The sequence below is a fragment of the Clostridium brassicae genome, from assembly GCF_026738875.1.
Classification (GTDB): Bacteria; Bacillota; Clostridia; order Clostridiales; family Clostridiaceae; genus Clostridium_H; species Clostridium_H brassicae.
This window is the reverse complement of record NZ_JAPQFJ010000001.1, coordinates 173,015-230,685: the sequence shown is the minus strand read 5'-3', so window position 1 is coordinate 230,685 and position 57,671 is coordinate 173,015. Positions and strand designations below refer to the sequence as shown.

General features: G+C 27.8%; 48 protein-coding genes and 3 pseudogenes (1 of these 51 cut by a window edge). 11 read left to right on the top strand and 40 right to left on the bottom strand.

Going from position 1 to position 57,671, the window contains the following annotated elements:
• Positions 1–177: 177 nt before the first annotated feature.
• The 4 genes from OW729_RS01070 to OW729_RS01055 all read right to left on the bottom strand — a co-directional run bounded on the left by OW729_RS01070 (position 178) and on the right by OW729_RS01055 (position 5,184).
• Positions 178–1,266, bottom strand: coding sequence for a CdaR family transcriptional regulator (locus OW729_RS01070; RefSeq protein ID WP_268059545.1), 1,089 nt, complete (start codon positions 1,264–1,266; stop codon positions 178–180).
• Between the two features lie 33 nt (positions 1,267–1,299).
• Positions 1,300–2,202, bottom strand: a complete 903-nt coding sequence (locus tag OW729_RS01065; protein ID WP_268059544.1) for a 5'-nucleotidase — start codon at positions 2,200–2,202, stop codon at positions 1,300–1,302.
• Between the two features lie 149 nt (positions 2,203–2,351).
• The gene (locus tag OW729_RS01060) at positions 2,352–4,277 is read right to left on the bottom strand and encodes a DEAD/DEAH box helicase (protein ID WP_268059543.1); all 1,926 of its coding nucleotides are present in this window, start codon (positions 4,275–4,277) and stop codon (positions 2,352–2,354) included.
• A 589-nt stretch (positions 4,278–4,866) separates the two neighbouring features.
• A complete protein-coding gene (locus tag OW729_RS01055; protein ID WP_268059542.1) occupies positions 4,867–5,184 on the bottom strand; it encodes a hypothetical protein in 318 nt (105 codons plus the stop codon).
• A 219-nt stretch (positions 5,185–5,403) separates the two neighbouring features.
• Between OW729_RS01055 and OW729_RS01050 the strand changes: the two genes are divergently transcribed.
• Entirely contained in the window at positions 5,404–6,840 is a 1,437-nt protein-coding gene (locus tag OW729_RS01050) for a WG repeat-containing protein (RefSeq protein ID WP_268059541.1), read from the top strand.
• A 359-nt stretch (positions 6,841–7,199) separates the two neighbouring features.
• On the opposite strand, the pseudogene OW729_RS01045 reads toward OW729_RS01050, so the two are convergent.
• The 22 genes and pseudogenes from OW729_RS01045 to OW729_RS00945 form a co-directional block, all read right to left on the bottom strand.
• Positions 7,200–8,099: pseudogene (locus OW729_RS01045) on the bottom strand (diguanylate cyclase).
• 464 nt (positions 8,100–8,563) lie between these two features.
• On the bottom strand, positions 8,564–9,253 hold the full coding sequence (locus tag OW729_RS01040; protein WP_268059540.1) for a hypothetical protein: 690 nt from the start codon (positions 9,251–9,253) through the stop codon (positions 8,564–8,566).
• On the bottom strand, positions 9,237–10,403 hold the full coding sequence (locus OW729_RS01035) for an ABC transporter permease (protein WP_268059539.1): 1,167 nt from the start codon (positions 10,401–10,403) through the stop codon (positions 9,237–9,239). The genes OW729_RS01040 and OW729_RS01035 overlap by 17 nt, the downstream gene beginning before the upstream one ends.
• Before the next feature lie 3 nt (positions 10,404–10,406).
• Entirely contained in the window at positions 10,407–11,270 is an 864-nt protein-coding gene (locus OW729_RS01030) for an ABC transporter ATP-binding protein (protein ID WP_268059538.1), read from the bottom strand.
• Positions 11,267–11,551 (bottom strand): hypothetical protein, encoded by a 285-nt coding sequence (locus OW729_RS01025; protein WP_268059537.1) that lies wholly within the window; start codon positions 11,549–11,551, stop codon positions 11,267–11,269. Before OW729_RS01025 ends, OW729_RS01030 begins: the two co-directional genes overlap by 4 nt.
• Before the next feature lie 3 nt (positions 11,552–11,554).
• Positions 11,555–12,082 carry an RNA polymerase sigma factor gene (locus OW729_RS01020; RefSeq protein WP_268059536.1) on the bottom strand — a complete coding sequence of 176 codons (528 nt, stop codon included), beginning with the start codon at positions 12,080–12,082 and terminating at the stop codon, positions 11,555–11,557.
• 269 nt (positions 12,083–12,351) lie between these two features.
• Positions 12,352–12,936 carry an ECF transporter S component gene (locus OW729_RS01015; RefSeq protein ID WP_268059535.1) on the bottom strand — a complete coding sequence of 195 codons (585 nt, stop codon included), beginning with the start codon at positions 12,934–12,936 and terminating at the stop codon, positions 12,352–12,354.
• 239 nt (positions 12,937–13,175) lie between these two features.
• On the bottom strand, positions 13,176–13,697 hold the full coding sequence (locus OW729_RS01010) for a DUF4825 domain-containing protein (protein WP_268059534.1): 522 nt from the start codon (positions 13,695–13,697) through the stop codon (positions 13,176–13,178).
• A gap of 122 nt (positions 13,698–13,819) precedes the next feature.
• Positions 13,820–15,283 (bottom strand): DUF4179 domain-containing protein, encoded by a 1,464-nt coding sequence (locus OW729_RS01005; protein ID WP_268059533.1) that lies wholly within the window; start codon positions 15,281–15,283, stop codon positions 13,820–13,822.
• Entirely contained in the window at positions 15,280–15,813 is a 534-nt protein-coding gene (locus OW729_RS01000; protein ID WP_268059532.1) for an RNA polymerase sigma factor, read from the bottom strand. Before OW729_RS01000 ends, OW729_RS01005 begins: the two co-directional genes overlap by 4 nt.
• Before the next feature lie 533 nt (positions 15,814–16,346).
• Positions 16,347–17,123, bottom strand: a pseudogene (locus OW729_RS19455) (methyl-accepting chemotaxis protein); the annotation flags it as partial.
• Between the two features lie 51 nt (positions 17,124–17,174).
• Positions 17,175–18,212: pseudogene (locus tag OW729_RS19450) on the bottom strand (HAMP domain-containing protein); the annotation flags it as partial.
• 878 nt (positions 18,213–19,090) lie between these two features.
• On the bottom strand, positions 19,091–20,800 hold the full coding sequence (locus OW729_RS00990; protein ID WP_268059530.1) for a methyl-accepting chemotaxis protein: 1,710 nt from the start codon (positions 20,798–20,800) through the stop codon (positions 19,091–19,093).
• A gap of 498 nt (positions 20,801–21,298) precedes the next feature.
• Complete coding sequence (locus tag OW729_RS00985; protein ID WP_268059529.1) at positions 21,299–21,718, bottom strand: RrF2 family transcriptional regulator; 420 nt, start codon at positions 21,716–21,718, stop codon at positions 21,299–21,301.
• A 125-nt stretch (positions 21,719–21,843) separates the two neighbouring features.
• Positions 21,844–22,515, bottom strand: coding sequence for an FMN-dependent NADH-azoreductase (locus OW729_RS00980; RefSeq protein WP_268059528.1), 672 nt, complete (start codon positions 22,513–22,515; stop codon positions 21,844–21,846).
• Between the two features lie 161 nt (positions 22,516–22,676).
• Positions 22,677–23,528, bottom strand: a complete 852-nt coding sequence (locus OW729_RS00975) for an ABC transporter permease (RefSeq protein WP_268059527.1) — start codon at positions 23,526–23,528, stop codon at positions 22,677–22,679.
• Positions 23,525–24,427, bottom strand: coding sequence for an ABC transporter ATP-binding protein (locus OW729_RS00970; RefSeq protein ID WP_268059526.1), 903 nt, complete (start codon positions 24,425–24,427; stop codon positions 23,525–23,527). The genes OW729_RS00975 and OW729_RS00970 overlap by 4 nt, the downstream gene beginning before the upstream one ends.
• Before the next feature lie 3 nt (positions 24,428–24,430).
• Positions 24,431–25,549 (bottom strand): DUF4367 domain-containing protein, encoded by a 1,119-nt coding sequence (locus tag OW729_RS00965; RefSeq protein ID WP_268059525.1) that lies wholly within the window; start codon positions 25,547–25,549, stop codon positions 24,431–24,433.
• Positions 25,539–26,090, bottom strand: a complete 552-nt coding sequence (locus OW729_RS00960; protein ID WP_268059524.1) for a sigma-70 family RNA polymerase sigma factor — start codon at positions 26,088–26,090, stop codon at positions 25,539–25,541. The genes OW729_RS00965 and OW729_RS00960 overlap by 11 nt, the downstream gene beginning before the upstream one ends.
• A 248-nt stretch (positions 26,091–26,338) precedes the next feature.
• Entirely contained in the window at positions 26,339–27,454 is a 1,116-nt protein-coding gene (locus OW729_RS00955; protein WP_268059523.1) for an alanine racemase, read from the bottom strand.
• 101 nt (positions 27,455–27,555) lie between these two features.
• Entirely contained in the window at positions 27,556–28,929 is a 1,374-nt protein-coding gene (dsdA, locus tag OW729_RS00950) for a D-serine ammonia-lyase (RefSeq protein WP_268059522.1), read from the bottom strand.
• Between the two features lie 49 nt (positions 28,930–28,978).
• Complete coding sequence (locus OW729_RS00945; RefSeq protein ID WP_268059521.1) at positions 28,979–30,343, bottom strand: GntP family permease; 1,365 nt, start codon at positions 30,341–30,343, stop codon at positions 28,979–28,981.
• Between the two features lie 495 nt (positions 30,344–30,838).
• Between OW729_RS00945 and OW729_RS00940 the strand changes: the two genes are divergently transcribed.
• The gene (locus tag OW729_RS00940) at positions 30,839–31,393 is read left to right on the top strand and encodes a helix-turn-helix domain-containing protein (protein ID WP_268059520.1); all 555 of its coding nucleotides are present in this window, start codon (positions 30,839–30,841) and stop codon (positions 31,391–31,393) included.
• A 258-nt stretch (positions 31,394–31,651) separates the two neighbouring features.
• Here OW729_RS00940 and OW729_RS00935 read toward each other — a convergent pair whose 3' ends face one another.
• The 4 genes from OW729_RS00935 to OW729_RS00920 all read right to left on the bottom strand — a co-directional run bounded on the left by OW729_RS00935 (position 31,652) and on the right by OW729_RS00920 (position 35,539).
• Positions 31,652–33,193, bottom strand: coding sequence for a BCCT family transporter (locus OW729_RS00935; RefSeq protein ID WP_268059519.1), 1,542 nt, complete (start codon positions 33,191–33,193; stop codon positions 31,652–31,654).
• Positions 33,194–33,533: 340 nt separating this feature from the next.
• Positions 33,534–34,520, bottom strand: coding sequence for an adenosine deaminase (gene add, locus OW729_RS00930; RefSeq protein ID WP_268059518.1), 987 nt, complete (start codon positions 34,518–34,520; stop codon positions 33,534–33,536).
• Positions 34,521–34,666: 146 nt separating this feature from the next.
• Positions 34,667–35,104 (bottom strand): DMT family transporter, encoded by a 438-nt coding sequence (locus OW729_RS00925; protein WP_268059517.1) that lies wholly within the window; start codon positions 35,102–35,104, stop codon positions 34,667–34,669.
• A 12-nt stretch (positions 35,105–35,116) separates the two neighbouring features.
• Positions 35,117–35,539 (bottom strand): DMT family transporter, encoded by a 423-nt coding sequence (locus OW729_RS00920; RefSeq protein WP_268059516.1) that lies wholly within the window; start codon positions 35,537–35,539, stop codon positions 35,117–35,119.
• Positions 35,540–36,004: 465 nt separating this feature from the next.
• Between OW729_RS00920 and OW729_RS00915 the strand changes: the two genes are divergently transcribed.
• The 4 genes from OW729_RS00915 to OW729_RS00900 all read left to right on the top strand — a co-directional run bounded on the left by OW729_RS00915 (position 36,005) and on the right by OW729_RS00900 (position 39,793).
• On the top strand, positions 36,005–36,694 hold the full coding sequence (locus OW729_RS00915; RefSeq protein ID WP_268059515.1) for a cyclic nucleotide-binding domain-containing protein: 690 nt from the start codon (positions 36,005–36,007) through the stop codon (positions 36,692–36,694).
• Positions 36,695–36,781: 87 nt separating this feature from the next.
• A complete protein-coding gene (locus OW729_RS00910) occupies positions 36,782–37,678 on the top strand; it encodes an acetamidase/formamidase family protein (protein ID WP_268059514.1) in 897 nt (298 codons plus the stop codon).
• A 208-nt stretch (positions 37,679–37,886) separates the two neighbouring features.
• Complete coding sequence (locus OW729_RS00905) at positions 37,887–38,693, top strand: MBL fold metallo-hydrolase (protein ID WP_268059513.1); 807 nt, start codon at positions 37,887–37,889, stop codon at positions 38,691–38,693.
• A 14-nt stretch (positions 38,694–38,707) separates the two neighbouring features.
• Positions 38,708–39,793 carry a putative NPN-dependent ornithine cyclodeaminase gene (locus OW729_RS00900; protein WP_268059512.1) on the top strand — a complete coding sequence of 362 codons (1,086 nt, stop codon included), beginning with the start codon at positions 38,708–38,710 and terminating at the stop codon, positions 39,791–39,793.
• A gap of 208 nt (positions 39,794–40,001) precedes the next feature.
• Here the strand turns inward: OW729_RS00900 and OW729_RS00895 are convergent, their stop codons facing one another.
• Positions 40,002–40,532, bottom strand: a complete 531-nt coding sequence (locus OW729_RS00895; protein ID WP_268059511.1) for a TetR/AcrR family transcriptional regulator — start codon at positions 40,530–40,532, stop codon at positions 40,002–40,004.
• A 177-nt stretch (positions 40,533–40,709) separates the two neighbouring features.
• Here OW729_RS00895 and OW729_RS00890 point away from each other — a divergent pair, with 177 nt between their 5' ends.
• Positions 40,710–41,084, top strand: a complete 375-nt coding sequence (locus OW729_RS00890) for a phage holin family protein (RefSeq protein ID WP_268059510.1) — start codon at positions 40,710–40,712, stop codon at positions 41,082–41,084.
• A 305-nt stretch (positions 41,085–41,389) separates the two neighbouring features.
• Positions 41,390–42,139 carry a peptidoglycan amidohydrolase family protein gene (locus OW729_RS00885; protein ID WP_268059509.1) on the top strand — a complete coding sequence of 250 codons (750 nt, stop codon included), beginning with the start codon at positions 41,390–41,392 and terminating at the stop codon, positions 42,137–42,139.
• 237 nt (positions 42,140–42,376) lie between these two features.
• Here OW729_RS00885 and OW729_RS00880 read toward each other — a convergent pair whose 3' ends face one another.
• Positions 42,377–43,810, bottom strand: coding sequence for a Na+/H+ antiporter family protein (locus OW729_RS00880; protein WP_268059508.1), 1,434 nt, complete (start codon positions 43,808–43,810; stop codon positions 42,377–42,379).
• Between the two features lie 140 nt (positions 43,811–43,950).
• Positions 43,951–44,772 (bottom strand): SIR2 family protein, encoded by an 822-nt coding sequence (locus tag OW729_RS00875; protein ID WP_268059507.1) that lies wholly within the window; start codon positions 44,770–44,772, stop codon positions 43,951–43,953.
• Positions 44,773–45,018: 246 nt separating this feature from the next.
• Between OW729_RS00875 and OW729_RS00870 the strand changes: the two genes are divergently transcribed.
• Genes OW729_RS00870 through OW729_RS00860 form a run of 3 tightly spaced genes read left to right on the top strand, consistent with a single transcriptional unit; the run spans position 45,019 to position 48,166 of the window.
• Entirely contained in the window at positions 45,019–46,524 is a 1,506-nt protein-coding gene (locus OW729_RS00870; protein WP_268059506.1) for a YjjI family glycine radical enzyme, read from the top strand.
• Positions 46,505–47,341 carry a YjjW family glycine radical enzyme activase gene (locus OW729_RS00865; RefSeq protein WP_268059505.1) on the top strand — a complete coding sequence of 279 codons (837 nt, stop codon included), beginning with the start codon at positions 46,505–46,507 and terminating at the stop codon, positions 47,339–47,341. The genes OW729_RS00870 and OW729_RS00865 overlap by 20 nt, the downstream gene beginning before the upstream one ends.
• Positions 47,342–47,401: 60 nt before the next feature.
• A complete protein-coding gene (locus OW729_RS00860) occupies positions 47,402–48,166 on the top strand; it encodes a DeoR/GlpR family DNA-binding transcription regulator (RefSeq protein ID WP_268059504.1) in 765 nt (254 codons plus the stop codon).
• A gap of 120 nt (positions 48,167–48,286) precedes the next feature.
• Here the strand turns inward: OW729_RS00860 and OW729_RS00855 are convergent, their stop codons facing one another.
• From OW729_RS00855 to iolD, 7 genes are all read right to left on the bottom strand, one after another.
• Positions 48,287–48,466, bottom strand: coding sequence for an aspartyl-phosphate phosphatase Spo0E family protein (locus tag OW729_RS00855; protein WP_268059503.1), 180 nt, complete (start codon positions 48,464–48,466; stop codon positions 48,287–48,289).
• Between the two features lie 298 nt (positions 48,467–48,764).
• Complete coding sequence (locus OW729_RS00850) at positions 48,765–50,684, bottom strand: sigma 54-interacting transcriptional regulator (RefSeq protein ID WP_268059502.1); 1,920 nt, start codon at positions 50,682–50,684, stop codon at positions 48,765–48,767.
• Positions 50,685–51,153: 469 nt separating this feature from the next.
• Positions 51,154–52,752, bottom strand: coding sequence for a solute:sodium symporter family transporter (locus OW729_RS00845; protein WP_268059501.1), 1,599 nt, complete (start codon positions 52,750–52,752; stop codon positions 51,154–51,156).
• Positions 52,753–53,009: 257 nt separating this feature from the next.
• Positions 53,010–54,035 (bottom strand): Gfo/Idh/MocA family oxidoreductase, encoded by a 1,026-nt coding sequence (locus OW729_RS00840; protein WP_268059500.1) that lies wholly within the window; start codon positions 54,033–54,035, stop codon positions 53,010–53,012.
• 75 nt (positions 54,036–54,110) lie between these two features.
• The gene (gene iolE, locus OW729_RS00835) at positions 54,111–55,007 is read right to left on the bottom strand and encodes a myo-inosose-2 dehydratase (RefSeq protein WP_268059499.1); all 897 of its coding nucleotides are present in this window, start codon (positions 55,005–55,007) and stop codon (positions 54,111–54,113) included.
• Between the two features lie 122 nt (positions 55,008–55,129).
• A complete protein-coding gene (gene iolG / locus OW729_RS00830) occupies positions 55,130–56,143 on the bottom strand; it encodes an inositol 2-dehydrogenase (RefSeq protein WP_268059498.1) in 1,014 nt (337 codons plus the stop codon).
• A 99-nt stretch (positions 56,144–56,242) separates the two neighbouring features.
• Positions 56,243–57,671: the 3' portion of a 3D-(3,5/4)-trihydroxycyclohexane-1,2-dione acylhydrolase (decyclizing) gene (gene iolD / locus OW729_RS00825; RefSeq protein WP_268059497.1), read on the bottom strand. Its footprint extends 506 nt past the window's final position; the window shows 1,429 of its 1,935 coding nt (coding positions 507–1,935); its start codon lies beyond the right edge, outside the window; its stop codon occupies positions 56,243–56,245.

Sequence of the window (57,671 nt, the reverse complement as noted above, 5' to 3'; positions counted from 1 at the left end):
CCTTCAAAATTTTATACTACAAAAAATAAAAATCTAATGAAATAAGCGCCATTCTAAACTTTAGGAACTTAAAAATCCACCTATAGTTTAAAAATATTTATCCAAATTTATATTCACCCTTAACTATACTTTAAAGTAATTAAAAATTTTATAGTGGGCAAATCCTTGAATAGCATTTCATTGAGATTTTGATTTGTCAGATTTATCTAATTTAAATACTACTAATGCCGTAAAAAGCTCTAGTAAATCTGTATAATTTCTAAGATTTTTGCCAGTAATATCTTGAATTTTTCTTATTCTATAATTCAGTGAATTTCTGTGTATATGCAATTCCTTAGCAATACTATTAATTTCTCCATTATTTTTTATAAAACATATTAGAGTTTCTATAAGATCCGAACCTTTTCCTTCTTCTTGCAATTTTTTTATAATGTTAAAGTATTTTTCTTTATATGGTACATTACTAAGGGCATCTATAGGAATAATTTTGTTATACTCATTTAGTTCCATTGAAAAATCTAATTTCTTGATAATTTCTACACACTTTAAAGCCTCTTGTACAGATTTTGATATTATAGCATTATTAGTTCCTACACCTATAACACTATTTTTAAGAAAATCCTCTTTGTAAATTTGTTTTATTCTGTAATTTAAAATTTTATCATCTTTCAACAATAAAACTACCTCTTCAGGATTAATCCTAATAATATACTCTTTTTGTTCTATATAGGTTCTTACTTTGTCTATTTTAATATTCTCAAAACGCTTAGAGCTTATTATTACAGCTTTTCTAGGAATTGTTAAATCAATATTTAACTCTGCTGCCCTTTTTATAAAATCTTCATCATATTTATCTATTAAAAATGCCCATTGATAAAGTAGTTCATCCTTAAGTTGCTCCCTTGATCTCTGCTCTGAAAACATATACTCTTGATTTATAAGCAGTGTGGCGGTTGCCTTTACTATGGATGCAAATTGTTTTACTATATCAGGTTCTCCACTAATACCAATCACGCCCATAATTTCTCCTTTAAAATAAATAGGCATATTAACTCCTGGCTTAGCTCCTCCTTTATCTTTATAAATCATTACAAGCTTTTTTAGTGAGATAGCTTTAACCGCTCCCTCATGGATTTTTCCTATCCTTGTGCTATCCCCACTACCAATAATGACTCCTTCTGAGTTCATTATGTTTACATTATATGGTATAACCTCCATCATCTTATTTACTATATCTTGAGCTAGTTGCTTGTTTAACTGTATCATCTGAATCACCTTATATTTATAATTTAATATCTATTAAAATTTTCTCATATCTGACTGTGATTTATATGGTACACGCCCTGATGGAACCAATTCAGAAGCTGGACCAACATGAACTTCTTGATCATCAAAAAATATATGAGCATTAAAAGCCTTAAGAACTTGTTTTTTTGATACTCCTCCTAGAAAAAATGCCTCATCAACTTTACATCCCCATTCTCTAAGTGTTAGAATAACACGCTTATGTGCAGGACTATTTCTTGCTGTTACTATAGCTATTTTTAATAAAGAACTGTCCTTCTCTTTAATTTTTGATAGTGTTTTTAAAAGCTTTCCAAAAGGTCCTTCTGGTAGTACCTGTTCTGCATTGTTCTTTTCATTTTCTAAAAAAGCATCTAATCCCTTTTCTTTATATATTTTTTCCGATTCTTCTGAAAACACAACGGCATCAGCATCAAATGCTATACGTATTTCACTCTCTGTTGGCTTAAATTCATTAGGAATATTATAAATTAGTGCAGATGCAAATCCATTGTCTATAGCTTCTTGTACATCATGCTCATTTTTTGATAAAAATAAATCAACATCAAATGCACCTAAATACGGTGCTATATTTTCTCCCCCTGTAAACGCCGCTCTAACTATATTTAATCCATAATGTTTTGTACTATTGAAAACTCTTAATCCTGTTTCGGGGCTGTTTCTTGACATTACAATTACTTCTACTATTGGCTCATCAAACTTATCATTTAGATTAAGCAGAGCTTGTATCAGTGGGAAAGCCGCCCCTTTTTCCAAAATCTTATCTTCATTTTCCACTTGATACTTAGTATATTCTTCAAGTCCTTGTTTTTCATATATTTCATTTTCCTTTTCTAAATCAAAGATTGCTCTAGATGATATTGCTATCACTAACTTATCCTTTAAATTATATGCCATATGCTTCCCCACCTACTTACATATTATTGATAACTGCCCTCATTATTATTATATTGAATATTATTACCTCGTTTAATGATTTATAAAATACTTTTATATCTATACCTTAATTCTTCTCTATAAAGACTTTTAGCTCTAATTTCTTACCCTTACTTAAACAAATCAAATATCTTACTCATAATTCCTTTCTTTTTTCCTTCTGATTTGCTACCTTTTGCTATTTCTGTTTTAACTGAATTTTTTTCTATATCTTTACAATTTATATCAATCAGTTTTTCTTTTGACTTATCAGCACTTATTTCTTTATAGCTTCTTATCATAGCTTCTGTTAGTTCATTATTAACACTATAAGCAACTTTTAATATATCTGTAGCTCTAGTCATTCCTACATACAATAATTTTTTAGATTCTTCATAGTTTTTCATAAGACCTTCATTTATTCCACAGATAAATACAACCTTAAAGTCTAATCCTTTGGCACTATAGATAGTAGATATTTTAACTTCATTTCTATCAAGTCTAAAATTGGCTTTGTTTACAGCTTTATTAATACATAAATATGGTATAGATTTATCTTTAAAATTTTCTTCAATAATTTTTACATATTCTGTTTTAAGATATTTACTATAAGGATATAATACAGCGATTTCTCCATATCTTATACCACTTTTATTTAACTCTGCTATTTGTGAAATGATATTATCAACTTCATCTTGAAAAATTTTTTGTTGAATCACATTAGGAACATTGCCTGTTCTTAATATTGACTTTGGCTCTATAATAAAATCATTTTCTTCTTCATTATTATTCTTCTTAGTATTATTGTCTAATAAAATTCCATTAGCAAAATTAAGAATTTCTTTTGTATTCCTATAATTTTCTCTCATAATAACTGTTCTACCGACAGCCTTTATTCCAACTGACTTTAGAGTATATTTTCTACTATATAAATTTTGTGCCCCATCTGAAGTTAAAAGCAAATGACTATGCTCTGGATTTCTAAGATTTTTAACTATAAATTTAAGCCATTTTTCTTCTAAATCTTGTCCCTCATCAATTAAAATAGCATCGTATTTTTTTAATCCTTCTAGCATGTCATCTGTAATTTTAGAAATATTACTTGTAACATCTTTATCGTAACGGGCTATTGGCAAATTCAATTCTCTAGATATCTTATTAATCCAACCATGCATATGTATAATCTCTATATTACTTTGATTCTCATCTTTGCATATAGATTCTCTTAAAAAAGCTGCTAATGTTTTATTATAGCATAACACTAATATATTCCAATCTTTATGTGCTTCCATTAAATATTTAGCTCTACATATTAAGATTATAGTCTTCCCACTTCCGGCAACTCCTCTTATAACCCTATGTCCATAGCCTATTCCTTTTGCATATTTTTCTTGCTCCAAATTCATCACTTTAAGAATAGATTCATTATCTGATGAGAGCTTTATTTCTTTAAAAATATTTCCTCTTATTCTATCCATAGTACTCTGGGTTAAAGGTTCAAAATCAAATTTAATTGGAAACATAAGTTTTAGTTTTTCTATTAACATATCTTTATCATAACTATTTTCTATTTGTTTTAATTCATCTTGAAATATAATAAAATCTTCCTCTATAGTACTTTCTAGTTTAGATGCATAAAAAGATTTTTTTGATATCTTTGTAAAAATAACTCCATGTCCATAAGTAAACTTTAAATTCCCCTTATATTTTCCTGTACTATTAATTAGCTTTTTATCTTTTTTTAATTCATTTACAATATTAAACATATAATCCCTAGCTTGTTTTAATGGATTAGAACATTTTCCCATAGTTTTAAGCTCATATTGATTAGTATCTCCTGAAACTATTGATCCGATTTGCCAATCCTTAACTTCTAAAACTATGATTCCTAAATTTGGAGCCAATATTATGAAATCAGGATATCTACCATTTACTCTTAAATCAAACCATATAATATAATCCTCCGGTAACATTTCTTTTAAAACTTTAAAAACTCTTTTTTCTCCTACAGTAACACTTTCTAACATACTAATGCTTTCAGGTATCGTAATTGCCATATATATTCCTCCATCTTTATACCTAATAAAAATTCTATTTATCATCTATGCTCCATTATTTAAAGAGATTGCATAATTAAAAATTTTAAATACATAATTATATATTTATGAAATTGTGAAACTTTATTATTTAATTAAGTTATGTTTTATATAACGTCACTTACATTTTTTAAAATAGATTTAATTGAAATAATTTTTGTAAAAAATATATTCATAACCATATTATACAAATATATACACGTTTTATCAAATATTGACACTTATTCATTATCTAGTGTCATTACAAATCCATTTATTTAAAATCATATCTCTTAGGCAAAATATAAATTATTTTGATGCTTCTTATACTGTTTAATCTGTAAAAAAAATAAGATTATATTATTGACTTAGAAAATGATTGTGGTAAATAAAATATTGTTTTTAATCCCGTCCTTTTCCTATTTTATAAAAAAATAAAATAACCTAAATTTATTTTTAGATTATTTTATAGTGTAATGTTTACAAATTGTAATTTTACAGCTTTAAGCTAGTTATTTAAAATTTAACATTATTAGTTGGATTATAATTAAAACTCCTAAGAAATTAGATTTTAGATAAATTCATCATATACTAAAATATTGTACTTATTCCATTTTTTTATATGATATCTTGCAAAAAACGGTACTAAACCCATAAATACTACGACCCAAGAAATACCTACTAATATAGAATACTTTCCAAAAGCCATAATAATTCTCTTTGAACCTGGGTAAATAAATAGTGGTATTCCTATTCCTAAAGCAATAAATACTCTTGTTGTAAAATCAACATAATGTTTAGTCTTACAATTATCACATTCAATAGGTTGATAACCAAAACCAAAGAAAATTGATTTTATAATCTTTTTTTTGAAAATTGACAGGAACATTTTTCACATTTTTGTATCAATAATACATCCCCCTCATCTTTTTTTCTTTTATTCTTCATTTATTTTAAGATACTATTGTTATTTAACTATAGTAAAAAATATATCATATTTTCTATAGTATTTCATTAAATAATTGTATAAAAAATATATAATATGGTAATATATTCTTGAGCATATTGCCATATTATATGAAATTAGTAAAAACAGGGGGACGGTTTTATGACCAAAGGGTTAAAAAGTTTTTTTATAGGAATGTCTATTCTTTTTCTTACATCTTGCAATAGTCCTTTTGTTTCTGGGAAAACCGTTACCCTTCCAGATGACATAAAGAATATTTCAAGTGCTGAATATTTAGGAAAAGACGTCTATGCGCTTGACACTTACAATAAAAGATTAAGCCATCGTTATAAACTTATCAATGATAAAGGTGAATTAATTACTAAAGAAACAGTTCGTTATATGTATCCTGATGCTAGTTTTGATAAAGAAAAATCTATTCTAATTTACACTTTAAAAGGTGAATATAAGTTAATTAATAAAAATGGAGATACTATAAGCAAAGGTTATGATTCCGCATTACGTTTAGGTAAAGGTATATATATGTCTGTTAGTAATGAAAAGTGTGGATATTTTGATGAAAATGGAAAAGAAATAGTAAAACCAACAGATATGAAGTCTATTAATATAAGTGATCCTAATTTTCTACCTTACAAAAGTGAAAATGGGAAATATGGATTTATAGATTCTAAAGGTAAAACAATAGTTCCATTTATATTTGACAATGTAGGTCTTTCCTATGAAAAAGAAGAATTAGTTCCAGTTTGCAAAGATAATAAATGGGGATTTATAGATAAAAAAGGCAGCTTAATAATACCATATAAATTTGAGAGCGCTTCGGGATTTGAAAATGGTAAATCATGTGTAGGTTTAAAAAATAAAGATGGAGTTATTGACAAAAATGCTAACATTTTAATACCCTATGAATTTGAATTTATTATGCCTATTGAAAATGGATTTTATAGAGTTGGGGTAAAAAATAATAAAGCTATTATAGATAGCACAGGGATGGAATACAAGGAAGCTATTATAGATAGCAAAGGAAAATACATTATCAAGCCACAGGACACTACAAATTTAGTGTATTTAGACGATAAAAATATGGTACTTTTAATTGATGGTAATCACAGGCTAACAGATAAGAATAGAACTATATTAACCAATGATAAATATAATGACATTGATTATTATGATAAAGATTTATTTAGAGTTTCTAGAAATGAATATACCAGTAAATATATCATTGAAAAGTATGGATTTATAAATAGACAAGGTAAAGTAATAATACCACCAAAATGTAGCAATTTTATTGAATTTAAAGATAACACATGTATTGTAAATATAAATAATAAGTATGGTGTAGTAGATATCAATGGTGCTTATAAGATTGATCTTAACTATGATGAAATAAGACATATATCTAAAAATTATTTTGCAGTGAAACTTAATAACAAATGGGGTATCACAGATATCAATGGAAAGATAGTTAAATCAATTGAATATGATGACATTGCACCAATTAATTCTAACATTCCCTGTGAATATAATATTATATTAAAACAAAATAATAAAGCACTATTCCTTAAGATTAAGGAGTAGTGCCTCCACTTTCAGTGAGTCTGTCAAGAATCTTGCGTAAACTTCCATAAAAATTTTAGAATTAAATTATTTAAGAATAACTAGGTAAAAGTATTATTATGCTAACACCTAGTTTTTTTAATTTTTTTAATATTTTTACAATAAGATAGTGTGATAATTCATTATTAAGTAGTAATATTTTTTAAAATATTAAATTATCAATTTTATCATTAAAGCGAATAATTCTTTTAAGCTCTCTTGAACATCTCTTGTTCTCTATAAATTCCATCAGTATAATCACAAAACTCATCAAATAATTTATTGTCATCATTTACTAACTTACTACTTTTAAATCATTCAAAGCCTAACCTTATTACAAACTACCCGATAGTTACTCTGTTTTTCCCCTTCTTCTTGCTATGATACATTAATTCATCTGCACGTTTAATAAGAGTACCTATGGTATCATCTTTTTTAATCATAGTTGCTCCAATGGATATAGTTACTTTTAAATCATTATCCATTCTTATACTTGACTTTTCAGCCAACATACGAATTTTCTCTGTAATTATAGGTAACCTCTTTTCATCAATACCTACAAATATAACTATAAATTCTTCTCCACCCTATCTGCCTACTATATCAGATTTTCTTAATGAATTAGTATACGTACATGATAACATTTTTAAAACTTTATCTCCCATATCATGTCCATATGTATCATTAACTTTTTTAAAGTTATCCACGTCTATAAACGCTATTCCAAACTCTATCCCCATATTCTTATATTCACTCAATTTAGACTCTAAATATCTTTCTAAGTATCTTCTATTTGGTAAGTTAGTAAGATAATCTTTCATAGTTAATTTTTCTAACTCCTCTAACTCTTTAATACGTGTAAATACCTGTTTTTTTTCTGTAATATCTGTAAACATTTCTACTCCACCAACAATTTTACCTTTATCATAAATAGGGATGGTATAAATCTCCACAGGAACTCTGTGACCATTTTTATGTTGCAAATAAATTTGCATTTTTCTTCTCTGTCCATCTTCTATTGTGTTACATAGTGGACATCCACCAAAACAAAGCTCATTTCCCTTATCATCTATATGTTTCAAAATATTTATATGGCAATGTTTATTTATAACTTCATCATAAGTAAATCCAGTAATTTTTTCTGCTCCCTTATTCCAAAATTTAATTATTCTTTTATTATCAATGTAGTATATACCTTCACAAATACTTTCTAGTATTCTTTTGTAAAAGTGTTCATCCATATATGTCCTCCTAATATATTAAAATATTCATTTATTAGATACATTTTATTTATATCGTTGACTTATAACTAACTAATAATTAATATTATATCATAAATAGTTTAAGCTATGTCTATTCATCCTTAAAACTACAACTCCTATTTGCAATCATATATAAAATATATCATTCAAATCAAAAATAAGTTGCCTTTAATTTATAAGGCAACCTAAATAAGCATATTATATAACAATTTATTATATTAATAATACTGTTTTATATATCACTTATACATGACTATTTTGCTTGATTTACATTAATAATAAGTGTATTGTCCATCTAAGTAAAATTAATAAATTGATGAACATTCTTTCCATATATTCACTTCCTATCATATATTTTTAACACTTATCAAATATATATTCTTTCTGATACTTGCTACTTAAAATGGCATAGAATATGACTTACTTTAATAAAAATATATAAATCAGCTTTTTCTCTTAATAATAATCAAATTAAATATGAGCATCATCAAAATTAAAAATAATAATATATATTTTCCTTTACTAAAACTACCCTTAGTTAAGCTAAAAAGATACAGGTCTTTAGTGTATTTTCCTTTACTCATATACTCCACAATATAATAACCAAAAGAAATTAAATAAGCTGCAGAAATATTATTAATTAAATTTGCTACTGTAAATCCAATCATCCCTAAAAAAGCAGCAGAAATCCATGTTCCAAAAGTAATTTCCCAAAACTTAAAAACACTTCCCTCTACTTTAGCTAACATCATTAAGCTTATTATAATTAAAAGCATAAAAATCATTGTTATAATAATACGGCTTAATACAGTCTTAGCATAGGACGTTTTTTTAATGTATATCACTTCTTTAATATTATTCTTGTTTTCTATGTTAGCTAAAAATGGAACTAATATTATTCCTATTATTGAAAGATAACCTTCCCCTATTGAAGCTATAGCTTTATAGTCTAATAATTTAAGACTCGTTATTACCGGAATTAACATAGCAAAAACTAAAGCTGATATAAAATTTAAATTGAACATTATTTTCAAATTATATTTCAAAACATTTTTAAATGCCCCTATGCTATCTTTTTTACTAAATGCATTATAATCTATTTTATATTTCATTAAATTACTTGATTCTTTCACCTACTACACCTCTTTTTTTCGACCATATATATGCTGTAATCAAAGCTAATATAATAGAAACTATAACATAAAATATTCTATTTAAAGCTATACTACTGCTCCATTTAATATAATTTGAATATTCGCCTAAAGTATTAAATCTAATAACAAATTTACTTAAAGAATAATCCCCACTTAATGGTAATAAAGAACTGTGCCATAAGATAAATTGTATTGGTATAGCTATTATTCCGTTATTAAAAACAATTGAAATAAGCATACCTAAAGCCGTAGTAAAGAGTATGGTTGGTCCTATCCAATAAAATGTATATTTAAAAAATGCTAACATATCAATAGTATAATTATTAACTTTAGCTATCTTATAAAAGGTAAAAGTGGCATAGGATGCAAACACTAAAAATGGTATCATTAAGACTGTACATAAAGCAGCATACTTTGATAGTACATAAGTATATGAGGAAATACTCCTACTACAAATCAATTCTTGCATTTTATTTCTTTTATCTTTCATAAGTATAAAAGCTGATAAAAATACAGGGAAAACTCCAGCTGTAATACCAAGATAATCCGAAAACAACCTTCCCGCAGCATTTGTTACTTTATCCTTCTCTAAGAGATCTTTATAATCTTTAACTGCATCTTCATAAGTTTTGGGCTCATTGACTATGCCTTCTCTGTTTTTATCTGCATAGAAGGTAGCTCCCCCTAGCTTTTTATCTAAATCTCTTACAATATTTAAGTATTCCTCATAAGATACCTTTATTAATTTTTCATCATTCTTCTCTAAATATTCCTCTGGGGCTATTTTATCCATAGCCTCCTTAATATATTGTTTTTCTTCTTCACTTAAATTCACATTTACATTCAAAATAATTTTATCTTTCAATATCTGTCCTGATTGATAATCTCTATATAAATTCATATATATTTCTCTAATTTCCTTTTTAGGGTCTACTGTTTCTTTAGTCCCATACCAAATTGGTTTGTTCTGAGCCCTAAGTTCCTCTGGTGTAGAAGGTTTTAAATTTTCAATTTTAGTTGATTGAGAAAATTCACTAAAGTAAAAAAAACCAACAACTACTATAAATATATAAAAAGTAATATTCCTAAAAATATATTTAAATTCTTTTTTAAATAAATTCCAAAACATAAGCTACACCTCCTTCATAAGCTTCATATATGCATCTTCAATAGAAGGTTTAACACTGTTTGCATTTTCAAAAGGTTTATCTTTTGATATAAGTCTTAATTTTATTAAGTCTCCTTCCGAAACTGTTGATATTATTTGATATTCATTTCTTACACTATCAAGCTCTTCTCTCTTAATATTAACTGTCCAAACATATCCTTCTGCATCTTGTAAAAGTTCCTTAACTTTACCTGTATATAATAATCCCCCATTGTTTAAGACAGCTAAATTCTCACAAGTAAACTCTACATCTTCTACTATATGAGTAGATAAAATAACAATTCTACCTTCTGAAAAATCCCTCAAAAGATTACGGAACCTTATTCTTTCCTCTGGATCTAATCCTGCCGTTGGCTCATCTACAATTATAATTTTAGGATGGTGAAGTATAGCTTGTGCAATGCCCAACCTTCTTTTCATACCACCTGATAAAGCCCTTACTTTAGTATTTTTGTGATTTTCAAGATTTACTTTTTGTAGTAAATACTCTATTCTCTCTTTCCGTATATTTCTATTTTTAATACCTGCCAAAAGGGCTAAATAATCTAATGCTTCATATACGGACATAGTAGGATAAATAGAAAAATCCTGTGGAAGATACCCTATTGTTTTTCTAATCTCTTTTTTATTGCTTATATCTATATTGTTTATTTTTATATTCCCTTGATTTTTTGGTATTAAAGTTGTAAGTATTCTCATTAAAGTAGTTTTACCTGCTCCATTCGGTCCTAAAAGTCCAAACATTCCTTCCTCAATCTCTAAATTAATCTCTTTTAGCACTTCCTTTTTACCATAAGATTTTCCTAGATTATTTATTGTAATATTCATAGTGCCACTTTCTCCTCCCTATACTCATAAAGACATGCTAATGTAAGCATTATTACAGATAAAAAGCATACAATTCCAAAGTTAAATTTTGCAAATTTCACTATAACCACAAATAAGGTAGCAATTAGTATTGAAGCTATAAAAACTATCATTCTTTTTTTTCTTATTTTTCTGCAATTCTCTCTTACAATCTCATCTTCATGTTTCAAATATTCTAAATATGTTGTCTTTGCCAAAACTCTCTGCAAAAATTCTCTATCTTCTTTTGATATCTGCTTCAACACTTACCCCTCCTCTTTAATCAATAATTTTAATCTTTGTCTTGCTCTATATATTAAAACTTTTATCTGAATTAAGTTTTTTCCCATAATTTTAGCTGCATCTTTATAGCTAAACTCCTGAAAATCTATTAAATAAATAACTGTCCTATAATCATCATTTAATTTATTAATTTTTTCCTTAATTAAATTTCTTTCTTCCTTCTGTAACACAAACTTTTCAGTTTCATATGGGGAAATATTATCGGGGATTTTCTCCAAAGGTATACTCCTATTTTTTCTTATATAATCAATACTTTTATTTCTTAAGATTGTAAATAAATACGTCTTGAACGCATACTTTTCATTGTACCTCTCTTTATAAACATAAATATAAGCAAAACCTTCTTGTGCAATATCTTCTGCTATATGGTAGTCATGTATAAAACTTTCACAAAAACATATAGCATTCTTTCTATACTTAACAACAAGTTTTTCAAAACTTTCTTCATCCCCATTTTTAAATCGTTGCATTAACTCTAAATCTTCCTCCATTTTCTCCCCCCTTGTATTACAAAATTCGAAGTTATTTCTTAGGTATATTTTAAATTATTTAATTCATTATAATAAACAAAATTCTAATTTCATCTGGAGTTTTTACTCTATGTTAGAAATTTTTAAAACATAGCTAAATTAATTTGGTTACACTACTTATTCGAATATCTTAAAGAAAAGTTACACCTAAATAAAAAAATCCTATGAAATAAATTTTTATAATCATCTACTTCATAGGATATATTTTAATTTTTGAGGATTCTTTAATCTTATTTTCTTATTTTCTTAACTGCCATTATTATTGGCATAGATACTACAACAGCAAATGATCCTGATACAAAGCCATTTAAAATATAAAATAATATAGTTTTAACTGCTAAGCTATGAGAAATATGAAGTGCATTAGCATACTCATCTATATATATAAGATATATTAATCCCATTACTCCGATAGTATTAGTAAAAGATCCAATCAATACAGAAAGTCCTAAATTAACTTTTTTCCATCTTGTCTTTATTAACTTATAAGCATAATATGGTGTTACTCCTATAAGTATTCTTGGAAGTACCGCTACTATAGGATTTAAAAATATAAAAGAAACTGGCGTTGGAGTATTAATAGCTTGAAACATACTAAAAATACCAAATAACAATCCGGTTAAAGCCCCAACTATCGGTCCTTCAAGTATTGAAGCTATAATTACTGGTATATGCATTATAGTTAATTTTAATGGTGGAATAGGAATAAATCCCCATCCAGTAGCTCCAAGTACAATAGTTACTGCAAAAAGCATACCTATTGATGTGATTTGTTTTGTTGAGATTTTTGATTTTGATAAAACTTTTTCTGACATGATACTACCTCCGTTCTTACTCCAATTAATGGATGTAAGTCTTTAAATTTAAATTTTTTTAACATAAGTTCAGTTTCTTAGCGAATACTGACTATTGAAATTTTACCATGTTTTTTGGTAAAAATAAATATATTATCCAATAATTTATTTATATATATGTTTTAAATTGTTGAATTTATTGTAGTAATGATATTACAATTTTTGTTTAATTTTATTTGGTATTATAAATTATAAAATTTCTAATGTGCTTTAAAAAACTCTTTAAATGAAGATTCATCTTCTACTATACTCTTTAAATCTTTACCAAATTTTATTTCTAAATCCTTCCTATTATATTCATAAATACCTACATTATCTACATTAAAACTTATGATATCAACATTTTTTATTAATGAAAATAATATCAACGCATTGTCTTGTAAAAATTCTTTAGGCTCCTTACCATTCCAAAAGTTATTATAATCTTCTTTTCCTAAGCTGGTATTTACATTATAATTAACTACTATTCCATATGGTTGTTTGTCAGTCTTTAAACTAAAGCCATTATCATACATATTTCCTGGTAAATTGTATAGTATATTTCCTACAGCACTATTATCACCTACATAAGAATTTTTGTATTTTTGTAAATCACTAAATTTTACTTGAGAAATATTTTCTACTTTTTTCTGTATAATTGTATCAGTTTTATTTTTACATCCTATTAAACCTATTATAAAAATTATTATTATTAATATAATTATTTTTGATTTATTCTTCATATAAATCTCCCCTTAATAAATTTAGCAGTTGTTAAAGCTAACTTTTAATAATTGAGGAATTTGTGCAACTTCTTCAATTATTAATAAAATCAAGTATTTATTAATCCAATTTTCATAGAATTTTAATTCACCTTCACATCTATAACTTTATTATAAACTTTATTGTACCTTAACCCTTTAATTTGTAATTGAAGGGTTTCCCCTGTTCCTTTGAATTTAAGAATTCTAGTATTATTTATAGATTTATTCTTATCTTTAACATCACTTTCATTATTATTATTGTGTTTTTCTTTTACTTCTTCAGTATTATCCTTGTCTTTAAAATTTTCTTTATTTTCTATATGTTTCTCATTAGAAATAGTCTTTTCTAAGCTTATTTTTTTTCCATCCATTATCATGTATATCTTCGAAAGAAGTATATTTTCTTTTGTAGTGATTTTTACATAGGTGTTACCCTCTTCCTGGTAAACCTTATGGATTTGTATTTTTTGTCCTAAAATTTCGATTACCTTTTCCATATCACCTTTTTTAAGTTTTACTTTTTCATTAACTCTATAATCAGCTTCAAAATTTCCAAGTTTAATTTGCAATGTTTTTATTGGTACTGGAAGAGCATCATATTCTTGCTGAAAAGTTATCCCCTTCATATTTGTACTAATCTCTCCACTTTGACATTCTATCTCTTTTCCATTAGCAATTAATTTTATCTCCATGGACGAAGGTCTAAAACCTCCTCCAAAAAATTCATCTACAGCTAACTCAAATATGTCTTGAATAGTTCCTTTTATAATAGTAGATGTTGGTGAAGCTACAATAGAGTCAAAACGTATTTCTGTTTCATCTACTTTTATATTTTGGTTTATATTCTTTTTTAAGGTATGTCCCATAGCTTTATTTTTATCTAAAGTAAAAACTATACTTCCTGTTTCCTTGTATTTACCATCTATTAAAACAAAACTCCATTTCAACTCTTTTTCATTTAAATTAGGCTTTTCAAATTCTATTTTATATTTTATTTCAGTTTTTGAATCATTTAGTAAACCTACACTGCTTCTCATATAAATGCTACTTTTGCTTCCTTCTATAATTTTTGAAGACTCTATATTAAGCTTATCTACATTTCCTTTTGAATTTTTTATAGTGTAAAAAGCTAAAAGCTTATTATCATCAATCATAGCCCCATCTAATGTAACAATAGCTCCGTTTTTAAAACTATAACTTTTATCTATACTCTGACCTTTGCCAAGTTCATTAAGTTTTTTTAAGGTACCATTCATAACATCATCATATCCTATTATTTTTTTACCATAAAAGGCCAAGCCATCAATGTTATATCCAACTAATGTTACAGCAATAATTATAGCTGCCACCTTCGCTATCCACTTTTCTACTACCTTGCTTTTTAAACTTCTATTCTTTAAATTCTCATTATCATCATTTTGATTTTGTTTCATTGTATTACTATTTTTTAAATTGATATTTTTTAAAGCTCCCCTTAACCTTTCCTCTAATTCATCTGGAACTTTTAACTCCTCTATACCTGTTTTCTTACTTTTTAGAATTCTTTCTATTTCTTCCTGTTTCAAAACTCTTCACCTCCCAAACTTTCTCTTAGCTTTTTAATTCCAATAGATATACGAGATTTTACCGTTCCCACAGGAACTTTTATTAGTTTTGCAATAGTTTCATAATCTAAATCTAGAAAATATCTTAGTTTTATTACTTCTTGATGTTTTAAAGTTAACTTTGAAAGATGATTTTCTAACATAATCTCATTATTCTTATCTTCTATTGATTTATCATCAACTACTTCATCATTATATATTTCTTTAATATCATCTAGTAATATTATTCTTTTTCGTTTTTTTAAAAATTTTTTGCAGCAGTTTACCAAAATAGTTTTGCTCCAACTGTAAAAAGCATCGCATTTTTTTAATTTGTCTATATTCTCGTATAAAACAATAATCATATCTTCCATAATATCTAATGCATCTTCTTCATTTTTCATATATACATAAGCAAGTTTATAATAATCCTGCTTTTTATTCATAATAAGTTTAATAAGTGCCTCTTTATTTCCCTCTTTTGCCTTTTTAACCAAGCTTATCTCATCCACACCCTCACCTCTTTTTACTAGTTATAACTTATAAGTAAGCTTTATTATGTTCTTTTTTAAAAACCTGCATAATTTAAAATTCCATATAGCTATTGTTTGGAAAAATTATATCATTTACTCAATTACAATTCTAAGAAGTTTTACTCCTTAGAATTCGTTATCCTTTAGGGGTAAACCGTTATCTATGGTAGTAGCATTCTTTATTCCCACTTTAGAGAAAATGGGAGTATTAGCATGGTTAAGCATCGGATAAATTATTACTTTCCATATATAAGAGTATTATCTTCTTTAAAAAGTTCATATAAATTTATATAAAAAAAACTATAGAGTAGATTTTTTTAATTGTCTACTCTATAGATTACATTTTAAGTATCCTAAATTCCTAGATACTTTTTATATTGTTTTTTCTTTGTTTATTCTATTTTAAATTTCCCAACAGCATCTAACATCTCATGAGACATATTAGCCAAGTTCTGAGCTGAATTTGCAACCTCCATACTTGATGAATTCATCTCTTCTGAAGATGCTGCTACTTCTTCTGATGAAGCTGCTACTTCTTCTGATACAGAAGATATAAATTCTATTTTATCTAAAATAGTATTTTTCTTATCTTCTATTTTCTTAGCAGATTCTGTTATACTTTCTATTTTAGGATCCATTTCTTCTACAGCTGTTGATATAGACTTAAATGATTTTATAGCAGTATCTATATCTCCTTTTTGTTTTTTTAGTTCATCATTCATTATATCTGAGGTTTCAACCATATTTTTTGTATCTTTTAAAATATTACTAATCAATACATATATATTTTGTGATGATTCCCTACTCTTTTCTGCAAGCTTTCTTATTTCATCTGCAACAACTGCAAAACCTTTTCCTGCTTCTCCAGCTCTAGCTGATTCAATAGCTGCATTTAATGCTAATAAATTAGTTTGTTCTGAAATACTATTAATTAAAGCTGTTATTTCGTTTATTTTCTCTATATTTGTTCCAACCTGAGAAATTTTACCTATAAATTCATTATACACATCAGATATTTTTTCAACAGATTTTACTACATTTCCCATATCTTCATTACTAGAATTTGCCATACCACTTATTCTAGTTGACATATCATTAACTTCTGAAACATCATTTACCATATTATTCAGTCTATCACTAAATTCATTTAAGAATAAGACTATATTTCCTATAGCTTCCGTTTGTTCACCCGTTCCTTCTGCTACTTGCTGTATTGCTGTAGATATGTTTTCAGTAGACGAAGTAAATTCTTCTGATAAAGCTGATAAATTTGATGAATGTCCATCCATATTTTCAGAATTTGACTTTATAGTTTCTATAATATCTGTTATTGATACCTGCATTGATTTCAATGCTCTTGCCATATCTCCTATTTCATCATTTCTATTTTCATATTTCCCTTGAAATTTGGCAGTAAAGTCTCCTGTTGAGAGAACTTGTATGTGATTTCTCAATGCCTTTAAAACTATAGCTATTTTACCAGAAATAACGGAAATAATTATAGTAGCCATAGCTAATGCTATTATAGTTAAAAATACTATGCTTTTGTTTAAAGTTCCTAGTTGACTTAAAAGATCATTTTTTTCAACTGTTATTGCAAGTCCCCATCCAGTAGATTTTATAGGAGAATATGCTATATATTTTTTAAGTCCACTGTAATCATATGTTCCTACTCCAGTTTCACCTGACGCCATTTTTTTCTCTATATCTGCAAGAGTTTTTAATGTTGGATCGTCTTTAACCTTATTTTGAGTATTTTCCATTTTTACAACTAAATCTTTATTTTTATGAGCAATAGTTGTCCCTTGTTTATTTATAATATAAGATTCACCAGTTTGACAAAATTTTATATTATTAGTAATATCGCTTATATCATTACCGCTTCTTACTATAGTTAAAACACCTACTATTTTATTTTGCAAGTTTTTAATAGGCGCTGAATAGGTAATAAGCATAGCACCATTATCTTCTTTATCTTGACTTACAAAAGGTTCTGTTGCATTGCTTTCTCCTTTTACTGCTTTTTGAAAGTATTCTCTGTTTTTTATATCTGTTACCATGCCATTTATTAATCTACATTTACCATTTAAATCTGTTATACTTAACATAAGGTGTCCATGTTTTTTTTGTTCACTTTCTAAAAATTGTTTTTTTACTTCCCATGTAACCTTTTCGTCTCTTATAACTGGTGTATTAGCAATCATTTCTGCCATATCTATTTTTGTATTAATAGTTTCTTCTACACTTGATGCTGCCTGTTTGCTCATTTGTAACATTAAGTTCTTTGAATTACTTTCAAGTGCACTATTAGCAAGTTTATAAGAACTATATCCAAACCCTAAACAAATAATGCCTATTACAACTAATAAATATTCCATCATTTTTCTTCTTAAACTTTTAAACTTCATAACATCCTCCCTCTTTTGTTATTGCTTATATTTAAAAAATGTAATACATGTCTTTTAGTGGACTTAAAATATGTTGCTTCTTTATTAATTTTTCTTATTATTTATATTTCCATAGTTTCATTAGTCTACTTTTTGTAAATCCTTAACACAACCTCCCATTTTTTTTAGTAATTTATGCATAGCAATTATTTTATCGTCATTTATTCCACATTCTTCAACAAATATTATATGTTTTTTAACAATAAAAGCTAATTTATAACATAAATCGTTTTCATTTACATATATGGAATATAAATTAAATATATTAAAATAAAAATTAATAGAAATCTTTTATATACCAAAATCAGATTACTGATTAATTTATAAACAAAAATAAATACATTAATAAATACATTTATATTTTTAGTTTGCATGGTAACTCTATTTTATAGAATTGAAAACATCTAACCATAATATTTAGATATGCAGAAATGGTAGTAGCTACATTTATATTGAGTACAATAGCTACAGGATACTTAAATAAATCCACTATTGGCATGAGAAATTTAACTACATTAAAAGTCACTTAAATGAAAAGATATCAGGATGTTACTGTTTTTTAATGGGAATCATATTAGTGATTTTTTAGCTTATTAAATATTAAAGAGAATAGATAATTATGCAAAATTATCTATTCCCTTCTTTATAGTCTTCATTACTTTAATTTTTTCTTTTATTTTTATATCTTTTATATATTTTAAAATATATAATTGTCCCAATAACAAATATAGTTCCATTGAAAATTATGGTATTTTTTTTATAATACAAAATTTCAGTTGAAAATCTAATGTTTTATCTTTTAGCTATAATTAAACTATAAATTTAGATATTACTTCAATTAATCCTTCTGCATTTTCCTTTGAATCTTCTGTTTGTTTTATTATATCTCCTGATTTGTCAGTGACTATCATAGTACTTTGAGCAATACTAGTAGTATTATTAGCTCCTTCTGTTGTTGAGGTAGTTATCTCCTCTATAGCTGTTGTTAAACTATTAATTGCATGCTTTACTTCATTAGAAGTATTACTAAAATCATCCATAAGGCTGTTAAACACTTCTGCATCTTTTTTGTAATCATCACCTATTTTAACCATATTAGAGTAATCTTTTAGCACCTTATTATTTATAAAATCTAATACTTCTAAAGCTCCATTAGATAAATTATCAACTGCACTTAATACTACACCTGTTACTTTTTTAATTTCATTTACAGTAAGATTAGACTGCTCAGCTAATTTTCTTATTTCTTCTGCAACTACTGAGAATCCTTTACCTGCCTCACCTGCTCTTGAAGCTTCTATAGCAGCATTTAAAGCTAAAAGATTTGTTTGAGAAGATATATTAAGTATAGTTTCTGAGAATATGTTTATATTTTCTACTACTTTACATTCCTCTATAGCTTGTTCTAATTTTTCTTTAGTGCTGTCATATATAGTGCTTGTATCATTTTCAGCATTTAATGCTTTTTCTCTTAAAGCCACAGCTCTTTCATTTACTTCTAAAGAAGAACTTACTCCATCTTCTGCTTTTTTAGCTATTAATTCAACCGCTTGATTTATTTCAAATGCTGTGGCATTCATTTCTTCTGTAGATGCAGCTGTTTCTTGCATTCCTGCTGATAATTGTTCTGTAGTTGCATGGACATCCTCTATCTCGCCATTTAATGCTTCCATATTCTTAGCTATAATTTCTACATTTTCAGTAGTAATTCTTGTTTTATTGTTGACTTCTAAAATAATTCCTCTTAAATTTGATATAAATTGATTAAAAGCATCTGCTAATTCTTTGAATTCATCCTTAGAATTAACTTCAACTTTTTTAGTTAAATCTCCTCCGCTAGTAGCTAAAACTTCTAATTCACCCTTTAATAAATTAATAGGATTTAAAATACTTTTTACAATAATAAATGCTATGAATGAACTGGCAATTATTATTATAACACTTAATATTACAAATATTTTTTTTACCATACTATAAGCTGAATCACCTTCATCACTTAACTGTTTACTTGCTTTCTCATTAAAAGAAACTAGTTTTTGAAGGTCTTCACTAACTTTATCAAAATGATTCTTACCTTCCCCTTTCATTATTGCCATAGCTTCCTGTGTTTTCATTTGATTACTTAATCCAATGACTTTCTTATTTAAAGCCAAATATTGCTCCCACGAACTAGTTACTTCATTAAATAATTTTTCGTCTTCTCCTCCAGTAATAGTATTTTTATAATTGTTTAAACTTTCCTGAATTTCAGTATTTAATTCTTCCATAATTTTTTCATTATTAGCCATATCTTCTTTAGATGAAGATATTATATGCTCATATTGAGCTATTCTAAAATCAGAAGTTAAGGTATTTACTAGTTGAGAATATTTTAAAGATGGCAATGCTTTATAGGCTATAGTAGTAGAATGTTGATTTACATTTTTAAGAACACTACTAGAGTATATAGATTCTCCTGCTATTAGTAGTATAAAAAATACTACTAACGAAATTAATTTGGTTTTTACACTTGCTTTCATAAGTTTTCCCTCCACTTAAAAATTGAATTTAGTCTTATGTTTGTTAAATATTAGTTTCTCTTTTAAATGTAATATTGTTTTATTTTACATTTTATTTGATTTAATCCAAAAAAAATAATTCGAAACACGAATTTTAATGTTATTTAATGCCATATTATTTTTTAACGCCACAAACATTTTTTACCAAAATGTTGTATATACTTCCTTTTAAGTATATCATCTTTAATTTTACAATCAATAGTTAATAATAATTTTTTTAAAATCTTTGCATATATTAACACATTGTTCAAATCTTGTAATATAAGATACAATTCTTAGTTATTTTTTATTTTATAATTTTATTATTTATAAAATAAATTGACTTTATTATAATTCTTATTATCTTAAGATAATAAGAATCATATGATAATGTTCATCTAACACCTATGTAGTTAAAGCAAACTAAAAGGAGTATAAATAAATTTATACATAAACCTATTTATACTCCCTTTAGTTTCATTAAATATCTAAATTTTTTCCTAAAATTTGTTCAAAATTTACTGATTCTAATTCTAAAAGTATTTTGTTTTGTATTTCTTGAAGAACCGAATGTATTTCACAGGTACTTGTTCTATTTAAATTACATTGAGTAGGATCATCAAGACATTTATTTATATTAATAGGTCCTTCGATAGCCTCTATAATGCTCTTTAAATCTATATCTTTGGGTATTTTATTAAGAGCATATCCACCACTAACACCTCTATAAGACTGTACAATACCTGCATGTTTTAACTTTCTTAAAAGTTTTAATAAAAATCTTAGTGGGATATTTTCTTCTTCTGAAATAACCTTTGCTTCTATTTTTTCACCATACCCTAACTTGCATAGGTATAACACAACTCTCAAAGCATAATCTACTTCCTGGTTAAATCTCATATTATCCCTCCTAATTAAACCTGCACTTATTTAGTGCAGGTTTAATATATCATTACTATATTTATATGTCAATAATATTTGCTGATGAATCCTTATCTAAATTTTAAGTTACTACTTAATTTTCTTTACACTCGGCCTCCTAATATTGGTTCTCTAGATAGTTTATTGACAACTCTATCAACATCTTCATATGCCCTATTTATAGCTTCATCTCTTCCAATTCCAGGCATATTAACACCTTGAACAAGTATTTTTTCAAATCTATTTATACCAAGGAATTTAAATATATCATGACAATAATCAACTCCATGATTAAATTGTCCATTAAATATTTTTGGATAAATTCCTCCTGAAGATTGAATATAAATCATATTTCTTTCTTTATCATTAAGTAGCCCTTTTATCTCATCTGGTGACACTTTTATTACTTTATTATTAAGTATAACACAATCTAAGTATCTTTTAAATCTAGATGGGAAACTTACACTCCACATTGGTGCAGCAATTACATAAGTGTCAGCACTTACAAATTGATCACACAATTGATTTATTCTATCAACTGCTTTTTTATCTTCTTGTGACAAAGCATTATACTCTGAACCATAAACTGTATCTGCCACCCCATTGACTAATTTATGATTTAATTCTGGTATATCTTGGTTATAAATATCTAATTCTTCTAAAATGTGATCTGTGTTTTTATTAAGGAATTTATTTACAAACTCCCTTCCTACAGTTTTACTTACTGACATATTTTCTGGCTTTGAGTTAACAGAAATATATAATAGTTTCTTCAAAATAACCACCTCCAAAATATACGGTTATTTTTTGCTTAATATTTTAATTTATTCAGATATTATATCCCCTCATAATTTATATAAAAAATAAGATATAAAAACAGTTTACATTCATATATTTTATACTGGTATTTACTTTTTTGTTTCTCTATTTAAGTTATCTACAAATCTCTCTTTTGAAATTTTCTAGTGGCTAAAATAATCATAGCTATAATATAAAAAGTAATATAAATCATCATAAAAGAACTAGGCTGAACATTTCCACCCAGCATACTGTCTATATTAAAATTCAATCCCGACTTAGTTGTAAATAAAATAGAAGATGCTTTTCTATATACTATATCCGAAGGAATTATAAGACTTGTTATAATTCCTATATTACTAATAACTGATTTTGCAACCTGATCTGTTAAAACAAAGCTTATTTTTTCTAAAAGTCCTCCTATCATACCTAAAAAATATAAAATAACTAATATAACTCCTGCTCCTACTGTTGATGTACGACAACTTAAAAATATCCCTACTGAAACTAAAAGTATAGGCAAAATATAAATTATCAATAAAGATTTTATTATTGCCACTAAGGTAAAGTTAATAACCTCTCCTTTTCCAAAAAATATATTTATACCTATAATACCTAAATACATTATAGTTACATAAGGAATAAGTATTGATAAAAGTCCAATAATTTTTCCGAGTACCACTTCATATCTTGCTATAGGTTTTGATAAAATTGCATCGTAAGTACCATTTTCAATGTCCGATGAAATTGCACCTACACTTGAAAATACAGATAAAAAAGCTATTATAAATCCACCAACATAAATACCCATAGATACAAATTGGCTCAAAAAACCCAATTTAACAACAGCATCTTGATTTGCTAAACCAGCATATGCATACTTTGCAGCAATTCCATAAAGAGCAAGAAAAATAAGGGTAAGTATAATAGTAATGTGTAGTATTTTCTTTTCTTTCATTTCAAGAAACGTAAGTCTTATTATAGTATTCATGCTTCTTCCTCCTCTCCTACAGTTTTAATAAACAATTCCTCAAGTATATTTTCTTTTCTTTTCATCATATATAAAAGCCCTTTGTTTTTTACTATACTTTCTGCAATTTTAGGAATAACTTCATCATTATGTATATGCATTTCAATTTCATTCTCTATTTTTTGCAAACAAGGATCAAAACTTTTTAATTCACTTATTATTTTTTCACTACAATTTCCTATTGAAAGAACTAAAGGTGAGTACATAAGCTCTTTAAGAGTTCCGATTTTTTTTATCTCCCCTTTATCTAAAATTGCAACTCTATCTGATACCAACTCTACTTCACTTAATAAATGAGTATTTAAAAAAATAGTTTTACCTTCATTTTTTAATCTTAAAATAATATCTCTAACATGTTTTCTTCCAACAGGATCTAGTGCACTAGTTGGTTCATCTAAAAAAAGAAGTTTTGGGTCACATAATATAGCACATCCTAATCCAATCCTCTGCTTCATTCCTTTACTATATTGATTTATTTTTTTATGTTCATGTCCTTTAAGGCCAACTATTCCAAGCACTTCGCTAATTCTATTTTTAAGATCATTTTTATTCATCTTATATAAAAGTCCATGATTAAACAAAAGCTGATAACCTGTAAGCCAACTGTGATATTGAAACAACTCTGGGAGATATCCCATTTTCTTTTTAGCTTCAATATTTCCTATGGGCTTTCCTAGAATAAATCCACTTCCATCTGTAGGATAAAGCATTCCCACTAAAGTTCTAATAAATGTACTTTTACCCGCACCGTTTTTGCCCAAAAAACTAAACACTTCCCCCTCTTTAACAGAGAGGGAAATATTTTTAAATCCACCTTTATCATTAAATTGCTTTGTCAAATTATAAGTTTCTATAACCATATACTATTTCATCTCCTTGACAAAAGATAACACTTCATCAACTGTAAGATTACTGTCTATAATATATAAATCATCTTTTTCTTTAAAATATAGATTTATATAATGTAATTTTTTATTTTCAATTAAAACAGCCTTCTGTCCATTAATAGTTATATCTTTTTTACTTTGGTGCTCTGAATCATAAGGTATTGGGATTACAGATGTCAAATCATCAATTCCCATAAACTGTTTCTTAATATTTTCTGGTAAGAATTTCATAGAAAATAACGCTTTTATAACCTCTTTTTCATCTATATCTTTAGGAATTTGTATTGTTGGCTCATTCATTTTAGTCACACCAATATATTTTTTTTCTTTGTTATTATCAGAACTCTTTTCTGCAAAATCATAAGTCACTATATCTCCCACCTGAAGAGAAAAAGTCTTTTCATGTAAAGACTTAGGAAGTTTACTTTTTTCACCTAGGTAACTTAATATATCATTAGTTTTATTTACATCTAATTTTATAGATACAGTTGTTTTTGGCTGTTTAGAAATATACCTATACTCAAAGCCTTTTAATGGCCTAATTACATTTTCTACACCTAACTGTCTCTTTATATCTTCTTCACTTCTTGGAGATTGTAAATCAACATTTTTTCCATTTGAAGAAACATCTATTTTAGCAATATCATTTATGTTTGTAGAACCTTTCCCCTGAGAAAATATTTTGTTTATCTCATTAAAATCAGATTGATTAACTGAAATACTTGTAATTTCTTGCATACGAAAAGTCTTTAAAAAGTCTGCTGCTTTTGTTCTAACAGGCTCCATACATAATAATCCACCACACAAAGCAATTCCAGCTGCTACTGCGGACCATTTTCTAGTTTTCTTACTCATATTAAAAATCCTCCTCTTACTTTTCTCCTTAAAATCTACTGTTTTAATATTAATTGGACGACGATGCGGTATTTCCATATCTATTTGCAAAGCACTCTCTATAAACTTATCTTGTTGCTTTAATCTTTGAAAATTTGTCCTACAATGAGAGCAATTTTCTATGTGGAACAAAGCTTCATTTATATCTCCTTCATAAGTATTGTCAATTATCTCCTGCAGTTCTTCTAATTTATAGCACATTGAATTCACCTTCTCTATTATATAGTTGTAAAAATTTCTGTTTGCCGCGGGAAATAAGTTGCCCTATATTATTTTTAGGAATATTTGTTACATTGTGAATTTCCTCATAAGAATATCCCGAAAACTTTAAAATTAAACATATCCTTTGCTTCTCTGGTATATTACCCAAAATTTTTCTTACTTCTTTAATTTGCTCACTTCTAAATACTTCATCTTCCATGGAAAAAATGTTATTTACTTCTTCAAAAATATCTTCTTCTCTTTTTATTCTTCTTTTTTCTCCTCTTAAGTAATTAAAAGCTGTATTTACTGCAACTTTTGAAAGCCATGCACCTAAAAACTCTATTTCATCCTTTGAGTTATAGTATTTTATAAAAACTTCTTGAGTTAAATCTTCTGCCAGTTCATTACTTCCAACTAAGTAATAAAGTTGCTTATAAACTATAGAATAATATTTTTCATAATTTATCTGAAATTCATGTTCTTTCACTTTTCTGCGCTTTGGGATCCCAAAAATATTAATCCCTCCTCTCCCGTTCATTAATATAAACACCGCAGGTTTTAAAAAAATGACACTTATTTTTAAATTTTATTATATACATATAATAATAAAATTTTTCCTACTAAAAAAGCAGTTAATGAAATTACATGTTTTCATTAACTGCTTTTATATTTCTTCAATAGTTTTTATTTTTATAGATTTTTTTAAACTTACGTATATCCACAAATTTTCTACGATTAATACTACTGTCTTAATTAGCACCTTATATATCAAAAATACTATTTAACTTATTTTATAGGTGGTTTTCTAGACCCCCCTCTAATATCTATATATAATATTTCTTCAACTAAACCATTTCTATACCCAATTAAATAATCAGTCATATTTGCACTCGAACATGCATGATTAGGTATAATTTCTACTTTATCTCCTACCTTTAAATCTGTTTCACCACAAATTTTAACTTTTGAAACTTCCTCTGATAAGCTTTCAATAATCAATTCTTCATGCCCTTTGATATGTCCATACCCGCTCGTTAATGATATTCCATGTGCCCCTTTGTCAAGCCCTAAGCACTTACTACCCACATCTAATACTAATTGACCATTTTGAGCATTAGATATAACAGTACCTAATACAGTTAAAGAACAATTTTCTTCTTTTGCAATACCTAACCCTATTTGAATATTATCATAAAACACATAATTTCCTGGACGTTGGACATTTATAAGTTTATTTTTTACTGAAGAGAAAAAAGTTGGTGTACTTCCCGTTGCTATTATTTCTATTTCAAATCCATTTTTATTTAACTCTTCTAATGCTTTTCTAAGAGTATTATACTCTGCATCTACCGATTTACTAACTTCTACTGAACTAGCGGAAGCATAAACTTGCCCTGGATGAGTAGATATACCTTTAAGTTTAAGATGTTTAAATTTTTTCATTTTCTCTGCCAACTCTACTACTTTATAAGGACTAACCCCTAAACGATGTAAGCCACTATCTACAATAATTAAATAATCCATTTTTTTATTAACTTTACTCAATTTCTCCTCAAATTCAATTGCTACTTCCTCATTGTCAAAACTTAGAATTAAATGTGTTTTTTCAGAAATATTTATAATTCTATCAATGTTAGTTTCTCCACAAAACGGATATGCAAAAGTAATATTTTTTGCCCCTTTTTCACTTAGCTTCTCAGCTTCATCGATTGTTCCAACTAAAAATCCTTTTGCACCTGCTTCCATCTGCATTTTTGCAATTTCTGTACTTTTATGGGTTTTTACCATTGGCCATAATTCCTTTTTATTTTCATCACAAAGTTTTTGTATATCCTTAATGTTTTTTTCTAGTATATCTAAATTAACAATAAAACTTGGCGTTGGTAAATCAAAAATTTTCACTTCTAGTATCCCTCCAATTCTATTTTTTAGATTTGTTTCAAAGGCATTGTTTTTTATATTCTCTTAAAACCTACTTTAATAACCCTAATAAATTATTCACTCTATTGTATCATTGATTCTATTAACTCTTTACCCTTATTATAGTAATCATTCATTATATCATCTGGCACCATACTACCACCAGTAGCCCAAACAACGTGATATGAATTTTCCATATTATCAAAAATATTATTTTTGTTTAAATATTTTACTTTAACTTCATTTTTTAATAAATTAACCGGTCCCATAAGTCCTGCACAAGCTGATGGTTCTAATTTAACTCCTTCTGTATCAATTAACTTACTTAATAATACATATAACTTATTATCTTCTATAGTATAAATACCACTTAACAACTCCTCTAGCGTATTGCCTACAAATCCGGATGGTCTTCCTACAGCAAGACCATCTGCTTCCGTTATATTGTCAATTCCAAAATCCTGTACACATATTTGCTGATGTTTTCCTGTCATCATACCAAGAAGCATACATGGCGAATGAGTTGGTTCAACAAAGAAACAATGTACATTATCTTTAAATGCTAACTTTAATCCAAAGGCAACACCGCCTGGACCTCCGCCAACCCCACAAGGAAGATACACAAATAAAGGATGTTCTTTATCTATAAATATATTCATTCCTTCTAATTGTTTTTTAAGTCTTCCCGCTGCTACACAATACCCCAAAAATAAATTTCGTGAGTTTTCATCGTCAACAAAATAACTCATTGGATCAGCATCTGAAAGCTTTCTTCCTTCCTCTACTGCCTTACTATAATCAGATTCATATTCTTTAACTATAACCCCTCTACTTCTTAATAAATCCTTTTTCCATTGTTTTGCATCTGATGACATATGAACAATAACTTTAAATCCTATTTTTGCACTCATAATTCCTATACTCATACCTAAATTTCCAGTAGAACCTACCTGCACAGTATACTTACTAAAAAACTCTCTGTGTTTTTCATTGGCAAGTTTGGAATAATCCTCTTCTAAAGTTATTAATCCATGCTCTAATGCCAAATCTTCTGTGTGCTTTAATACCTCATAAATTCCTCCCCTAGCTTTTATAGAACCAGCAATTGCAAGATGACTATCCATTTTTAAAAGCATGTCCCCTAATATTTCTTGGCAAAACATATTTTCTAAAGCTTTCTCCATTTTGGGGATACGAACTATAGGTGATTCTATAAGCCCATTTAATATCTCTGTCTCAGGAAAATGTTTAGCTATAAATGGAGCAAACCTTTCTAGTCTCTTTTCTGCATCTTCCACATCTTTTTCATTTAGTGAAACCTTTTTAATTGCTTCTTCAAAACTATTATACTTTGGATTTGTCCAAAATACCATTTTTGTGTCAACTACCTCTTTAATTAATGGGAACTCTTTAATCCACTCATCTATATTTTTATTTAATATTTCCCTATTTCTCATGTAAATTACCTCTTTTCTAATATGTTTTTATTTTAATAAATTATAATAATTACAACAAAATCATTTGAAGTATAAATGCACATGCTAATGCAGTAATGGATTGGAATATACTAGCTAAAGGAAGTATTTTATATGCCTTTGAAGGCTCCATTTCTGATGTAGATGTAACTACCCAGAAAAAATCATCATTTCCATGGAATACCATGAATCCCCCTGCAGCACATGCAATCATAGCAACCACTCTTCCTAATGGAGATCCAAATCCGAGAGCATCTATCATAGGGGTTAAAATAGTAGCTGCTGTAATCATGGCAACTGTTCCTGAACCTATTGCTGTCCTAAATATAGCCCCTATTATAAATGGTGCAAATATTCCTATGTTCATACTCGAAAAAGTAGATACTAATAACTCCTTTAGTGGTGATGCCTTTAATACTCCACCAAAAGCCCCCCCTGCGCCTACTATAAGTACAATCTGTCCTGCGGTTTTTAAAGCTTCTCCAAATTCTCCTTCAAAAGAACAAACTGTATTATCATTAGGCCTTAGCTTTCTATAGGTTTTTAATGCTAATAACATTCCTATTAATAGGGCAATTATAGGTACACCAATAAACTGTACAAATTTTACAAATCCATTAGTTTCTAAATCTTTATATTTAAAATCAACTACTGTTTTTATAATCATCAATATACTAGGAACTAATATAGGGATAAATGCTTCTATTGTACTTGGAATATTTTTATTTTCTTCATCTATAAATTCCGTAAATTCATCATCAGAGATGAAATATTCAAATTGGGGTTTTGAACCAAATTTTTTAGCTACAATATACCCAGCAAGCATAACTGGTATAGCAATAATAAAACCAATGCCAATTACTAATCCCAAATCTGCTCCTACTATCCCGGATACAGCTAATGGTCCTGGTGTAGGTGGCAAAAGCATATGTGTTGTGTGCAGTCCCATTGCAAGTGCCACCGCCATTGTTGTCATGCTTGTTTTTGTGTCCTTACTCAACCTTTTAGCAATAGGTGCTAATATAACAAATGCTGAATCACAAAACACTGGAATAGAAACGAAAAAACCTGTTATTGCTAAACCTAATGCTGCATATTTTTTCCCTGTTATTCTTAATATAGCTTTTGCCATAGACTCAGCTGCTCCACATTTCTCAAGAAGAACTCCTGTAACAGTACCTATAGCAATTACAATACCTATACCAGCTACAGTATCTCCCAATCCACTACTAAAAGCCTCTAAAGCCTTATCGGCTCCCATTCTTGAAAATAAAGCAAAAACAAAAGTTGCTGCCATTATTGAAAAAAAAGGATGAATCTTAGCTTTGATTACTAATAAAACTAAAGTAGAAATACTAAGTACTACTGCTACTATCAATAGTGATGTTAAATTCATGTATATCTCTCCTTATTAATTTATATTGAGTATTTAACTCTCTTATAAATAAGGTTTTATATTGGAGCTCCTAAATATATCCCTTAAATAAAAGATAAGTAACTACACAAAAGCTAATATAAAATCCATGTTAATAGCAATAATTTATTTTTCATGTAATTAAAAAATTTGAAAATTATTTATGTATTATAAGTGTTATTAAACGTTTACTTAGATTTGTAAAATTATATTTAAAAATATATTATAACCTGTTTTTATGTTTTTAAATATAATTTAATTTTAATTGATTTATTTAAATATAATTTAACAGTTATATTTATTAATGTCAATACAATTTAACAAAATTAAATCATATTTAATTAATATATTTTTTAATATCCTTAAATTTTATTTATGTTCAATTAAATTTAATTTCTTTTTTAGTAATCGTTAAAAATAATTTAAATTTGTGGTATAATTATTTTCATTAACACAATTAAAGGAGACCTAAGCAAAATGAGTGATATAAATATAGGACAAAAATTACTTGAATACAGAAAAGCTAAAAATTTAACTATAAGGGAATTAGCCGAATTAGCACAAGTTACACCTTCCCTGTTAAGTCAAATTGAAAGAGGTATTGCTAACCCTTCTATCAATACCCTAAAAATTATTTCAAAAGCTCTACAAGTTCCTCTATTTCATTTTTTCATGGACTCAATTAACACAGATGAGTTAGTTGTAAGAGCCGATGAACGAAAAAGACTTATATTTCCTCAAAGCAAGGATCTTTCCTATGAATTGTTATGCCCTGATTTAAGTGGTAAACTTGAAGCTTTATTAATGAAATTAACCCCTGGTTCTTGTTCTTCTGAAGATGCGATGGGACACGAAGGAGAGGAAATAGCCTTTGTTTTAAGTGGTAAAACTAATATATATATAGATGGAAATTTAATTATATTGGATACTGGAGATAGCATAAAAATCCCTCCAAATGTAAAGCATAAGTGGGAAAACTCTTATGATAAAGATGCACATGTTATATTTGCAATTACTCCTCCATACTTTTAAATGCTACTTATATAATTTCTAACATATACCTTTTACTAATACATTTTTTCTTTCTAAATTACAAAACTAAAGCGTAGCTTTGTAGATTAAAAATCTCCATAAGCTACGCTTAATAAATCCCTAAAATTCTAAAACTTATCTGAAAATAAATTCTTATATATTAAATTTTCAATATGAATATCATGTATTATGCTATTTTAAATTTGAAACTCATTACTAATATTCTTTTATTTTTATTCACAATGTTGCATAATTACATTATTCCATTGTCTTCTGTTTCAGTCCTATTGCAACTTCTTTTACAACCTTATCTCTTAATACCGCCTCTTCTTCTTCTTTTAGACTTTTCTTGAAAGAAATCATAGAAAATATCATTACAAAGGCAAAAGGAAAAGCAGCTACTACAGAAGCTGTCTGCACCATTTCCAGACCTCCTGCTAATAAGAATACTACAGTTAAAGCACCTTGAATTATTCCCCATATAATCTTCTTTGAACTCTTAGGATTTAAATCTCCATTTGAAGAAAGCATTCCTAAAACGAAAGTAAAAGAGTCTGCTGAAGTTACAAAAAATATCATTGATAAAATCATGACCAAACTACATATTAAAAATCCCAAAGGATACTTACTTATAATAATAAAAAATGTTGTTTGTGTATTTTTAACTGCTTCTAATGCTAATGAACTTCCTACATTAAATCCCATAGTTCCAAATACAGTAAACCATACGAAGCATAATAAAGATGGTACTATCAATACTCCTAGCAAAAATTCTCTTATAGTTCTTCCTCTTGAAATTCTGGCTATAAATATTCCTACTGGCGGAGCCCATGCTATCCACCATGCCCAGTAAAATAAAGTCCATTTATTATACCAATCACCATGTAAAAATATATTATTATTAGTAGTTAAAATTTCTTTTCCATATTCACCTAAACCTATAAATAGATTTTCTATCATATGTGATGTAGGTCCTACAACTATCGTAAGCATAATAACCAAAGCCGCTATAAATAGATTAGTATCAGATAAAATTTTTATCCCTTTATTAATTCCTAAAATAGCTGAAGTCATATAGCAAATAGTTACTATAACTATCAATATTAATTTTACCTTTATATTTTCCGGAATATTAAATAAAAAATTAAGCCCTGCATTGATTTGCAAAGTTCCGAGTCCAAGTGAAGTGATAACTCCTGCTACAGTAGTAAAAATAGTTAATATATCTATTAAATTTCCAAGCCACCCTTTAGCTCTTTTTTCTCCTATAAGAGGTATTAAAGCACTGCTCATTAAAGCAGGCTTCCCTTTTCTAAACTGCATATATGCTAATATTAGTGCAAGAATTGCGTAACATGCCCAAGCTGCAGTACCCCAATGTAAAAATGACTTTCCTAGAGCAAACCTTTTTGCTTCCTCAGTAAAAGGCTGACCTTTAAGAGGATTTGTATAATGCATTAATGGTTCTGATATAGACCAAAAAACAAGTCCCATCCCCATTCCTGCACAGAAAAGCATTGCGAGCCAAGATATAAACTTATACTCAGGCTTTTCATTATCTCCACCTAATCTTATTTTTCCATATTTGCTTACTATAAGATATACACAAAATATAAAAAAACTTAACATAACTGCAGAATAAAACCAATAGCATTTGTTGAGTAAAAAATTGAGTGCTTTATTTAAACCTGCTTGAAAAGTATTTATATTAAAAAATGCATAAATTAATATACCTACTAAACTAATACTTGAAATATAAAATACTCTTTCCCTTTTAATCTTATCTATTAAACCAATCACTAAATCTCCCCCTTTGACCAAGTGACAACTTATATGTTAATATGAAAGTGTAACTTTAAACAACCTAATTATATCATAGAGGTTGTTTGTTGTAAAATATATTAATTAGACCAATAAATACCTGACAATTATGTTTATCTTTCTTATTACATCTTTTCTATTGAGTAATCATAATTCTCTTAATATTCTATTCATTTGTATCGGTTAAACAATTTGTTGTATACAAAAAAATAAGACTATAACCTTTTGATTAAGTTATAATCCTGTTTTTACCGAAATTTTCTATTTAGTTTTATACAAATCAATATCCTATATATCATTCTAAAATATCTTCATTTATTTAAATATAAAGTTTTTTCTTTAATTTATCATCAATAAAACAAGCATCTACACTGTCATTATAAATTCTCTTATAATCCTCATAAGTTATATGAAACTCATTAAATAAAATATCACATTCATTGGTTAACATCGTATTTGACACTGTTCTATTATCTGTGTTAACAGTTACTTTTATTCCATCTTTATAGAAATCATACATAGGATGCTCTTTAAATATATTGACTGCCTTTGTTTGAATATTACTTGTTGGACACATTTCAAGAATAATCCCTTTCTCCTTTACAATATTGTATGCTTTAGCACAATCCCTTATAGCTACACCATGTCCAATTCTTTCAGCTCCTAAAAGTTCCACAGCTTCAAGTACATTTTCCCCTATTCCCGTCTCACCAGCATGAATTGTTATTCTATAACCATACTCTCTAGCTAGAGCAATAGGTTCTATAAATTTCTTAGAAAATCCTTTATCCTCAGAACCGCATAAATCAACTGCAACCACCCCATTTCCGATGAAATTTCTTCCCTGTTCTATTACATCAAAAATACTATCCGGTGACATATGTTTTAAAAATGATAGAATCAAATTCCCTTTAATATTGAAATTTTTCTCAGCCTCTTTTATTCCTTTTAAAACACTTTCTATTATCTCTTTAACATTTAGCCCTTTTTCAGTATGAAGTAATGGTGCAAATCTTACTTCAATATATTTTACATTTTCTTTAGCTGCATCTTCAAGAAGTTCATAAGATATTCTTCTCAAGCTTTCCTTTGACTGCATTACTTTTAAGGGCAATACAAATCGCTCTAAATATTCGTCTAGAGAAGCGCATTCTAATGGAGCAATCATCATTTGTTTAATTATATCAGCATCTAAACTAGGTATATTTATGCCTTCTTTTTTTGCTATATCAATAGCTGTCTTTGGCCTAACACTTCCATCTAAATGGCAATGTAATTCAATTTTAGGTAAATTTAAAAATTTCATAATATCCCTCTCTTATCTAATACAGTAGTTTAAATTAATTTCTCTTTATCTAATACATATCCATCCTAATACCACGAGATTATGGATGGTTACGACTCTGTATAACATCATCTGATCTTCTGATGGAGTAAAAATTATATCTAACGTTAAGATTCCTGTTTATCAATATTAAAATTATATATTAAGCCTGCAATAATAAATAGCCCTCCAATTATTTTGCCTTTTGAAATTAAATTACCTCTACAATAATCTATAGCTATGCCTGTAAAAAGCTGTCCCAAGAAAATAAGTAACGTGGAATAAATGGTTGGAATTTTAGGTATTATAATATTTGATATTGCTACAACACTTACTCCTATTAAACCGCCCAAATAAGCCCAAAATGGAATATAAGATAATATATTGAAAGATAAATTTCTAAACTCATTTTTTAAAATCAAAATTATACTAATAAATAATAGTCCCACTAAATAATTCACAAACGTTCCTTGAAATATTCCTATCTTTTTTGCTAAATGTGAATTAATTACCATTGATAAAATAACTAAGCATCCGCTTATTAATGCAAGTACTACATACAACACATATTTTTCCTCCTAATATACTAACATTATAATCAATCCTACTAATATTAAAATAAATCCTATTATTTTCTTACTGTTAAATTTATTAACTTCCATTCCTAAGAATCCAAAGTGATCTATAATTACTGAAGCAATTGATTGTCCAAATAATCCTAACGATAATGTTAAAGATACTCCTAATTCTTTAAAACATATGTTATTAAAAGATACTAAAAAAACTCCAACAGCTCCTCCGCTAAACAAATAAATGGGAATATCTTTTTTTAGGTCAAATTTTTTCTTTCTAAATATTAAAATTAAACTTATTGATACAAATCCTACTATATGAATTATTAATACTCCTAAATAATCCCCAACATGTCCAGATAAAACACCATTAACTGTTACCATAATAGCAATTAATAAGCCTATAAAAACAGCATTTACCTTGTACACCTTATCACTCCTCTTTTAATAACCAGGTACCAGATTCCATCAACCATACTTAGTAGACAATCCCTAATGGCTAAGTTCATCAAAGCACTTACTTAGCTATTTTAGAAACTAGCTATTATCTTTCTACTCCAAGTACTTCATAGTAACTAGTAACAAATCCTCAGTAATCATTTGTTGAAGTACCCTATATAGAAAATTTAATATTTTACAGCAACTCATACCACCTATAATCAGATTTCTATTGCTACAAAAAACTAAAATCTGATTACTATTTACTGGTTAATAAATAAAAGCTTATCATATAAATAATTAATATTAATATGACATATGTCCTAATTTTCATTAAATAGTTTATACTATAGTTATGCAAAATTTTTACATAATTCTAAAATTACATAACCCTTTATATTACATTGTTTACTACTTGAAAATTATCCTTTTAAATCAGGAGGTTTAATATAATTAATGAAAATTAAGTCCGAAAATGAATTAGAATATTATATAAACAAATATCATATTATGGATATCTTTGATGGGGATATAAAACGTTACATGGAATTACTCCCCTTTAATAAAAATGAAAATATTTGTAGATCCAATGAAAAAATAAATTATTTTTATTTTCTAGTAGAAGGCAAAGTAAAGGCCTACTCTTTATTAGAAAACGGTAAATCATTATTGTTATCATTCTATAAACCTTTAAGTATATTTGGAGATATGGAATTTATTGATATGGATACAGCTTCTTCTAATATTCAAGCTATAGAAAACTCATTGTGCATAGGTATTCCTATGAGTATCCTAAGAAAAAATGCAATTAACGATACTAAATTTTTAAAGTATATATGTAAAAGCTTAAGTAATAAACTAGATAAATTCTCAAAATATAGTTCAATTAATCTTCTATATCCTTTAGAAAACAGACTTGCAAGTTACATTCTAGCTATAACATCTAATAATAACTCATCACAAATAAATGAACTTTATACATACAATTTAACTGAAATGGCTGATTTGCTTGGAACTAGTTATAGACATTTAATGAGAACGTTAAACAAACTATGTAATGAAAAAATAATAAAAAAAGAAAAAAACTCAATTATTGTTTTAAATAGAAACTCACTAAAAAAATTAGCAGGTGACATATATCAATAGCCATTATCATCTTATTAAAACAATATTAACTATTATATTTCTTTATGTTATAGTATTGATACAATAATATTTAGTGGGGTGTTTTATATGAAAAAAATAAAAAGAGAACATTGTATATTTACTATGTCTAAAAATCATAAGCCAATTGAAAAAATAAATTCTGGTGAAACAATTATTTTTGAAACATACGACTGCTATAGTAATCAAATAAAATCTAAAAATACACCAGTAAGTACTGTAAAACAAAATTTTAATAATCCTGCAACTGGTCCACTATATATAGAAGGTGCAGAAGTTAATGATATTTTAAAGATAGAAATTATAGATATTAATATAAGTAATATAGGTACTATGGTATTAAGACCTAACTTAGGGGTACTAGGTGAATTTTTTGATGAAACAAAGTTTAAAGTTATACCTATAAGAGATGATAAAGCAATTTTTAACGAAATTTTAGAAATACCTGTAAATCCAATGATAGGTGTTATAGGCACAGCACCTTCAGATGAAGATATTCCTACATGTACGCCTTATACTCATGGAGGAAATATGGATTGCAAAAGAATAATAAAAAACTCTACAGTTTATTTGCCTGTAAATGTTAAGGGTGCCCTTTTATCTATGGGCGATTTACATGCTGTAATGGGTGATGGAGAAGTAGTTATATGTGGCCTTGAAATAGACGGTGAAGTTACAGTTAAAATAGATATAATCAAAAATAAGAGTTTACCTCTTCCAATAGTAATTGAGGGAGATCATATTATGACTATTGCCTCAGAAAAAACTTTAGATGATGCTGCAAAACAAGCAACCAAAAATATGTATAAGTTTTTAACTAACGAATTAAATCTAGACCCTTATGAAACTGGTATGCTTTTATCCTTAGTAGGCAACTTAAAAATTTGCCAAGTGGTAGATCCTTTAATGACTGCTCGCCTAGAATTTCCTATATCAATTTTGAAAAAATATAATTATAATATATAATACTTAGACTACACATTAATTCATAAGCAAAATAAATATATAAAATTTACTTACATCTAGACTTTTAGTTTTCACATAAAGAGGATTCTTTGTTTTAGGTGGAGTTTTTACTCTATCCGGAGCCAAGAACCCTATTTATATTTGGTTACTATAATAAATTATGAGGCAACCTAATAATTATAAAAATGCACTACAGAGGAGGTCCAATATGGAGAAAATGACTATGCTGGGTACAGGCTCAGCTATGGTTACAAAATGTTATAACACTTGCTTTACCCTATCAAAAAATGAAGATTATTTTCTTGTAGACACTGGCGGCGGAAATACCATACTAACAAATCTTGAAAAAGCTAGTATTCCTATAAATAAAATTCATAATGTATTTATATCTCATGAACATAATGACCATATTTCAGGTATAATATGGATTATAAGAGCAGTTGCCACTGAAATATCTAAAAATAATTATAAAGATAATTTACACATTTACTGCCACAAAACTTTAGAAAATATAATAAGACAAATTTGCTCTTTAATTTTACAGACTAGGTTTACAAAATACATAGATAATAGGATTTTCTTTTGTAACGTAGAAGACAATACCTCTTTTACTATAGTTGGATTAGATATAACCTTCTTTAATATTCAAAGTACAAAAGTAATTCAATTTGGGTTTAAAGCAAACTTATCTAATGAAAAAACTTTAGTATTTCTTGGAGATGAACCTTATCATGAAGAAGTATTTAATTATGTAAATGGATGTGACTATCTTCTACATGAAGCTTTCTGCCTTTACTCAGAAAAGGATATATTCCACCCTTATGAAAAACATCATGCTACTGTAAAAGATGCTTGTGAAAGTGCAGAAAGTTTAAAAATAAAGAATCTGCTTTTATTTCACACTATAGACAATGATATTAAAACTAGAAAAGTTCGCTATGTAGAAGAAGGTGAAAAATATTTTAATGGACATCTTTTAGTTCCTAATGATTTAGAAGTAATAGATCTTAAATAAAAGGAGGATACATAATGACTTTTAAACTACCTGAATTTACACCACCGGATTTTAATCAAAGTTTTCTAAAAAATGCACCTAACTGTACAACTATAGAGGTTATTAAAGACGGTGTTGCACCTAAAAACTTCCATGCAATGTCTATTTATCCTGAATACTTTAAAGTAGATGGTAAGTGGTTATTACCTGCTCAAAGTCGTATGGATTGTGTTCCCGTTGTAAAAAACAATACCATAATAGAAATAATAGAATTTAGAAATTTACATGTAGGTGATAAAGTAGTTGTTGGAAGAACTGAGGATGCCAGTGAAGGAATTTACATGTATACAAAGGGTTTTAAATCTGAAAATAAAATTAATGATACTTTTGCTTTTAGAACTGGTAGGTCAAGAGAAACTGCATTTTCAAAAGACTATGATCAACTTTATGAAAGACTAAAACATGATAGAGATAATGGACATATTGTATGGGTTCTTGGACCTGCCGTTATATTTGATCATGACACAAGAAACGCTCTATCTTCTCTTGTTGAAAATGGATATGTACATGCCTTAATGGCAGGAAATGCCATGGCTACTCATGATTTAGAAGGTGGCTACCTTGGTACTGCATTAGGCCAAGACATATATACTCAAGCTTCTCAGCCAAATGGTCATTATAATCACCTTGAATTAATTAATGAAGTAAGAAGATCTGGCTCCATTGAAAACTTTATTAGTGAAGGTAAAGTTAAAGATGGGGTTATAAAAAAATGTGTAGAAAAAAATATACCTATAGTTCTTGCAGGATCTATAAGAGATGATGGCCCATTACCTCCTGTATATGGAAATGCTTATGAAGCACAAGATGCAATGAGAGCTCAAACACGAAAAGCTACTACCGTTATTTGTCTTGCCACTACATTACATACTATAGCAACTGGTAATATGACACCTTCTTATACTATTGTAGATAATAAAATAAGACCGGTCTATATCTATAATGTTGACATCGCTGAATTTGCTGTAAATAAATTAGGAGATAGAGGTTCCTTAGAAGTTACAACTATCGTTACAAATGTTCAAGATTTTATGGTTCACTTAAAAAACAATCTTATTTAAACATTAATTTGCATTTAGAATTATTCTTAATATTATACAAATTGAATAACTTATTAAACATATCATAGAATAAGTTATCCGTTAAAGGCTTAATTCTAAATGCAAATTATTTACGATAATAAATTATAGAGAGGTTTTTTCCTTGACAAACTCTTGAAGTTTATGTTGTTTCCAACTTAATGATATCTTACTGTAATTGACATCATTTTTATATTTTTAAACTATAGTATAATTCATCAAAGCTCATGTAATTTTCTCTCGACAAGGATATTAGATTAGTAATAATTAGATATGCCAATTTATAAGATGAAAGTTTGCTTGTTATGTTACCTTTTCGCTTTTCTATTTCAATTAGCTCTTCCATACTAGTATAAATGTAACCTACATACTTATTTTTGCCTTTTGAATCTCTTTTGGCTATAGCTATTTCATAAAAAATAGGCATATAATTTTTAAGAAATTCATTTATATAGGTATATATCTTTTCTAACTTAAATTTGAATTCTATATCGCTCTCTTTCATTTCATCTATAAATTTTAAAATTTTTTTCCAATCTTCTTTAAAAATATCCATCACTAATTCATCCTTGTTTCCAAAATAATTATAAAAAGTTCCTATGCCAATGCCACAGTTTTTAACAAGTTCTCTTATGTTTAAATCCTTATAGCTACTGTTAATAAGAATTTTTCTTCCTTCTTGTATAAGTTTTTCTCTAGCATTTTCAATTATTTTAGGCATGATATCACCCTTTCGCAAATTGTTCACATTTTACTATAAAACAATGAATTTTTCAACAAAAAGAATTTTTTGCATAATATATACGCATTATATACTATGTAGGTTAATCCATAATTAATTATATAAAATTAACTTATAGATAAACCTAAGAATTATTTTATGTGAGGAGTGAATATTATGGGTGAAAAAAGAAATGAGGAGAGAAATGATGAAAGAAAATCTGATATAGGAAGTTATTTATTGAGGTTCGTATTAATTGCTATTGTATTAGCTATAACTTCATTTTTAACTCCTGGATTCAGTATTGTAGGTTTATGGGCAATTATACTAGCTGCAGTTGTAATAACTATATTAGATTACCTAGTTGAAAAGTTAATGGGCGTCGATGCCTCACCTTTTGGAAAAGGAATAAAAGGCTTTGTAATTTCAGCTATAATCTTATACGCGACTCAATTTATAGTTCCTAATATGAGGGTATCTATAATTGGTGCTATTTTAGCATCTATAGTAATTGGAATATTAGATGCCATAATACCTGGTAGGGCTATGTAGAAAACATACTAAATTTTAAAAATTTATTCATTTCTAAATAATATAAGCAAATCCTTTTAGGATTTGCTCTTTTCTTCCATAATTTTATAGATATTTTATTAACATAAATTATCTATAATCACCCTATAATACGACAGATAAAGTCTAATTATGCTCTATAGTAACAAATTTATAACAATATGCTTATTTACTTACTAAATGTAATCTGCTAAAATTATAATGGTAACAAAATAAAGTCAGTACTACAAGATATGTTATGTAAAATTCATATTATAAAATATTATGTTATAGGAGTAGATTAACCTATGAATAAAAAAAAGAATTTTGAGAATCATTTAACCAACCTAGAAAGTAGCGAAGAAAGTAAAAAATATATAAATGAAATGCAACAAATGGAAGAACAATATGAGAAAAAAAGTACTATGGCTTTCCTTATAATAGCTATACCTATCTTTATTCTAGCTATTATTACAGTAAAACAAATGATATCTTTTTCAGTAAGTATGTCTAAAAATAGTACTCATGCTGAAGAACAAATTGCTTCTGATGCAAACAAAGGAACAGATTCGACTAAAAACACTCCTTCTGCACCTACTGCAGAAGCACTAAATGAAAAAATTTACAAGTACCTTGATGTTGAAGCTAATAGGAAAAAAACATTTTCAGAAGCTGTAAAATTAAATTCAGGAAGCGAAAAAGGAACTTCATCTATCTTTATATCTCAAGTATTAAGAAACAACGGACAAACTATATCTAAATCAGCTATAAACACTAAGACTTTAGTAGCAGAACTTGAAAAAAATGGTTGGAAAAAGATAACTGATTATAAACAACTTCAAAAAGGTGATATTTGTTTTGCAGCCCCTTCTAAAGAAGGCGGTTCACCATCTCATACATATGTTTTTATAAAATGGGTAAAAGAAGGTAAAACAGATTATGCTTATGTATGTGATAGCCAAGTTTCAGAATATAAAAATACTCTTCATACAAGAAATATATCTTCATCAACACCAAAGAAAGAAAAATTTGGTTTTCTTATGAGAAAAGAACAATAGTTTTTAGTTTAAATTTTATACCTTTGAAAATTCAAACTAGTAATTAAATCTAAAACTATTTTATTTGGATATTAGAAAATTTTATATTTATAAAACCCTATTGAAAAGTTTATCTTTTCAATAGGGTTTTCTTTCTTATACTCTTCTAAACTCACTAATCTTTAATAACTATTACATACTTTCATAAAGGTACTTGCATTTATTCTTTTCGCGGTTAGGAATTTTCAAATTCTATATCTATAATATATTTGCTGCTATCGTTCCAAAAATAATCAAAGGTATATTAAAATGTAAAAATGTAGGAACACATGTGTCCCATATATGATTATGTTGGTTGTCTGCATTAAGTCCCGATGTTGGTCCTAAAGTGCTATCTGAAGCTGGAGAACCTGCATCCCCTAATGCTCCTGCTGTTCCTATAAGAGCTATAATTCCTAATGTACTGAATCCTAAGCTTTGTGCAAGAGGACAATATATTGCTGCTAATATAGGTACTGTTCCAAAAGAAGTTCCTATTCCCATAGTTACAAAAAGACCTACAATAAGCATTATTAATGCACCTAATATTTTATTACCTGCAATAACTGCGGTAGCAGATGTAACTAATACCTCTATAGAACCAGTTTGTCTTAATACATTTCCATACCCTGCTGCTATAAGCATAACAAAGGATATAAATGCCATCATAATTATTCCCTCATTCATAAGCTTGTCTATTTCTTTCCACTTTATTCCTCCTGTAATTATCATAAAAGTAATTCCACTTAATGCTCCTAAAGGCAAAGATTGTGTTAATAGTTGAATGGTAAATGCTACTATGGTACCTACTAATGCAGAATATTGATTTCTTGTTAATCTTTCATTATGTATAATTTCATCTTTATCAATATTATTTACATGTGCATACTTCCACTCTTCTGATGATTCAAGTCCTTTATCTTCATTAATCTTTTTGTCTTTAATGGTTGTTTCTATTTCATAATCCATACTATAATTTATATTCTTTTCTATATTAGTAATCTCTATCTCTTTATATTCTCTTTGTTTTCTATAAGTAATAAATACCGCAACTAAAAGCCCTACAACCATACCTAGTGATGGAATCCACAAAGCTTTCCATATCATATTTGTAGTTACCTTTATGCCATTTGAAATAATCTGATCCCTAATTATATTATGAAATATAAGTCCAAATCCTACTGGAAGAGCTACATATGGGATTTCTAATCCAAAAGTTAACGCACATGCTACTGCTCTTCTATCAATTTTTAATTTATTCATAAGTTCAAGTAATGGTGGTATAAGGATTGGTATAAAAGCTATGTGTACAGGAATAAGGTTTTGAGAAAAACAACTTATAAAAGCAATTAATAAAATAAACATTATTTTTCTTTCTTTAACTACTCCTGATATCTTTTTTGCTAAAATTTCTGCAAGTCCTGTTTGGCTTATAGCCACTGCTAAAACACCTAAAAGAATATAACTTAAAGCTGTTTCCGAATTACCACCCATACCTTTTACTAAAAATGCCATAGTATCTTGAAATGACATTCCTGACGATACTCCTGCAGTAATGGCAGCAATAAGAATTGCTAATATTACATTTAGGTTCAGCAAACTCAATACTATCATAACTAAAACTGAAATAACAACTGGGTTTAACAATATCATTAATTTCCTCCTCGTATTTTGTACAACAATTCATCCTTTGTATATGTTTTACATTTTTAAATTATTTATTTCTGCTATATACTCATTACACTTTACTATTTTATCATACTAAATTAGTAATTTGATATAGTTTTATATAATTATTTTTCAAAATCATTAACTTTTATCCAAAGCTCTTTTAAAAAATTTTGGATTCCGTTCTGTTTATCATCTCTATCATAAATTATCGTCTCCACTCCTCTATTTTCTAATATCTCTTGTTGAACTGAATTTTTATTTAACAAAAAAATATAAGACTTTGGTCTACATGATCTATTCTTTGAACATTGCCACAAATCATTTAATTTATATAATAAATACCTTATATTTATATCATTTAAACTATATCCTATAAATAGTATAGATTTTCCTAATATATCTCCTTTAAGTCTTATATCTAATGGACTTTCGAAGTTTAATCTTTCAAAATAACTTGACTCTGTTAAAACTATAGAATTTTCTTCATTCAAATCACCATGAAGTTTTATTATTTCAGTAACATTTTCCTTAATATTTACTAAATCATCCATTGTAACAATTTTTGTATATTCTTTGTTATAATATTCAAAAGCTTTTTCAATCCATCTATCATAATTTGTAGTATATATAATTTGGAAATCTAAATCCACAATTAATTTATGTACATTTGAATCTTGAATTTTTATATTGCTATTATGCCAGTTTATATTCATCCAATTTATAAGCGATTCCATTGAGTTCTTTCTTATATTGTAAAATTCAGCTAATTCTAAATGATTGCCCATAGATTTAAAAACGTCCCTATCATATCCCAGCTCTAATGCCATTTCATCTATAAGTTTTCCCCATGGAGCACTTCCTAGAAGTTCTGATACTCCCGCTCCGATAAATAAAATTACTTTTTTTTCTCTTATCTCTTCTATTAGTTCTTCAGGTATTTCCACAATAACCCCTCTCTTTCTAAAAATTCCTATACTTTTCCCTCATCTACTCTAGTTTATATTTTCCCAACATGCCTGATTTAATAACCCTTGAGTTCAGTTAAATTAATATTATATTTATTTTGATAATATTAATTATTAGATAGACTATTAATAATTAACGTTGATATAGTTATCCATTCAATGTACAATATAATTAATATTCTGAAATGCTTTACATTATAAAATATTTTAAATGGAGTGAAGTATATGGATAGTATTTTAAATATTGTTAAGGATAAGACCCTAACTTATGAACAAAAAGTAATTTTTCTTGCAAAAGCAGCTGAAAACACTTTAAATGTATTAAACATAAACAAAGAAGTTAAAGCTTATATGGATGAAGGCATAATTTGTGACCTTAATGAGGGTCATGCTCCTTATAGACCTAGATATATAGTCCCTGATTATGATAAATTTATGAAGAATGGTTGTTGTTTTCTAAAATTAAAACCTGCAACAAATATCTGGGAAGCAATAAATAACCTGTTAATACTCTACAAACATGTACCTTCCATTACCACATTTCCTGTTTATATAGGTAATATAGATTCTTTACTTGAACCATTTGTAATAAATGAAGAAGAAGCTTATACTGCAATAAAATTATTTTTAACTCATATAGATAGAACTATAACAGATTCTTTTTGCCATGCTAACATAGGACCTTTTGATACAAAAGCAGGAAGAATAATACTAAAAGTTCAAAGAGAGCTTCAAACTTCTATCCCTAATATAACAATTAAATACAATGATAAAACTCCAGATGATTATGCAATTGATGCAATAAAAACATCTTTAATAACCGCAAAACCTAGTTTTGCTAATGATAAAATTTTTTCAAAAGAGTTTAATAATAGCTACTGCATTGCTAGTTGTTACAACGGTCTTCCTATTGGTGGAGGAAGTTATACTTTGGTAAGATTAAATTTAGCATATCTTTCTAAAAAAGCTATAGATGAAAATGATTTTGTTGATAATATACTTCCTGATGCAGTAAAAAGAATGACAAATTATATAGATGAAAGAATCAAATTTTTGGTAGAAGAAAGTGGATTTTTTGAAAGTAATTTTCTTGTTAAGGAAGGTTTAATATGTAAGGATAATTTCACAGCTATGTTTGGTATGTTTGGACTTGCTGAATGTGTTAATACTTTATTGAAGCCAATTAAATCAAAAGATAGATTTGGTCATGGGGAAGAAGCCAATAATTTAGGATATAAAATAATTGAAAGACTTCATCAAGAAGTTAAAAATCATAAGAATCCTTATTGTACTATAACAAACGAAAATTTCTTATTACATGCTCAAGTAGGAATCGATAGTGATAACAGCATAAGTCCTGGATGCAGAATACCAATAGGTGAAGAACCTGAACTTTATGAACACTTAATTCAATCAGCTAAATTCCATAAATTTTTTCCATCAGGTATAGGCGATGTATTTGCTTTTGATGAAACAGTAAAGAAAAATCCAGAATTTATATTAGATATAATTAAAGGTTCATTCAAGCAAGGTATAAGATATTTTTCCTTATATTGCAGTGACTGTGATGTCATAAGAATTACTGGATACCTTGTAAAAAAATCTGAAATGAGAAAATTAGATAGAGGAGAACAAACTCTTCATGATACCACTGCACTAGGCCTTGGAGCTGTAAAAAATCAGAGAGTACTAGAAAGAAGGATAAGGAAAAATGGAGCAAGCTCTAATTAACAAAATAATTCCTTTTAGTTCTGTAGATGGACCTGGTAATAGACTAGCTATTTTCCTACAAGGATGCAATTTAAACTGTCTTTATTGTCATAATCCAGAAACGATAAATATTTGTATTCATTGTGGAATATGTGTGAAAAACTGCCCTTATAAAGCACTTTCCTTTACAAATAAAGAAGTAATTTGGAATAAATCTCTTTGCATGGAATGTGATTCATGTATTAAAGTTTGTCCTAACTATAGTTCTCCAAAGACATTAGTTATGGATGTTAATGATATTTTAAAAGAGATTAATAAAGTAAAACCATTTATATCTGGAATAACTATTTCTGGTGGAGAATGTACTTTACAATCTAAGTTTTTAATTTCTTTATTTAAAGAAGTTAAAAACCTAGGTTTAACTTCTTTTTTAGATACAAATGGATTTATCTCTTTACAAAATCAAAAAGAATTAATAAAATATATGGATATGGCAATGGTAGATTTGAAGTCCTATGATTCAAAAGAACATAAAAATCTTACGGGAGTAGATAATAAAACTGTAATAAGTAATATAAAATATTTATCTCAAATAAATAAATTATATGAAATAAGAACTGTTATAGTTCCTAACATTTTAAACAATTGTCATAACGTAGATATGACAAGTAGGCTCATAGCATCACTAAATCCAAATATAAGATATAAAATTATAAAATATAGACCCTTAGGTGTTCGACATGAACTCATAAATAGTTATTCACCTTCAGATGATGTTATGAATAACCTTGGAACTTTAGCTACTAAAAATGGCTGTAAAAACATAATATTAATTTAATTGCCTATATACTGCTTAATCAATAAATATTCACATAACCTATTCATCGGAGGTGCTACTTTGAAAATAAATAGAATAAAAAAGATAGAGGCTTATTTGATAAAGCACGAAAGTGCATCCTTAGACACTCTTTGTGAAATATTCAACGTTTCAAAAAATACCATAAGGAGAGATGTCTCAGAATTAGAGAAGAAAGGAATAATAAAAAAAGTTTATGGTGGTGTAACTGTAACTAATAAAAAAAGTACAATTCCTTTTGCTGAAAGGCAAATTAGTAATTTGAATGAGAAAAAACTTATAGGTAAATTAGCTAGTGAACTTGTAGAAGATAGAGATATCATATTTATAGATTCTGGAACCACAACCCTACAAATGGTGCCATTTCTAAAAAACAAACAAAACTTAACTATAATTACAAATAATCTAGTAGTAATTCAAGAAGCTATAGCTTATGATAATTTAAATATTTTATCAACAGGTGGTACACTATATAGAAATACTAGTTCATTTGTAGGTATTGAAACATTAAATTTTTTAAAACAATATAATATTTCTAAAGCTTTTATGGCTGCTTCAGGAATATCTATTTCAAAAGGAATTACTAATTCCTCACCTTTAGAATCTGAAATTAAAAGAACAATGGTAGAAAACAGCGATAAAGTTTTTATTTTAGCCGATTCTTCTAAAGTTGATATAGTTTCTCTTATGACATATTGTAGTATAAAAGAAATAGATGCGCTTATTACAGATAAAATTCCTTCTAAAGATTTTTCTGAATTTTTCAAGGCAAATAATGTTGATCTTTTAACTCCTAATAATAAATAAAACTTATTATCTTATTGTTTAGGGGTTATACGAAAATTAACTTTTGATAACCCCTTTTTCACTATTTTTATTTTATAACTCTTCACTTTGTCTCCTTTTTTAAATTATATAATTATCTTTCTATAGTGTCTTTTGAAAAAAATAATATATATTTATAAGTATATCTAGTTCCTCACTAATTTGTATTAGTTCATTATCTAACATACTTGGCTTTTCTTCAATTAATTCATACATTTGTTGTTTTAAAAAAAATATATCCTCTTTTATTTTATCTATTTCTTCTCTCTTATATTCTTTCACATAACCCCTCCTTTTTATTTAGTATCTTTATTTTCTATATATTTTTTGTATAACAGATTATATTAATTTACAAAAATATATTTTGCAAAAAATATGCCATTTTTTTATTTTTTTACATAAAAATCTAAAGCTAAAGTTTACTACATTCTAAACACCTTTAATCAATAAAAACTCATGGATAATTAATATGATGATATTAATTATCCATGAGTTTAATCTACTTATATAATTTTAAAATAGTGTATATATCTGTATATATATCATATTTTTTTGATACACTTTAAAACAATATAATACATTAAATATTATTAATTTTATATTTCTTCATTTTCCTATACAATGTACTTCTAGAAATTTTCATATCTTTAGCTATCTTACTAATATTTCCATTGTGTTTTCGTATTAATTTTATAATACTATTAATCTCCTCCTCTTCTTGTTTTGTTTTTTTATATTTTACAAACTCATGAATACTTATACTTTCATCTAAAAAACCAATTTTTCTATTGTTATCCTTAATAATTTCATTATTAAGTACTTCATTATAAATATTTTCTGGTAAATGCTCTATACAAATATTTTCTCTGTCAATTATATTTAATATTCTTTCCACAATATTTTCCAACTCTCTAACATTTCCATGCCAATCATATCTAACTAAACAATCTATAACATCTTTATTTATTTTTTCAAAACTATCATATTCACTATATTTTTGTTTTCTAAGAAAATATTTAATAAGTTCTAATATATCTTCCCGTCTTTCACGAAGAGGTAAAATTCTTATCGACATAACGTTTAAACGGTAGTATAAATCTTCTCTAAAATTACCTTTCCTAACTTCTTGAAATAAGTCCTTATTAGTTGCACAAATTATCCTTGCATTTACAGGTATAATTCTGCTACCTCCTATACGTGTTACAGTTCTTTCCTGAATAACTCTTAATAATGCAACTTGCTGTTCTATAGGCATATCTCCTATTTCATCTAAAAAAATTGTTCCTCCTGATGCCAGTTCAAATTTCCCTGGATTTCCTTCTTTCTTTGCACCTGTAAATGCTCCTCCTGCATAACCAAAAAGTTCGCTTCCTACTAATTCTCTTGGTAATGCTCCACAATTAACAGCTATAAATGGTCCTTCAGAACGATTACTATAATTATGTATAGCTTGTGCAAACATCTCTTTTCCTGTGCCACTTTCACCATATATTAAAACGTTTCCTTCTCCTAGGGCAATATTTTTTGCGCTTTGTATAGCTTCTAGCATTTTTTTATTTTTCGTAATAATATCCTCAAAATCAAATCTTGCCTGGTAACCATTAAAGCGATTAACCAAGTCACGAATCTCCTTAATATCACGAATAATAATAACAGCTTTACTAATGTTTTCTTCTTGTTCTATTGGACTACCTGAAATAATACATCTAATATCTCTCAGTTCATTTGGTATAATAATTTCAACATTATGAAAAGATTTTTTGTTTTTTAATAGTTTATTAATATAATAATTTTTTTCTTCAATAACTAACTTTGAAAAATGCTTTTCTATTTTATCCTCACAATTATTACATATTTTATCTAATATATTATTTAAACTATTACAGTTACCTAGTTCATCAATAATGATTACAGCCTCAGATATGTTTTTTAAAATGTTGGTTAAGTAGTTATTAGTTAGTATTAAGTTTTTATTAACATTTATTAATTGATCTGATTTTTTTTTGATTTCTGTTTCAAATTTCTGCTTTATTTTTTCTAATTCCATTCCTTTATTATCAAACATATTTTCACAATATTCTGTTTTAACTGTTTGTGATTTTCCCCTTTGTAAATAAAAATCTTTAGCATTAAAAGCTAATACTAAAGTAAACTCCTTATTTTCAATTTTCAATTTATTCATATATAAATATAAGCAAAGTTCTTGACCTTTTTTATTTATAATTTTTATATTACTATATTTACCTGTACATTTTTGATAATTTTCTATAATATCCATATAATCTTTATGCACTAATTCCATAAACCTTATTTTATTTAATTCATATTTAGAATACTTAAGTATTGATTTAAAATATGAGTTTATGTACACAAATTTCCCTTTATTTAAAACACAGATCATTATGGGTATATTATTTATAAGTTCATTAATATCTTTTAATTTAAATACTTCCATATCAATGTAATCTTTAATTTTATCTTCTAATATATCTTTATTCATACTCCATATTTCCTCCCATCTAAATCAAAAAAATTATTGTATAAAATAACTTATTTATTACTATTTAAATAAAAAAGACTGGCTATAAAATTAAACTAAAGATTAACTTATAAATTCCTGCTTTATATTTTATCGTATTAGTTTATAATAAAGTATATCTTAAATAATATTTTACCATGAAAATAGTTGTTTTTATGGTAAAATGACTTTAATTTCAAAATATTTTACAGTTTTCAATAATATATTTTTAATAAAATACTTTGATTTTGTTTTTTTAATATAACTACAAATGTAGCTTATAAAAAATGGCTTCTGCTAATGCAGAAGCCATCTTTTTTGTAGGGTGAGCGTTTTTCTTTTTTGGAAGGTATATCTTTGGTATAACATTTATTTATGTTATAGGGCTTGTTCAAAAATCTATTAACAAATTTTCAAACCCCCTAAAACTCTAATTAATCTAGATTTATAATTAAGCAGCTATTCCTATTTTTGAGAATAGTGCATAAACACAAATCATTATTATTATTGCTATAACAGAAACAGTTTTAGCATGTTTCCATGGTGTAATATCAACTTGTTCTGTGTATACTTGTTCAAAATCTGTTTCTCTTGGTTTCATCTTACCAATTACAAGCATAATAATTACATTTACTGGGAATAGCACTCCTAGTACATACAAGAAATGTACATCTGATGCTACAAACTTAGATATTGTATATAACACTACATGTGATAAAAGTGCTACTTTTGGAGCAATTGCTGGTACCTTCTTACTGAAGAAACCTACAAAAACTGCCGCTAATATCGGAACGTTGTAGAATCCAAAACATTCTTGTAAATATCCATATAATCCAGATGGAGCATATGATATAAATGGAGCAATTGCAATTGAAGCTACTGCTAATATAGTACCGAATTTCTTACCTATTTGTACTAAATGAGCATCTGTTGCTTCTGGGTTAAATACTGGTCTGTGAATATCTAATGTATATAATGTTACTGCACTATTTAATGCACTGTTAAATGAACTTAAGATTGCACCAAATAATACTGCTGCGAAAAATCCTAATAATGGTTTTGGAACTACATCAAGTATTAATTTTGGATAAGCTAAGTCATTGTTCCCTAATGTTGGTCCATATAAATGGAATGCTATAATTCCAGGTAATACTAAGAAGAAAGGTCCTAAAAGTTTTAAGAATCCAGCTATAAGAGCTCCCTTTTGTCCTTCTGCCAAGTTCTTAGCTCCAAATGTTCTTTGAACTATAGATTGGTTAGTACACCAATAAAATAAATTGTTAAATAATAATCCTGTACATAATACTGGCCATGGTATTAATGGTGATTGTGAACTTGCAGGGTTAATTGAGTTTAATTTTTCTGGATGAACAGTTAATAATGTGTTTAAACCATCTGAAAAATTTCCATGTCCTAATGCTACTAATCCAAGTATAGGAATCATTAATCCCCCTAGTAGCAATCCAGCACCGTTGATTGTATCTGAAACTGCAACGGCTTTAAGTCCACCAAATATAGCATATATTGCACCTATAATACCTATTGCTGTTGCTGTTATAGCTACAGCTGTAAACTGACTTGTACCAAATATTTGTTGTATTCCGAATATTTGATTTAATACTAAAGCTCCAGAATATAATACTGTTGGAAGATAAGTTAAAACATATCCAATTAAGAATAATATAGATATGATTTGTTTTGTTTTTCTGTCATAACGTTCCTCTAAGAAATCTGGTATAGTTGTTATACCACTTTTTAAGTACTTTGGTAATACCACCAAAGCTAGGATTACTAAGGCAATTGTTGAAGTTGCTTCCCAAGCCATTGGTCCCATATTAGTAGCGTAACTTTGACCATTTAATCCTACCATCTGTTCAGTTGACAGATTAGTAAGCATTAAAGAACCACCTATAACTATTCCAGTTAAGCTTCTTCCTCCAAGGAAGTACCCATCTTGCGTTGATAAATCATCATCACGAGTTTTCCACCATGAAATTACCGCAACCATAATGGTGAAAAGTATAAAAGTTATAACCGTAAATAAACTCACTCAAATCTCTCCATTCTTCATCGTTTTGTTTAGTTATATATTCTATTATATAGTCTATTTTTGATAACATTTTCATTTAATTTTATAAAAAAATCTTTTTCTTGAAAACATTTTCATTTACAGCATACAAGCATTGTGATAAAATTAATAAAAATAACAATTTTCTGATTTATTAGCTGTATTTATTTTTACATGGCACACTAATACTTAATATTATAATGTCGCAATTATAATGTATTAGTATGCCATATTTTTTACTATTTTACAGTTACTAATTCACCAGTTTCAAAAGATTCTTTGCAAGCATATCCAAGAGCAGTAGATAGTACACCATCTTCTACTGTAACTGATGGTTGTCTGTTTTCAACTATACAGTTTATAAATTCTTGTGTTTCTGCTAAATAAGCTTGTTCAAATCTTTCTAGGAATCCTTGTGAACATTCTCTTCTTGCTCCAGTTTCATCAAATACTGTAACCATATTCTTTTCTGGAACTGTTGCTACTCTTAATGTTCCTTTTGTACATATGATTTCAGTTTCAACATGATATCCGTGTGCACAGTTTCTTCCTGCAACGAATATTCCCATTGTTCCATTCTTGAATTTAACCATTGCTGATCCTGTTTCAGCATCATTAAGTTCTTTAAACTCTGGATATTGATATGCTCCACCAATTGCCCATACTTTTTCAGCTTCTGAGCCCATGTACCATCTAGCTAAATCAAGATCATGTATTGCCATATCTAAGAATAATCCACCACTGTAGCTATTCTTTGCAAATTTCAAAAATCCTTTCATAGCACTTGAAGGGTCTAACCCATAGCATCTTATAAGAACTGGATCACCAATAGCGCCTTCTTCCATCTTCTTTTTAGCATATGCATAAGATGCATCATATCTTCTCATAAATCCAAGCATAAATACTTGCTTGTCCTTATATTTATTAACAACCTCTGCTGCTTTTTTAGCTTCATCTAGATATAATCCTAGTGGTTTTTCACTAAAAACATGAAAACCAGCTTCTAATGCTTTTATAATTTGTTCGCAATGATAACCTGAAGGTGAAGAAATAAATATTGCATCTAGCTCTTTGTTCTCTAGCATTTCATCGTAATTAATGTATCCATATTTTATACCCCATTCTTTTTGAACCTGTTCTACTTCTTCTTTAACTACACTGCATATAGCTAAAAGTTCTGCATTTGGAATTCTGAAAGCAAGATTTTCTGCATGTTGTCTTCCAAGTCTTCCAAGACCAACTATACCAACTTTAATTTTTTTCATTTATGATTCCTCCAAAATGTATGAATATTAATTTTAAAACTATTTAAAGAACCCCCCGAGTAAAAACAAGTCTAATTAAAGACCTGCTTTTTCCCCAATATATTTTCTTGCTTTTATAGCATATTCAAGTGGATTTGCTTTAGCTGGATCTTGTTCAGCTTCAACTAAAAGATATCCTTCATAGTTGTTTTCAGCTAACACTTTGAATACTGGTTCAAAATCGACACATCCATCTCCTGGAACTGTGAATGCTCCAGCTTTAACAGCTTGTAAGAAGCTCATTTTGCTTGCTTTTACTTCTTTAACAACTTCTGCTCTAACGTCTTTTAAATGTACATGTTTAATTCTATTTACATATTTCTTTAATACTGCTAAATGATCTTCTCCTGAGAATACTAAATGTCCAGTATCGAATAATAAATATACTAAATTAGGATCTGTCATTTCCATGAATTTATCTATTTCTTCAGTAGTTTGAACAACTGTTCCCATATGGTGATGATAAACAACTTTCATGCCTTTTTCTTTTGCAAGTTCACCTAATTTATTTAATCCTTCAGCAAGTCTCTTCCAGCCTTCTTCATCTAATACTGGTTTTGCATCAAATATCGGAGTGTCCATTTGACCTTGGATACTTCCTCCTTGTTCTGATACAACAACAACTTTTGCTCCCATTGCATGTAAAAAATCTCTGTGTTCTATGAAAGCATCTACTGTTTCTTGAAGCGGTTTAGTTGTTACAAAAGAACTGAACCAAGCACTGGCTATTTCCATTCCTCTTAATTCTAAAGCTTTTCTTAAAACTTTAGTATCTCTTGGATATTTGTTACCTACTTCTGAACCAGTAAATCCAGCAAGAGCCATTTCACTTATACATTGTTCAAAAGTGTTTTCGCTTCCTAATTCAGGCATGTCGTCATTTGTCCATGCGATTGGTGCTATACCTAATTTAACAGCATCTTTATTAAACATTTAATATCTCTCCTTTTATATTTATAAATTTTGTTTCAAACATAATCTTTCCAAGTAAGGAGATATTCACCTCATATTCCTGGAAAGATTACATTTTAAATCTAAACTATTTACATAAGATATTAGAATTTGAATTCAGCAAGTTTTACTGGTCTTCCTTCTTCTAATGATTTTTTAGCAGCTAATCCTATTAATACTGGTTGTAATCCATCGTTAGCATTTACAGGAACTTCTGTATCGTTTACGATTGCATCAACGAATTGTCTTACTTCTTCAGCAAATGATTGCATGTATCTTTCTAAGAAGAAATATAAAGGTTTTTCTGAAACGATTCCTTCTTCAGTACTTATTACAGCTGTTGAAGCAGCATCATTAGCAGTGGCTACTGATCCTTTTGATCCGAACACTTCAGCTCTTTGATCATATCCATAAGCTGCACGTCTACTGTTATCAATTACTCCTAAAGCTCCATTAGCAAATTTTAAAGTTATGATTGCAGTATCTATATCTCCAGCTTCTCCTATAGCAGGATCAACAAGAACAGTTCCTGCAGCATAAACTTCTTCTACTTCACTTCCTGAAAGATATCTAACCATATCAAAATCATGGATTGTCATATCTAGGAATATTCCTCCTGAAACCTTTACATATTCTGCTGGAGGTGCTTCTGGGTCTCTTGAAGTAACTCTGATTATATGTGGTTCTCCAACTTTTCCAGCTAAAACAGTTTCTTTAATAGCTCTGAAGTTGTGGTCAAATCTTCTATTAAATCCAACTTGGAATTTTTTTCCTGATTTCTCAACTTCATCTAAAACTTTTTTGATTCTTCCAAGATCATGATCAACTGGTTTTTCACAGAAAACATGTTTTCCAGCTTGAAGAGCTTCTATTGATATTTGAGAGTGAGTATCTGTTGAAGAACAAACTAATACTGCTTCGATTTCTTTATCGTTTAGTATTTCTTTGTAATCTTTGTATACTTCTTTAACTCCCATTGATTTAGCCCATTCTGCAGTTGCATCGTTCATGAATGGATCAGCAATAGCTTTAACTTCAGCATTTGGAACATACTTAGTAATACTTTCAGTATGAACTTTTCCTATTCTTCCTGCACCAATAATACCTACTTTTAACATAAGTCAGTACTCCTTTACTATTAAAATATAATTTATGTTTATTCGGTTTCTCTTAAACTTTACGATGAAAGAGAAACCGATGACAACACTTAACTAAAATTAATATCTTCTAGCTCTATTTAGGTTTTCTTCTTTATTTTGGTATGCTGCTTGTATTTTTTCACTATTTGAAACTTCTGCTACTCCAACATGCCACCATGAATCATAGCCATTTGTCATTGTCTTTGGTAATACTTTTATATCTATTAAAGTTGAAACTGTTTGTTTCTTAGCATCTTCTATAGCTGCTCTTAAATCTTCTATTGTTTTTACTGTATAAGTTTTAGCACCATATCCAGCTGCAGACATAGCAAAATCTAAGTGCATTAAAGCTCCATCCATTTTACCTGTTTTTGGATTTCTGTATCTAAATTCTGTTCCAAAGCTTCCCATTCCATTACCCATTTGTAGGTTATTTATACATCCAAACCCAGAGTTATCGAATAAGACTACATTTATTTTCTTTCCTTCTTGAATACTTGTTACTAATTCAGAGTGAAGCATTAAGTAACTTCCATCTCCAAGCATAGTATATACTTCTTTATTAGGTTCAGCCATTTTAGCACCTAATGCAGCTGCTACTTCGTATCCCATACAAGAATAGCCATACTCCATATGATATGTGTTTGGTTTCTTTGGACACCATACTCTTTGAAGGTCTCCTGGTAAACTTCCTGCAGCTCCTACAACTATTGAATCATCATCAATAAGTTTGTTTAATTCTCCAAGTACTCTTGTTTGAGTTAAGCAAGAACCTGTTTCTTTATAGAAGTCAGCTAAAACTTTATCAAGGTGTCCTGCTATTTCAGGAACAAATCCTTCTTCTTTATATTCTATATTAGATAATCTTTCTAATTCAGCTAACCATTTATCTTTAGCTTCCTTAATTTCATTAGTGTATGCTGATTTGTATCCTACTTTTTCTAATTCTGATTGTAATGCTTCTAATCCAACTTTAGCATCTGCTACAACTTTAGTAGCATCTAATTTTCCTGCTTGGAATTCAGATATATTTATTGTTAAGAAATCCACTTCTGGATTGCTGAATAATTCTTTAGATCCTGTTGTAAAGTCAGTAAATCTTGTACCAACTCCAATTACTAAATCTGTGTTTCTTGCTATTATATTTGCAGCTAGGTTACCTGTAACACCAATTCCACCTAAGTTTAATGAGTAATCCCATTCAATTGCACTCTTTCCTGCTTGAGTTTCACCAAATGGTATATTGAATTTTTCAGCAAAATTCTTTAACGCTTCTGCTGCTTCTGAATACCTTACTCCACCACCACAAATTATTATTGGCTTTTTCTTAGTTTTCATTAATTCAACTGCATCATTTATTGCTTCTACAGTTGCAGGTCTTCTTTCTATTCTGTGTACACGTTTTTTGAAGAAGTATTCTGGAAAATCAAAAGCTTCTCCTTGTACATCTTGAGGAAGAGCTATTGTTACAGCACCAGTATTAGCTGTATCAGTTAATACTCTCATA

Bases quoted from the DNA above. Each gene is read 5' to 3' on its own strand.
- OW729_RS01070 (WP_268059545.1), bottom strand. From the start codon at position 1,266: ATGATACAGTTAAACAAGCAACTAGCTCAAGATATAGTAAATAAGATG.
- OW729_RS01065 (WP_268059544.1), bottom strand. From the start codon at position 2,202: ATGGCATATAATTTAAAGGATAAGTTAGTGATAGCAATATCATCTAGA.
- OW729_RS01060 (WP_268059543.1), bottom strand. From the start codon at position 4,277: ATGGCAATTACGATACCTGAAAGCATTAGTATGTTAGAAAGTGTTACT.
- OW729_RS01055 (WP_268059542.1), bottom strand. From the start codon at position 5,184: ATGTTCCTGTCAATTTTCAAAAAAAAGATTATAAAATCAATTTTCTTT.
- OW729_RS01050 (WP_268059541.1), top strand. From the start codon at position 5,404: ATGACCAAAGGGTTAAAAAGTTTTTTTATAGGAATGTCTATTCTTTTT.
- OW729_RS01035 (WP_268059539.1), bottom strand. From the start codon at position 10,403: ATGTTTTGGAATTTATTTAAAAAAGAATTTAAATATATTTTTAGGAAT.
- OW729_RS01030 (WP_268059538.1), bottom strand. From the start codon at position 11,270: ATGAATATTACAATAAATAATCTAGGAAAATCTTATGGTAAAAAGGAA.
- OW729_RS01020 (WP_268059536.1), bottom strand. From the start codon at position 12,082: ATGGAGGAAGATTTAGAGTTAATGCAACGATTTAAAAATGGGGATGAA.
- OW729_RS01015 (WP_268059535.1), bottom strand. From the start codon at position 12,936: ATGTCAGAAAAAGTTTTATCAAAATCAAAAATCTCAACAAAACAAATC.
- OW729_RS01010 (WP_268059534.1), bottom strand. From the start codon at position 13,697: ATGAAGAATAAATCAAAAATAATTATATTAATAATAATAATTTTTATA.
- OW729_RS00990 (WP_268059530.1), bottom strand. From the start codon at position 20,800: ATGAAAGCAAGTGTAAAAACCAAATTAATTTCGTTAGTAGTATTTTTT.
- OW729_RS00985 (WP_268059529.1), bottom strand. From the start codon at position 21,718: ATGAGATTTAACCAGGAAGTAGATTATGCTTTGAGAGTTGTGTTATAC.
- OW729_RS00975 (WP_268059527.1), bottom strand. From the start codon at position 23,528: ATGAATACTATAATAAGACTTACGTTTCTTGAAATGAAAGAAAAGAAA.
- OW729_RS00970 (WP_268059526.1), bottom strand. From the start codon at position 24,427: ATGGTTATAGAAACTTATAATTTGACAAAGCAATTTAATGATAAAGGT.
- OW729_RS00965 (WP_268059525.1), bottom strand. From the start codon at position 25,549: ATGTGCTATAAATTAGAAGAACTGCAGGAGATAATTGACAATACTTAT.
- OW729_RS00960 (WP_268059524.1), bottom strand. From the start codon at position 26,090: ATGAACGGGAGAGGAGGGATTAATATTTTTGGGATCCCAAAGCGCAGA.
- dsdA (WP_268059522.1), bottom strand. From the start codon at position 28,929: ATGAGAAATAGGGAAATATTAAATAAAAATATAGATGAGTGGATTAAA.
- OW729_RS00945 (WP_268059521.1), bottom strand. From the start codon at position 30,343: ATGAATTTAACATCACTATTGATAGTAGCAGTAGTACTTAGTATTTCT.
- OW729_RS00940 (WP_268059520.1), top strand. From the start codon at position 30,839: ATGAGTGATATAAATATAGGACAAAAATTACTTGAATACAGAAAAGCT.
- add (WP_268059518.1), bottom strand. From the start codon at position 34,520: ATGAAATTTTTAAATTTACCTAAAATTGAATTACATTGCCATTTAGAT.
- OW729_RS00915 (WP_268059515.1), top strand. From the start codon at position 36,005: ATGAAAATTAAGTCCGAAAATGAATTAGAATATTATATAAACAAATAT.
- OW729_RS00910 (WP_268059514.1), top strand. From the start codon at position 36,782: ATGAAAAAAATAAAAAGAGAACATTGTATATTTACTATGTCTAAAAAT.
- OW729_RS00905 (WP_268059513.1), top strand. From the start codon at position 37,887: ATGGAGAAAATGACTATGCTGGGTACAGGCTCAGCTATGGTTACAAAA.
- OW729_RS00900 (WP_268059512.1), top strand. From the start codon at position 38,708: ATGACTTTTAAACTACCTGAATTTACACCACCGGATTTTAATCAAAGT.
- OW729_RS00895 (WP_268059511.1), bottom strand. From the start codon at position 40,532: ATGCCTAAAATAATTGAAAATGCTAGAGAAAAACTTATACAAGAAGGA.
- OW729_RS00890 (WP_268059510.1), top strand. From the start codon at position 40,710: ATGGGTGAAAAAAGAAATGAGGAGAGAAATGATGAAAGAAAATCTGAT.
- OW729_RS00885 (WP_268059509.1), top strand. From the start codon at position 41,390: ATGAATAAAAAAAAGAATTTTGAGAATCATTTAACCAACCTAGAAAGT.
- OW729_RS00880 (WP_268059508.1), bottom strand. From the start codon at position 43,810: ATGATATTGTTAAACCCAGTTGTTATTTCAGTTTTAGTTATGATAGTA.
- OW729_RS00870 (WP_268059506.1), top strand. From the start codon at position 45,019: ATGGATAGTATTTTAAATATTGTTAAGGATAAGACCCTAACTTATGAA.
- OW729_RS00865 (WP_268059505.1), top strand. From the start codon at position 46,505: ATGGAGCAAGCTCTAATTAACAAAATAATTCCTTTTAGTTCTGTAGAT.
- OW729_RS00850 (WP_268059502.1), bottom strand. From the start codon at position 50,684: ATGAATAAAGATATATTAGAAGATAAAATTAAAGATTACATTGATATG.
- OW729_RS00840 (WP_268059500.1), bottom strand. From the start codon at position 54,035: ATGAAAAAAATTAAAGTTGGTATAGTTGGTCTTGGAAGACTTGGAAGA.
- iolE (WP_268059499.1), bottom strand. From the start codon at position 55,007: ATGTTTAATAAAGATGCTGTTAAATTAGGTATAGCACCAATCGCATGG.
- iolG (WP_268059498.1), bottom strand. From the start codon at position 56,143: ATGTTAAAAGTAGGTATTATTGGTGCAGGAAGAATAGGAAAAGTTCAT.